The sequence below is a fragment of the Blastomonas sp. genome, assembly GCF_046294995.1.
In the GTDB taxonomy this organism is placed as follows: Bacteria; Pseudomonadota; Alphaproteobacteria; order Sphingomonadales; family Sphingomonadaceae; genus Blastomonas.
In genome coordinates this window covers 55,046-104,790 of sequence record NZ_JBKBOG010000010.1, presented here as the reverse complement: position 1 = coordinate 104,790, position 49,745 = coordinate 55,046, and the positions used below count along the sequence as shown (strand labels likewise).

Below are 49,745 nucleotides of genomic sequence, written 5' to 3'. Positions count from 1 at the left end.
TGCTTCATCAGACAACCAGAACAACGAACGCGACATCTCAAAGGGTCTCCTGCTGCAGTGGAGACCCTTTGAATCAATCTGCGCAGCGATTTTCAAGAGGCTGATTGGGTTTGGACCCTAGTTTGCCGTTGCCCCTTGCGCCTCACCCCACCGTAACCCCCACCACGATCCACTTGCCATCCTCGCGATCCAGCGTCACCGTTTCCACCGCCTGCTCCTTGTTTGCATAGACCGTGCGGAACTTGACGGCTTCGTAGCCTGCGGGCAGGGCTGGCAGGCTTTCCTGGCTGAGCAATGTGCGCGAGACGACTGCGCCGTAGCGGGCGTGGACCTCTTCTGAGACTTGCGTCCACACGGCGGTCAGCTTCAGCGCGCGCAACACGGTGCCAAGCGCTACATATCATTTTCATGGACTGGTAAACGTGAAAACCATGTGATACACTTCTTTGATGCTGGGGCATTTGCAGCACGCACTGCACAGCCGCTCTCGACGCGCGTTTCGGTCGGATTGGAAAGACATAACACCATGAATGCCGTTACCCGTTTCATTGATCGACTTCAGGACGATGGTGGCCTCAAGGGCACGGATATCGCCAATTTCACGGATGTTTCATCCGCCACGGTCCATCGCTGGAAGATCGGGTCACATGCGCCCAAGCCCGAGGTTCAGCTGTTGCTGGCGCGGCTGCATTATGTCGTCAACCGGCTCGATGATTATTACACGCCCGAGGAGGTGCGGATCTGGCTATATTCGGATCATCCGCAACTGGGGGGTCGCAGGGCGATCGACCTGATCGTCGGGGAGGGCACGGCGGATGTCATCGCAATACTCGATCGGCTCGATGCAGAGGCCTATCTTTGAGCGACGATCACCGTCTGCCGCGACCGCAGGCGCTGCTCGATGCGATCGAGGTTCAGACACCGGTCGGGCTTTCGGCGCGGCTGTGGCGAGTGGTCACGGATGGACGCGACCCTTTACGCGCCGGGCGGTCCGGTGGTCGCTGGGACGATGGCAGCTTCGACGTGCTCTACACATCGAGCGAGCGCGATGGCGCGCTTGCAGAGGCTTGGTTCCATGCAGCCAGCGGTCAGCCTATCCCGCCATCCAAGTCTGTAAAGCGCATCCACCAGCTACAGGCTCAACTCACCCGCGTGCTTGATCTGTCAGGCGAAGGTCAATTGGCCGCGCTCGGGGTGGATATGCAACTCTACGGGCGCTTGTCCTATATGCAGCGGGGCGGTGAATACCCAACCACCCAGCAGATTGGCGAGGTCGCTTTCTTCTACGAGTATCAGGCGATCATCGTGCCGAATGCGCGCTGGCCGACCAGCAATGTCGTGATCCTGACGGAACACTGCACTGCTGCCCAGATCACTGCCGACGACGGTGTGGCGATCAATCTCAGGCAGTGGCATGCGGCCAACCGCCTCACCCCACCGTAACCCCCACCACGACCCACTTGCCATCCTCGCGGTCCAGCGTCACCGTTTCCACCGCCTGCTGCTTGTTCGCGTACACCGTGCGGAACTTCACGACTTCGTAGCCTGCGGGTGGGGCTGGCAGGTTTTCCTGGCTGAGCAGGGTGCGCGAGACCGCCGCGCCGTAGCGGGCGTGGACCTCTTCTGAGACCTGGGTCCACACCGCGAGCGTGTTGAGCTTGCGGAAGGCGGTGCCGGTGGCGGCGTAGCTGGCTTCCGAGTTTTTCTGCTCGATCAGCGTCAGGAAGGCGCGGGCGGCGTCGACGACTTGCGCGTCGGGCGTGTCCGACAGCGCGGCCAGCGTCGGAGCCGGGGTGGCGGCGGCGGTCGTCGGAGCCGAGCTGTTGAACGGCAAGGTTGCGAGGGCCAGTAGGCCGAGGGCGAATGTCATGATGAAACCTCCTAGGATGATCCGGGAGCGGCGGGGGCGCCGTCCAGCGCCGACGATCGGCGCTGGGTCCTGATCGGCCTGAACGGCGCGCGGGTCTTCCCCGATTGGCGTGTCCCCCAAGGATTCAGGGGTAACGTCGCCCCCCTCCGCCGCCAGCAGCAGGCGCGCGGCCTCGCGGCTGCTCGAGACCGCCATCTTGCGCCGCGCATCGCGCAGCCGCTCGTTGATGGTGTGCACCGAAAGGTCGAGCGTGCGGGCGATCGACTTGGCATCGTGCCCGCGCACGATCAGCCGCAGCGTCTGCTTTTCCTTCTCGGTCAGGGCCTCGAGGCCGTCGGTCATCATGGTTGCCATAAGGGCGATGCTAGGCCCTGGGCGGCGGTGCGCCCACCCCAAAATATTAGGGGTCGCCGCAGGCCGGCGGGTTTCGCTTGCCTGAATGCCATGTCACTGTAATCGTTGAGGCAGAAGGAACCGGGAAGGGCCGGTCAGGGGAACATCATGAAAAGCTTTGCACGTTTGATCTCGGCGGCGCTCGCCGCGTCTGCGCTCACGGTTTCGGCCGCAGCACAGGAGGCGCCGCAACGCACGGTGATTACCGCGGCGAAGATGATCGACGTCGCCACCGGCAAGGTCACCGAGTTCCCCGCGATCTTCACCGAGAACGGCCGCATCACCTCGGTCGCCGATGCGCGCATCGTGCGCTGGGGCGATGACGTCACGCATATCGACCTGTCGGGCAAGACGCTGCTGCCCGGCCTCATCGACATGCACGTCCATCTCGACAGCTCGCCGACCTATGGCGGGTACAACAGCCTGCAGTTCACCGACCGCTTCTGGAGCTTCGTCGCCGCATCCAATGCGCGCGCGATGCTCAATGCCGGGTTCACCACTGTGCGCAATGTCGGGTCGGAGGGTTATAACGACGTCGCATTGAAGCAGGCGATCGCCGAGGGCTGGGCGACGGGTCCGCGGATCGTGCCTGCCGCACACGCGCTCGGCGCGACCGGCGGCCATTGCGACCAGACCTATCTTCCGCCCTCGTTTGCGGCGAAATCGCCCGCGGTGGGCGATGGCGCTGTCGAACTGCGCCAGCGGGTGCGCGAGCAGCGCAAATACGGCGCCGAAGTCATCAAGGTCTGCGCCACCGGCGGGGTGTTCTCGCGCAACACCGAGCCCGGCCAGCAGCAGCTTTCCGAAGAGGAACTGCGCGCGATCGCCGACGAGGCGCACCAATGGGGCCTCAAGGTCGCGGCGCACGCGCATGGCGGGGCGGGCATCAAGGCGGCGATCCGTGCGGGCATCGATACCATCGAGCATGCCAGCCTGGTCGACGACGAGGGGATCCGGCTTGCGGCCGAGCGCAAGCAGCCGGTGTGGTTCGCGATGGATATCTTCAACACCGATTACACCCAGGCCGAAGGCGCGAAGAACGGCGTGATGGAGGACAATCTGCGCAAGGACCGCGAGGTGGCGCAGATCCAGCGCGACAACTTCCGCAAGGCGCACCGCGCGGGCGTGAAGATGGTGTTCGCGACCGACGCTGGCGTCATGCCGCACGCCACGGCTGCGGGCCAGTTCAAGGTGATGGTCGAATACGGCATGACGCCCATCGAGGCGATCCGCGCGGCGACTCTCAACGCAGCCGAGGCTTTGGGACGGACGCAGGATGTGGGCACAATCGCGGTCGGGCGCTATGCCGATATCATCGCGGTCGATGGCGATCCGCTCGCCGATGTGCGCGAACTCGAGAGCGTCGATGCGGTGGTGCAGGGGGGCCTGCGAATCCGCTGATCGCTGCGCGGTAAACCTGTGCAAACCCGCTATAATAGACTTTCCGGGCAGCTCGCGATTGTGGTAACTGCCGCGCATGAATTCTGGGGAGGATTACTATGAGTCTCACACTGTTTTTCGCGATGGCGATGTCCATGGCACAGGGCGATCCCGTCGAAAGCGCGCGCGCAGGCTATAACGCCTGCCTGACGACGTACACCAACGAGGCGCTCGAGGCCAAGAAGACGCCGGCGGAGTTCACCAAGGCGGTTGGCGGTGCCTGCGCCACGGAAAAGACCAAGCTTTTGGAAGCGATGGTCAAGTCCGAGATGCAGTATGGCGGCAAGAAGGCCGATGCCGAAAGCTATGCTGCCGAGGAAACCCAGATGATCGTCGACAGCTATGTCGGCAGCTATGGCGACTATCTGTCGAGCAACACCCGCCACGGCAAGGGCTGAGGCGGACGGGCCGGGCCGGTGCGCACGCTGTATCCGGCGATAGAGCCCTATGCCACCGGCACGCTCGATACGGGCGACGGGCACGCGGTCTATTACGAGCGCGTCGGCACGCCGGGAGGCAAGCCTGCGGTGTTCCTGCACGGCGGCCCCGGTGGCGGCTGTTCGCCCGATCACCGGCGGCTGTTCGATCCGGCGCTGTATGACGTCATGCTGTTCGACCAGCGCGGCTGCGGGCGGTCTGAGCCGCACGCATCGCTCGAGGCCAACACCACCTGGCATCTGGTCGCAGATATCGAGCGGCTCCGGGTGCTGGCGGGGGCAGACGACTGTCTGGTGTTCGGCGGATCATGGGGATCGACGCTGGCGCTGGCCTATGCGCAGACCCACCCGACCCGCGTCTCCCAGCTGGTGCTGCGCGGCATCTATACCTGCACGCAGCCTGAGTTGGACTGGTTCTATCAGTTCGGCGTGTCGCAGATGTTTCCCGACAATTGGGAGCGCTTTCAGGCGCTGATCCCCGACGATGAGCGCGGCGATATGCTCAGCGCCTATCACCAGCGGCTGACGGGCAGCGACCGCGAATTGCAGCTGGCGGCAGCGCGGGCGTGGAGCCTGTACGAAGGCGAGACGGTGACGCTGCTGCCCGATGCGAAGCTCAGCGAGCAGCACGACGACGGCCAGTTCGCGCTCGCCTTTGCGCGGATCGAAACCCATTATTTCGTCAACGCCTGCTGGCTGGAGCCCGAGCAATTGCTGCGCAACGCATCGCGGCTAACGGACATACCCGGCACCATCGTCCACGGCCGCTATGACATGCCGTGCCCGGCGCATTACGCCTGGGCGTTGCACAAGGCACTGCCGCACATGGACTTCCATCTGGTGGAAGGGGCAGGGCATGCCTATTCGGAACCGGGCATCCTCGACCGGCTGATCGAGGCGACCGATCGCTACGCGGGCAAGGCCTGAGCCTTACCGCGCCGCGGCGCATCAGTGTCCGTGCTTGCGCACCAGTTCGCGCATCGCATCGTCGAGCCCCTCGAGCGTCAACGAATACATCCGGTCGTTCATCAGGTCCTTGATCATCCGCACCGATTGCGAATAGCCCCATTGCGCCTCGGGCACCGGGTTGAGCCAGGCTGCGGCGGGATAGGTGTTGACGACCCGCTGCATCCACACCGCGCCAGCCTCGTCGTTGAAATGCTCGACCGACCCGCCCGGATGGCTGATCTCATAGGGGCTCATCGAGGCATCGCCGACGAAGATGACCTTATAGTCATGCCCGAACTTGTGGAGGATGTCCCACGTGTTGGTACGCTCGGTAAAGCGGCGGCGGTTGTCCTTCCACACGCCTTCGTAAAGGCAGTTGTGGAAATAGAAGAATTCGAGGTTCTTGAACTCGGTCTTGGCTGCCGAGAACAGCTCCTCGCAAAGCTTGATAAACGGGTCCATCGAACCGCCGACGTCGAGGAACAGCAGCAGCTTGACCGCATTGTGCCGCTCGGGCCGCATGCGGATATCGAGCCAGCCCTGGCGCGCGGTGCCATCAATCGTGCCGTCGATGTCGAGTTCGTCCGCAACGCCTTCGCGCGCAAAGCGGCGCAAACGGCGCAGCGCGACCTTGATGTTGCGCGTGCCCAGCTGGCGGGTGTCGTCCAGGTTCTGGAACTCGCGCTTTTCCCACACCTTGACTGCGCGCTTGTGCTTGCTTTCGCCGCCAATGCGCACGCCTTCGGGGTTGTAGCCCGAATTGCCGAACGGGCTGGTGCCGCCGGTGCCGATCCATTTGTTGCCGCCCTGGTGGCGCTTTTCCTGTTCCTCGAGCCGCTTTTTCAGCGTCTCCATGATCTCTTCCCAGGATCCCAGCGCCTTGATCTTCTCCATCTCCTCATCGGAAAGGAACTTCTCGGCAACGGCCTTCAGCCAGTCTTCGGGGATTTCGGCGCTGTCATTGCCCTGAAAGGTCATCTCCAGGCCCTTGAACACCTTGGCGAACACCTGGTCGAACCGGTCGAGCAGGCCTTCGTCCTTCACCAGCGTTGCGCGGGAGAGGTAGTAAAACTCCTCCGGGGTGCGGTCGATGACCTCGCTGTGCAGCGCCTCGAGCAGGATCAGATGCTCCTTGAGCGATACCGATATTCCGGCGCTGCGCAATTCATCCATGAACGAGAAGAACATTGACCCTGAACCCTTGCAACTGGCGCTTTACGTTTGCGGAAGCGCCCACGATGGCGATGCCCGCCCATTCTGGCAAGTGGCAAGCGTCCCTTCGCCTGCGTTTTACACCCCGTTAATCATCATCGGCTAGGCTTTGTTATTCTAGCGTTATCCGGGGTTCACCATGCAGGAGCATCGCATCATCGTACCTGAAAGCGATGCCATTCAGCAGATGGCCGAAAGCTGCGGCGATTCTGTCATCGGATCCAGCCAGGTCGGCGGGATTGTCGAGACCGTGCGCCAGCGCATGGCGCTGCTGGGCGAAAAGAGATCCTATCTCGAACAGATCGCGCGCAACCTTGCGCAGGAGCAGGACCAGGTCGTCGCGGCCACCAACAGCGCGCGGCTCACCAGCCAGGCCGCCTATCAGAACCTGGCCGCCAGTTCCGAGACGATGCAGGTTTCGGCACTGGAGCTGCACGATCTGATCGCGCTGATCCAGGGGCTGGGCGACGACGTGAAGCGGTTCGCCAACGCGATGGCCGATGTCGTTACCGCCAGCCAGACGATCGATTCGATTGCCCGGTCCACCAACATGCTGGCGCTCAACGCCGCGATCGAGGCGGAGCGGGCGGGGGCGGCCGGCGCGACCTTTGCCGTGGTCGCAGCCGAGGTGAAAAAGCTCGCGCAGGACACCCGGCAGGTGACCGACAAGATCTCAGGCACCATGCACTCGCTGGGCATCGAAGCGGGGCATTTCATGGCGCAGGTCGAGCGCGGCGTCGAGCAAAGCCGCAGCGCCCAACGGCATTTCGAGACGATCGACGCCGCGATCCAGCAGGCAGGCGAGATGGTCCGCGATGTCGCGAGCAAGGCCGACGCCATTGCCGAATCGAGCAACGGCGTGCGCTCCAATACTGGCGAACTGTGCGACAACCTTTTCGTCTTCATGGGCGACGTCGCAGGGTGCAGCGATCAGCTGGAAGACGCTCTTGGCCAGACCACGGCGCTCGAGGCGCTGTCCAATGTCATGTTCAATCAGCTCGTCCACACCGGACTGTCGCACCGCGACAACCCCTTCGTAGCGACCGCGACGAATGTCTGCAGCGAGCTGCGCGCGATTATCGAAGACGGGCTCGACCGCGGCGTGATTACCCTGGAACAGGTGTTCGATCGCAACTACCGCCCGCGCAATGAGCCGGGACTGGAGCGTTTCGACACCGGTTTCAACGATTTTGCCGACGCGCACATCCGTCCGGTGCTGGACAGGTTCTGGGGTCCGGGCCTGACAACGTTCGGCGCCGTCATCTCGAACGAAGACGGCTATCTGCCGACTCATATCTCCGAGCGATCGCACGCGCCGACCGGCGACCTTGCGCATGATACGGCGCACTGCCGCAACCGCATGATCGTGCTCGACCGGACGACCGCCGAAGCCATCACCCACAGGAACGACGAATATTACGCCGCCGTCTACCGCTTTGAGCCGCGCCCGGGTGCGGTGAAGATCCTGCGCAACATCTTCGTGCCGTTGTGGATCAGAGGCCGGTATTGGGGCAATTTCGAGCTGGCCTATATCCGCTGACGGCGGGTGCCAACCGTCCGTATCGCCTCAGCTGTTGCGGCGTGACATGAATGCCAGGCGTTCGAACAGCATCACGTCCTGCTCGTTCTTGAGCAGCGCGCCGTGCAGCGGCGGAATCGCCTTGCTCGGGTCGCGCGACTGCAGCACTTCGAGCGGCATGTCTTCGTGCAGCAGCAGCTTCAGCCAGTCGAGCAGCTCGCTGGTCGAGGGCTTCTTCTTGAGGCCGGGGACTTCGCGAACATCGTAGAAGATTTCGAGCGCCTTCTGGACCAGGATCTTCTGGATGCCGGGGAAATGGACGTCGATGATCGCCTGCATCGTCTCGCGGTCAGGGAACTTGATGTAGTGGAAGAAGCAGCGGCGCAGAAACGCGTCGGGAAGTTCCTTCTCGTTGTTCGAGGTGATGACCACGATCGGGCGGTCCTTGGCCTTCACCAGCTCCTTGGTCTCGTAGACATAGAACTCCATGCGGTCGAGTTCCTGCAGCAGATCGTTGGGGAACTCGATATCGGCTTTGTCGATCTCGTCGATCAGCAGCACGGGCAGCTCGGGCGCGGTGAACGCTTCCCAAAGCTTGCCCTTCTTGATGTAGTTGCCGATGTCGTGAACGCGTTCGTCGCCCAGCTGGCCGTCGCGCAGCCGCGCCACCGCGTCATATTCGTAAAGGCCCTGCTGCGCCTTGGTGGTCGATTTGATGTTCCATTCGATCAGCGGTGCGCCTGCGGCCTGCGCGATCTGGTGCGCCAGCACGGTCTTGCCGGTGCCCGGCTCGCCCTTCACCAGCAGGGGCCGCCGCAGCGCGACGGCGGCGTTGACCGCCACCTTCAGATCGTCGGTTGCAACATATTCGCTGGTGCCTTCAAAGCGCATGAGATGCCTTCCTGCCGCAGTTAACTGGTTGGTTAAGCGATAGGGGGCTTGGCGAGGCTTGGCAAGCCGGGACCGTGCGCCAGCTTTACGTTTCCGTCAGTCCGCAGCCCGAGCAGCGACCGCGCGCAGGCGAGTCAAATGCCGTCCTGCGCGTTGCGAAGCTCGGCGCGTTCGGCCAGCATATCCCAGAACTGCCTGTGCTGCAGCAAGGTTTGCGAAGCGCCGAAACCAATGGCGCGGCCGATTGAAGCAACCGTGCTCATTTCCGCTGCAAGCTGCTTGGTCTGGTCTGCTGACGGGAGAATGGAAGGACGGACATCGAGCCCGGTCCTTTCCGCAATCACGTCAAGAACCTGCCGAACGGCGATCCAGTCGAGCACCAGTGCGATCGCTGCGCCCAGTGCGCAGCCCTGACGGTCCGACTGCGACAGCGCGTTGAGCGCGCCGCGCAGGTTGATGATCGCCGGTGTGCAGCGGTCCTGCCCCGGCGTACTGGTGATCGGCCCCGCCGCCACCGTCAGCCGGGTCAGCAAAGCACGTTCGCCAACAAAGGCTTCGCACGCCTGCGACAACCATTTGCCGACATAAGGATCTGCGCTGCGCGTGGCGGCATAATCGATCAGCCCAGGGTAGCGTCCATGCAGCAGGCACAGATAATGTGCGGCGTCTGCAAGGTCCATCGCACGCACGGGATGGGCCTTATCGATCAACAGGTGCACAAAGCCATGGTCGCCGCTCGTGCCCTGTGCCAGCGCGGCATCCAGCGTACGCGGAGGCGCTGCGTCTGGCTGGGCGCGGGCAAAGGCTCCGGGCTGGATAAACGACACGATGCTGATCCCCTGTTCCGCAAAATTACAGGAACATTGCTAACCTGGCCCACCCATTTGGGTTGCCTCCAAGTGCGCAGCCTACCCCATCGTCCTAAAGAGAAAGTTTACATACGGCATAGTTTATCCCGGGCGGGCGTGCAGTTCGTCGAGAAAGGCAGCCACGTCCGCCAGATCGACATCGTGGGCGACGAAGGTCTGGCCGATGCCGCGTGCCAGCAGGAACGGAAGATTGCCGCCCGCCATCTTCTTGTCGTGACGCATATGATCGACCAACGTGGCACCGTCGGCGGTCACGCCCGCCTCGCGCAGGGTCACCGGCATGCCGCAAGCCTTGAAATGCGCAGCAACGCGGATGGCATCCTGGGGCGCACACAGCCCGCGCCGCGCCGAATATTGCAAGGCGAGAACCATTCCGACGCCTACTGCTTCGCCGTGCAGCAGCCGCTCGCCAAACCCGGTGTCTGCCTCGAGCGCATGGCCGAAAGTATGCCCAAGGTTGAGCAGTGCGCGGCGATCCTTGGTCTCACGCTCGTCTTCCCCGACGATTCTGGCCTTTGCGGCGACGCTGGTGACGATTGCGTGGCCGAGCGCAGCCGGGTCGCCAGACAGCACCTCGGCGCCATGCGCCTCGCACCAGTCAAAGAAAGGTGCGTCGTCGATCAACCCGTATTTGACCACCTCGGCATAGCCGGCCCGCATTTCGCGCGGTGGCAGGGTTGCCAGCACCTGAGGATCGATCAGCACGAAGCGCGGCTGGTGAAAGGCACCGACCAGGTTCTTGCCCGCTGCCGTGTTGATCGCGGTCTTGCCGCCGACCGAGCTGTCGACCTGCGCGAGCAGGGTGGTGGGTAGCTGCACGAATTCGCAGCCGCGCTTGACGATCGAGGCGGCAAAGCCGGTGAGGTCGCCGATCATCCCGCCACCCAACGCGAAGATGGTGTCGCTGCGTTCGACGCCCTCGCCCAAAAGCCAGTCGGTCAGCCGGGCCAGTTCGCCCCAGCTTTTGCTTTGCTCGCCGGCAGGGACGATATGCAACGCCGCTGCAAGGCCTGCCGCTTCCAGTTGCGCTGCTATTCGCGGCCAGTGCCGGGCCGCGACATTGCTGTCGCTGACCCACAACGTGCGGCCGCGCTTGGTCCATGGCGCGATGTGCTGTGCCACGGCATCCAGCGCGCCGGCCTCCACCGCGATCTCGTAACTGCGCTGGCCCAGCGCGATGTTCAGCCGTGCCATCGGGCGAGTGCCTCCAATATCGTCAAAACCGTGCGGTGATGCGGGCCGTCCTTGCTGCGCACATGGATGTGTGCCTGTGCGTAGACCGGATTGCGCACTTCGGCGAGTCTGGCCAAAACCTCGGCAGGGTCGCCGTTGCGCAAAAGCGGGCGGGTGTTCCGGCGACCCACCCGCTCGACCAGGGTCGCAAGGTCCGCATCGAGCCAGATCGCGATCGCACCGTTCATTATCAGTGCGCGCGTTTCGTCGTTCATGAACGCGCCGCCACCGGTGGCGATCACGCGAGGCGTGCCGTCGATCAGGCGCGAGATGACGCGGCGTTCGCCATCGCGGAAGTACGGCTCGCCGAAGCGTTCGAAAATCTCGGCGATCGACATCTGGGCCGCAGCGACGATTTCCTCATCGGCGTCGACAAAGCTGATCCCCAGGTCTGCAGCCAGTCTCCGACCGACCGTCGATTTGCCCACGCCCATCAGCCCGACCAGCACCAGCGGCCGGTCGAGCCATTGCGCTATGTCGCTCGCCAGCTTTGCGGGATCGGATTTTCGGTTCTGCAGCATTGCCGCGCAGCCTATAAATAGGCTAGGCGGTGGCGCAAGTTTTCTGGTGGGTTCAAGGAGCATATCTCGGCCATGGCCATTTTGGGACAGAATTACCGGCAGCGCAGGCGCCCTATGGGTCCGTTGATTCTTGTGGTGCTGGCTGTGCTGGTCGTCGCCTTGCTGGTGCTTGCCTATTCGCGCGGTGGTGAAGTGCCGACAGCACGGGTGGAAAAGCAGATCCCGCTGCCGTCTGCGACCACATCGGGTGCAGGCGCAGACACAGCTCAGCCGGAGGGCTGATTTCGATGCGGCGGGGCCAGGTTCGGCGCGGAATGCTGCTGGCTTGTGCCAGCCTGCTGACTGTTGGCATAGTCTCTGCGCCAGTGATCGGGCAGAACGACGCACCGGAATCGCTGCTTCCGCCGGGCTTCAATGATCCCGCGCCGGCACCTTCGCAGGCCGAACCGCCTACACCGGCCGATCCGGGCCGCGCTGTCCCGCCGCCGCCCGCTGTCTCCCCAACGATTGTGCCAGTTGCACCTTTGCCGTCGCTGGCCGGCGAGGAAGAGAGCGAGGACGCTTTGAGCGAAGAGCTCGTGGCGCTGCAGGAGCAATTGGCGGAACAGATGGCGCAGGCCCAGGCGCTGCCGCCCGGGGCACGCCGCTCGCTCGATCTGATCGGTCCGCTCACCGAGGCCAATGGCGGCTTCCGCGCGACGTCGCTGGGCAATATCGGAGGGCCCTATGCGCAGACCCTGGTGCGCCGCACCGGTGGACGGATCGTTTCGCGCTGGGCATCGCTTGGTCTGCAAAGGTTGCTGTTGAGCGAACTCGATACGCCGCAGGGGATCAACGGCGCCAACTGGGCCGCTGAACGCGCAGCGCTGCTGCTGCGGCTCGGCTCTGCCGACGGCGCGGTGCGGATGGTGCAGGCGGTCGATCCGCCCGCCGCGACGCCGCGGCTGCTTAACGTCGCACTGAACAGCTATGTTTCTGCCGCCGATCCATTGGGCATGTGCCCGCTGCTGCCCTTCGCCGACGATGGCGTCAAAAGCAACGAATGGCAGCTGGTCCGCGCAATGTGCGCGGGATTTTCGGGTGAGGGCAGCGCGGCACGCGAACAGATCGACCGGGCGCGGCGGCAGGCCGGCATGGACCGCATTGATGTCGTGCTCGCCGAGAAGATCGTCGGCGCAAGCATGAACGGCAGACGCGCGGTTTCGGTGCAGTGGGACGATGTAAATCAGCTGACCCGCTGGCGCTTCGGGCTGGCGCTGACCGCCGGGTTGGAACCACCCGAGACGCTTTTCGCAAGTGCCGACCGCAACTATCAGGCATGGCGGGCCCGCGCACCAATGGCGCCGCTCGCCTCGCGCGTCCAGGCCGCCGACATGGCGGCAGCCATGGGCATTCTGTCCAGCAGCGACATGATCGATCTTTACAGTGCGACGTTCGACGATGCTGGCACCGACGAGGCTCTGCGCGATCGTACCGCGCTGCTGCGCACCGCCTATGTGGCGGCGGATGTCGATGACCGGATAAGGGCGATGCAAGCGCTGTGGACCCGGTCCGACAATGCGTTCGTCCGTTATTCCGCGCATATTCTCACCGCGCACGCCGCAGCGAGGGTCGCGCCGTCGGAAGATCTCGTGTCGTCGAGCGATGATCTGATCGTCTCGATGGTGTCGGCAGGGTTCGATACCAGCGCGGCGCGCTGGACCGGGGTGGTTCGTCAGGGCAGCCTGGGCTGGGCCGTGCTGGCGCTCGCAGCGCCGGGTCGATCGCAGCTGTCGTCTTCGCAGGTCAGCGAATTTTTCGGCAATGATAACAGCACCGATGCGCGCAAGAGTGCGTTTCTGGTCGCGGGACTGGCAGGGCTCAACCGGATCAGCGAAAACGATCGCAATTCGCTGGCGGAAAGTCTCGGCTTCAGGCTGGGAGGCGAAACCCGCTGGATCAGCGCCATTCGCGCGGCGGCCGCCAGTGGCAACGACGGCCTGGTCACCTTGCTCGTCGCGATGGGCATGCAGGGCAATGATTGGTCCGCGATGACACCCCGCCAGCTGTATCATGTCGTCTCGGCGTTGCGGGCAGTGGGACGGCAGGCCGAAGCGCGGATGATCGCTGCAGAAGCCGTCAGCCGCGCCTGACCGATGGCCGGCGACGACGCCCGTCTGATCGAGCGGTTTCTGGAAATGATGGCGGCAGAACGCGGTGCGGCAGCCAATACCATCGCGGCCTATCGCCGCGACCTCGAGCAGGCGTCCGATGCTCTTGCAGGCGAACTGACGCAGGCGGGCGAGGCGGGCCTTGCCCGGCTTGATCACCATTGGCGCAGCCTGGCGTCGAGCACCGTGGCCCGCAAATCCTCTGCCCTTCGCGGTTTTTTTGCGTTTCTCGAGGATGAGGGACTGACCTCAAGCGGCGGCGGCCAGGCGCACAAGGCGCTGGCGCGGCCCCGTTTGCAGCGGCCGCTGCCCAAAATTCTCTCGCACGACGACATTGCCCGGCTGTTCGCGCTGGCCGAGGAACGCGCATCCTCGCCCGAGGCGCGCTCCTCGGACATCAGGCTGCTGGCGTTGATCGAACTGCTGTACGGGTCCGGGCTGCGCGCGACCGAGCTGGTCAGCCTGCCGCGCGCCGCTGCCAGTATGGGCCGGCCCTTGCTGGCGATCACCGGCAAGGGCGACAAGCAGCGCCTCGTGCCGATCTCCGGCCGCGCACGCGATGCCCTGGCGCGCTGGTTGGCGGTCAGCACCACCGAGACGCGCTGGCTGTTCCCGTCGCGCACCGGGCACATCAGCCGCATCCGCCTGTATCAGCTGGTCAAGGAATTTGCCGCCAGTGCCGGGATAGACCCCGCGCGCGTCAGCCCTCATGTCCTGCGCCACGCCTTTGCCACGCACCTGCTCGAAGGTGGCGCGGACCTGCGCACCCTGCAGACGTTTTTGGGGCATGCCGATATCGCCACGACCCAGATTTACACCCATGTCGACAGCAAGCGGCTGGTCGAGCTGGTCAACCGGCGTCACCCGCTGGCGCAGATGAAACTTGCCGACCGGCAACGGCGTGGCTAGCAGGACAAGACCATGACCATGACAAGCTATCTCGAATTCGAAAAGCCGATCGCCGCGCTCGACGCGCGCATTGCCGAGCTTCGTGAAACCGCCGACACCGGCGAGATCGATATCGACAGCGAAATCGAGCGGCTCGCGGCCAAGGCCCGCAAATTGCTCGCGTCGACCTATGCCGGGCTGACTCCCTGGCAGAAGACGCTCGTCGCCCGCCATCCGGCGCGCCCGCATTTCAAGCATTACGTTGCAGGAATGTTCGAAGAATTCCTGCCGCTTGCAGGCGACCGTGCGTTTGGCGACGACAAGGCGATCATGGGCGGCTTTGCCCGGCTGGGCGAGCAGCGGGTCATCGTTATCGGGCACGAGAAGGGCGACACCACCGAAAGCCGCATCCGCCACAATTTCGGCATGGGCAAGCCCGAAGGCTATCGCAAGGCGATCCGGCTGATGGATCTGGCCGACCGGTTCGGGCTCCCGGTGGTGACCCTGGTCGACACATCGGGTGCCTTTCCCGGTGTTCAGGCCGAAGAGCGCGGCCAGGCCGAAGCGATCGCCCGATCAACCGAGCGCTGCTTGTCGCTGGGCGTGCCGATGGTTTCGGCGATCGTCGGCGAAGGCGGGTCGGGCGGTGCGGTGGCACTGGCGTCGGCCGAGCGCGTGCTGATGTTCGAGCATGCGGTCTATTCGGTGATTTCCCCCGAAGGGTGCGCCTCGATCCTGTGGCGCACCGCCGACCGCGCGGCGGATGCGGCCGAGGCGATGCAGGTCACGGCGGCGGATCTCAAGCGGCTCAACGTCATCGACCGGATCGTCAAGGAACCCGTCGGCGGCGCGCACCGCGATTCTGCGCAGGCAATTCGCGAACTGGCCAAGGCTGTGCGCGAGGAACTCGAAACGCTCAAGAAACTCAGTCCCCAGGAATTGCGCGCGGCGCGCGAAGCCCGGTTCCTGGCGATCGGGTCGCTCTGACAGCGTCGCAATTTCGCGCAACCCGTATGCGCCTGCATCGTTGTGGCGGCAGCGCCTTGTGATCCTGACGCCTTGATGGGCATCATTGCATCGACGCGCGTAAACAGTTGAACACACAGGAGGGTGCAGATGGCACAGCGGATCAGGGTTATGGCGATCACCGCAGCAGCGGGATTGGGGATCACGGCGCTGGCAACCGGCACGATCGCGCCGCGCGCCGAGGCTCTGGTGGCGCAGGCGCAGTCGATCACGGCATCCGAAAAACGCCAGGGTGCCGAAGTTCACCCCAAGCTGCTCGAGGAATTCGGCGGCGCCTATCAGGTGCCGCAGACATCCTATGTGGTGCAGGTGGGCAAGGGAATTGCCGTGCAGTCCGGCCTTGGCAATGCGCGCGACGATTTCACCGTCACGCTGCTCAACTCGCCGGTCAACAACGCCTTCGCGATCCCGGGCGGTTATGTCTACGTCACCCGCCAGCTGCTCGCGCTGATGAATGACGAGGCTGAGCTGGCCGGCGTGCTGGGCCACGAGGTCGGCCATGTCGCCGCGCGGCACTCGGAAAAGCGGCAGCAGGCGGCCCAGCGCAACAGCATCATCGGGCTGCTGGGCCAGATTGGCGCAGCGGTGCTGCTCGGCGATGGCGCTGCGGGCCAGCTTGGCCAGCAGGTGTTCGGCACCGGTACCCAGCTGCTGACGCTGAAATATTCGCGCAAGCAGGAGGAAGAGGCCGACGACCTGGGGATTCGCTATCTCAGCGGCGCAGGCTACGACCCCAAGGCGCTATCGTCGATGCTCGCCTCGCTTGCCGCCCAGCAGGCGATCGATAGCCGTGCGCAGGGCAGCGATGCGCGATCGGTCCCCGCATGGGCAAGCACCCACCCCGACCCTGCTCGGCGGGTCAGCCGGGCCGCCAATGCGGCTGCCAGGTTCAGCGGCACCCAGCGCAACCGCGACGCCTTTCTCTCACGGATAGATGGTCTGCTCTACGGAGACGATCCCAAGCAGGGCATGGTGCAGGGCAGGGAGTTTCTGCACCCGGACCTGGGACTGAAGTTTTCGGTGCCGCAGGGGTTTGCGATGCAGAACGGCACCAGCGCGGTCGCGATCAGCGGTCAGTCCGCGCAGGCGCAATTCAGCACCGCGGCCTACTCGGGCGATCTCTCGCGATATGTTGGCGAGGTGTTTCGCAAGGTCGGTGGCACTCAGCAGCTGAACCCTGGCGCGATCCAGCGGACCACGATCAACGGACTGCCGGCGGCCTACGCCACGGCGCAGGTGGTGGCGAATCGGCAGACGATGGAAGTAACGGTATTCGCCTACAGCTTCAGCAATGATCGCGCCTATCATTTCGCCGCGATTACGCCTGCCGGGCGAAGCAGCCTGTTCACTCCGATGTACCAGAGCGTACGCAGGCTGGCCGGCAACGAGGCGGCGGCAATCAGACCCAGGCGGGTCCGGGTGGTCACGATCGGGGCTGCTGACACCGTCCAGACGCTCGCCGGGCGGATGGCGTTCGACAATCTGCAGGTCGAGCGGTTCCTTGCCCTCAATGGCTTGGCATCCAATGCGCGCCTGACGCCGGGTCAGAGGGTCAAGATCGTCACTTATTGAGCGACGTAAGACAAAAAAAGGGCGGCATCGCTGCCGCCCTTTTTCGTCAGTCGGTTGAATACGGCTCAGGGAGTCGTGGTCAACTTGGTGCTCACGGTGGTGAACGTGTTGGAAAGGTTGGTGCCCAGCGAGGTCATCGCGGTGATGGCTGCGACGGCGATCAGGGCGGCGATCAGGCCGTATTCGATGGCGGTGGCGCCCTTCTTGTTGCCGAGAATGTTGCGAATGGTCTTCATGTCAGGTCTCCTGTTTGAGGTCTTCACTTCCCCGTCCCATCCTCAAAAAGTGATCGGACAAGATCGGGTTTAAATCGAAATGCTTACGATATTCCTAAGATGCTGCGGGGGTGTCTGATTTTCCGACACCTCAGTCTTGCTTCGGCACGATGTTGGTTTTGACATAGCCCCACATGCTGATCGTATTGTCCGCCACCGAGTTGACCGCGGTCATGCAGGCGATCGCGATCAGCGCCACGATCAGGCCGTATTCGATTGCGGTTGCCCCGCGTTTCGATTTGGCCAATCTGAAGAAAATCAGGCGCATCGTGGTTCCGAAACTTTCCGGGGACCCGCTTGCCCCACGGCAATTTCGCAAAACCGCGTTTCCGAAAGGTTAAAAGGGGCGACCGACATGGAAATTTTTCCGACACTCTTCCCCGTTGTGGCGGCGTTGCTTGATGACGGCCAGGGCAGGGTCCTCGTGCAGCAGCGCCCGCCAGGCAAGGCGATGGCGGGCTTGTGGGAGTTTCCTGGCGGCAAGATAGAGCCTGGCGAGACACCCGAAGCGGCCTTGGCGCGCGAGCTGATGGAAGAGCTGGGCATCGTGGTTGCTCCCGACGATCTTGCTCCGTTGACCTTTGCAAGCGATGCACTGGGTCAGCGGCATCTGATATTGCTTTTGTACCGGTGTGAGCGCTGGGAAGGGCAGCCGCAACCGCTCCACGCAACCGCGATTCGCTGGGCGACGGTTGTCGAACTGTCGTCGCTGCCGATGCCGCCGGCCGATCTGCCGTTGCTTGCCGCCATCGCGCAATCCCGGCGCTAGCGGGATGACGCGGAATAAAGCGCGGCTTGGCCCAAAAAGATGTTGCCAACCATCGGACCGCTGACTATGTGCCCAACTCCAACGCGCCCGTAGCTCAGCTGGATAGAGCATCAGACTACGAATCTGAGGGTCGGACGTTCGAATCGTTCCGGGCGCACCAGGATTTTCAAGGCCTTCCGCATCGCCGTGCGGGAGGCCTTTTGATTTCGGCGATGGGGGAACCGGTTTTCCCGGTCAGGGTGCTCCAGCGTTGCTGCACATGCGTATGATCCTTGGATGGTCAGACAGCTTGCGGCCGTCTTCCCGGACTTCCACCCTCAGGTCCCGGTCAGCCTTTACGGCCCTGTCGGCAAGATCCTTCGCTTCAGCCAGAGAGCCGTCCCAGCATTCCCATCCATCGACGCATTCGTTGCGGATGTAGATAATCTCGATCATGCTTGTACTGTTCTTATCTGCAGATGCGCGCGCTGCGTTGCCGCAGCATTTACCATCGACGCGATCCCAATTGAAAAAATGTGCGCGTCTTATCAAAGCCATAACGAGCAACCGGGGTCTCGGTTGCGTAAGCTGGAGCGTTTAGGTGCGGGGTGGCGACCTGGTGTTCCAGGTTGGTCGCCAGCCCCCTGTCTGTGTTGCCTTCTTCCGATGTAGCCGTCGGCAATATGGTTTCATTTGACACCAGTTTGTCTCTCGCATATCGTTGCTGCAACCAGAAATCATGTGGAGACTGTTGCGATGGCCGATATTTTCGAGAACCCGCTTGGCCTTGATGGCTTTGAGTTCATCGAGTTTTGCGCGCCCGAGCAGGGCCTGCTCGAGCCGGTGTTCACCGCGATGGGCTTCACTCGCATTGCCCGGCACCGCTCAAAGGATGTGCATCTCTGGCGGCAGGGCGACATCAATCTGATCGCCAATTACGAGCCAGCCAGCCCCGCAGCCTATTTTGCCGCCGAACACGGCCCATCGGCCTGCGGCATGGGTTTCCGCGTTAAGAACGCGCACATCGCCTATCGCGAGGCGCTCGACCGCGGTGCCGAGCCGGTCGAAACCAAGACCGGGCCGATGGAACTGCGCCTGCCTGCTATCCGTGGGATTGGCGGCGCGATGATCTATCTGGTCGATCGCTATGCCAGCCTCGACAATCCCGATGCACTGTCGATCTACGACATCGATTTCGAATACCTCCCCGGCGTCGATCGCCATCCCGTCGGCGCGGGGTTCAAGATGATCGATCACCTGACCCACAACGTCTATGGTGGCCGGATGGACCATTGGGCCAAGTTCTACGAGCGCGTGTTCAATTTCCGCGAAATCCGCTTCTTCGACATCAAGGGCGAGTACACCGGCCTCACCAGCCGCGCGATGACCGCGCCCGATGGCAAGATCCGCATCCCGCTCAACGAGGAAGGCGCAAAGGGCGGCGGCCAGATCGACGAGTTCCTGCGCGCCTATAACGGCGAGGGCATTCAGCACATCGCCTTCATCTGCGACGACCTGATCGGATGCCTGGACCGAATCAAGGCGATGGGCGCTCCGCTGATGACCCCGCCGCCTGCAACCTATTACGAAGCGCTCGAAGAGCGGCTGCCCGGCCATGGCGAGCCCGTCGCGGAACTCCAGGAACGCGGCATCCTGCTCGATGGATCGACCGAGAACAACGACCCCCGGCTGCTGCTGCAGATTTTCGGCCAGCCGACGATCGGCCCGGTGTTCTTCGAGTTCATCCAGCGCAAGAAGGACGAGGGCTTCGGCAACGGCAATTTCACCGCGTTGTTCAAATCGATGGAAGAAGACCAGATGCGCCGCGGCGTGCTCAAGGTGCAGGAACCTGCCGAATGATTGCGCCGTTCGCCCTCACGCGGATTCACCACGTCGCCTATCGCTGCCGCGATGCGAAGCAGACGGTGGAATGGTACGAGAACGTGCTGGGCATGACCTACACCAGCGCGTTCTCGGAAGACCATGTCCCCTCCACCGGCGCGTATGATCCGTACATGCACGTGTTCCTCGATTGCGGCGGCGGCAACGTGCTGGCCTTTTTCGAGCTGCCTGAGCAGCCCGAGATGGGCCGTGATGCCAACACTCCCGAATGGGTGCAGCATATCGCGTTCGAGGTTGCCGATCTCGACGCGCTGATGGCCGCCAAAGCGCATATCGAAGGGCTTGGCATCGACGTGCTCGGCCCGACCTTCCACGGCGTCTTCCGCTCGATCTATTTCTTCGATCCCAACGGCCACCGTGTCGAATTGGCGTGCAACATCGGCAAGCCCGAGCATTATGCCGAGTTGAAGCGCGTCGCCCCGCTGATGCTCGAGGAGTGGAGCCGCACCAAGAAGGCGCCGCGGCATGCCGACTGGTTGCACAAGGATCCCGATGCGGCGTAAAAGGTATCCTGAAGCACCTTGCGGGACCAGCCATGACCTTTGAAGACCAGCTCGAACGCTATTTCGGCACGCGCGATCCGTCCGCCATCGCCCCGCAGGCAGTGGATGCAGCGATCGAGCGGATGCAGGTCGATCTGGGCATGGCGGCCGATCCCGGTTCGCGATTTGCCATCTGGTGCATGCTGTTCATGTTCGGCCGGGCGCCCGACATCGACGAAACCTTTGCCGAACGGTCAGAACGCGATCTGGCGCGGCAGTTCATCGAGATGTCGGAGCGGGCAGGGCAGGACGGCTGATGGCCGAGATCATCAATCTGCGTCAGGCGCGCAAAGCGCAAAAGCGCAAGGAGGCTGAGGCGACAGCAGCAGCAAACCGCGCCAAGTTCGGCCAGACCAAGGCGGAGCGCACAACGCAGGCAACAGAAAGCGCCCGCGCAGCACGGCTGCTCGATGGCGCGCGGCGGGAGAAGGACTGATGCGCTCGACCTCCGGTTCGGTCAGCGTCAGGCTCTACCTGCTCGACGGCGATGTCGAGGGCGGGGCGACCAGCAGCCTGTTCTACGGACCGCTGTCCGAAGCGCTGCACATCGCTGCGCAGCAGAGCGCCGAGGTTCAGGAAGGCCTGTATATCGCCACCGACAACGATGTTGTCGCCTATCTCGATCTGGTCGAAGAGTAGCGCTCAGCCGATCGTCTGTCCGGCGACATCGAGGATGCAGCGGACGAAACCATGAGGGTCGTCTTCCTGGATGAAGTGACCGCCGCTCAACGTCCGGTGACTCTGGCCTGCGGTTCCCGGTACCCTGCCGACAAACAACGCGTCGCCGCCGCGCGTGATCGGGTCGCGATCGCTGAAGCAGCACAGGAACGGCTTTTCCCAGCGGTCGAGCACCTCCCACGCCTTGAGCTGGTCGGGCACGGCGACGTTGGGGCCCAGCGGCACGAAGCTCGGGAAGATGCGCGCACCCGCCTTGTATCTGCTGTCGGGGAAGGGGGCATCATAGGCCGCGATCTCGGCATTTGACAGTTCGCGCGCGGTGCCCTTGGCGATGATCCTGCCGATCGGGAACACCGGGCTCCATTTCGAGAACGCCTTCCAGATGGCAAAGGCGCGCGGCGCGTCCTGCCCCGCAGGCAGCCCGCCGTTGGACAGCGCGACACCCGCAAAGCGCTCAGGCATCTCGGCCAGGAGACGCAAGCCGATCAAAGAGCCCCAATCCTGGCAGACAAGGATGATGTTGGTGAGGTCGAGCTTTTCGACCCATCGGCGCATCCAGGCGACGTGCCGGGCATAGCTGTAATCGCTCTTGAGCGCCGGCTTGTCCGATCGCCCGAAGCCGATCAGGTCGGGGGCTACCACCCGCAGGCCTGCGGCGGCCACCGGGCCGATCATGTGGCGGTAAAGGTAACTCCAAGTCGGCTCGCCGTGCATCATCAGCACCACCGGCGCATCGCGCGGCCCTTCGTCGACGTAATGCACGCGAAGCCTGGTCCCGTCGAGCGCATCGGCGATTTCGGCATAATGGGGTGCGAACGGGAAATCCGTGATGCCTGCAAACCGGCTTTCCGGCGTTCTCAAAACCCGCATGTCATCTCCCCCACCAGCAATCTAATGGCATTCTGTATGACATAAGATTCTGGATGACACAACGGTGCGAAGGCACAATCAGCGTTATCCGAGGGTACAAGGCGTCAGGAGAACTTTTCGCTCAGCCGCAGCAGATCAAAGCGGCTGTGGACGCCCGTGCGGTCGTAGATCTGGCCCAAGAAGACGCGCGCGGTATTCTTGGTGATCGACATCTGCCGGGCAGCGTCCTCCAGCGTGAACGTCTGCTGGATGATCTTGAGCAACTGCGCCTGGCGCTGCGTCAGCCCAAACGCTGCCATGAACACCTTTTCCCGCTCGACGGAGTGCTTGACATAGGTGATCGAAACTTCAGCGAGCCTTGTAGAAACATCGCCAAACGTGGTGCTGATGCTCACAAGGGTGTCACAGATACTCGATTTATGCGCGAGATGGATCGCCTCTTGCGGCGGTAGACTGTGAACGGTGCTCAGTATGGCCGCATGGAAATCCGGATCGAGCGGCTCGAGCTGCATTTCGTCACCCAGGCGCGCAATCCCCGTCAAAGCCAGTAGATACCGGATATGCTCGTTGCCCTGGGAAACCACCAGATTCTCATCGAGCCAGAATTTGAACGAGTCGATGTGCCGCAATGGGATCGCGCAGTTGCTCACATCACCGGTCTTCAAGGTTTCGCGCCGCATGGTCGCATTGATCGCCGTGAATTTGTCGTAGAACTTTGTCAGGAATATTCTCTGATCGCTCGATTTGGCGTTGGCCTTGTCGCGGTGAATCGCCAGCACGATCTTGGCGTTCTCGACGCATGGCAGCACCAGGGCAGCGGCCTGACTGGGCGCTCCGGTGGATTCCAGCCACGACCAGAATTCACCGTTGCTTCCGGGCATGCTCGATTGGAGGATGTCCTCATCGATGATCGCGCCGTTGCTGGCATTTTGCTCAATGAACGCCATACGGGGATCGATCTGGAAGTAGTATTCGGAATACGCCGCGACCGTGGCTTGGTCGAACCCGAAAGTTCCCATCGATTTTATTGCCTGGTTGCTCCCGAGCACCAGGTCCATCGACATAGACTCAGCTCCCGCCAGGGGCGCCACCGATTCAAGACATTCTGTCCAGCTGATATTACCGAGAGCCGCCTCCGCTATGTACGCGTCAAGTTGGTCGAACTCACTCGAAATTACAATCATGCGCAATGCGTCAATCGACAGCTGACGAATGCTGCAACGTGTAATCTTCACGGCCTTCGATCGACACGATCAACTTGACGTCCCATTCGCCGCCATGTCCGAAGCGGATGTTGCTGAGCACCTGCCCGGCTTCGCCAAGATTTCGAAACGAGCTGGTATTGGCGGTGCGGTTGGACGTGCCCGACTGCGATTCTATGCGAAACTTGCCCGCGCAGTCGCATGGTGCGGCAGACAGCACCTTGGCCTCCACCAGCGTTCCGTGCTGCTCCACGGTCAGGATAACGGGATGCTGGGATGGATCGGGCATGGCATTGGCACTCTGTTCGATGATGGGGGCAGCACAAGCTGTGCTTATGCAGAAAGCGGCTGTCATCCACCCCGCCGTCCAGCGCGCGTTAGCGAGGTTGAGGGGCATTGATCACTCCCAAGATCGCATCGATCGCATCGGTTGCGTCGGCTGGAATTTGGCTGCTGTCATCCTTCTCCGGAAGAGCCGCTGCAGTGGCTTGTCCCGAGGTTACGACCGCAGCGATCGCGAGGTCTTCGTTGTTCACTTCACCATTGCGACCCGCAGCCAAACGGCGCGCGGTGCCATCGGGCGCATCACCGGATGCGGGAGCCGAAAATTGCTGGGCCAGGAGGCGCTGCTCGGCGGACAGCTGCGGCTGAAGTTTTCCCGCGAAATCCCTGGCGCGGGCTTCGATCGGATTGGCGCATATGCCGGGGCTGTCTGCATCCTGGACATCGTCGCAGGCATCGGCGCCTTCAAGCCGCTGGAGCGCCAGCTGCCCGCGATCCTGTCCCGGTGATGTCAATTGCGGCGCAGGGGAGGGCGTTCCGGCTCGAAGGGTAATCTGGGTGGCATCGGTGAGGTCGCGGGTCTCTACCGGTTCGAATGCTGAGACGATGGGAACCTGGAGCGATCGATCCGAGGGCATAGCCTGTTCGCTCGATACCGCCTGGCTGCGATCACCGCTCGGTCTGGTTGCGGGGCCTGTATCGTCAACCTGCTGCGCCGATGCGCCGGGCATCATCTGGGTCGATGCCACCGCGATCAAGACGAGGGTTACCAAAAGGGCAAAGCGCCTGAGTTGCCGCAATGTCGGAATGAACGAATAGACGGTATGGGGGGAAAGCCCGCGTGCCATCAACTGCCTCCGTTCGATTGCACGATCAACATGGCCTGGCTGCCACTTTGCACGATCTGCAGATCGGAAAGGCCGTTGCCTTGCTGCACCCACTGCAGCTGATTGTCAGATCCGTTCTGGGTCGCGGTCATGGTGTTGTTGTCACCCAGTTGTACCAACTCAGCGCGGTTGTCGGATCCAGATTGCTGCAACTTCATGTGATTATCGGATCCATTCTGCGCGAGCACAGCACCATTTGCGCTACCGGCTGTTGCGGTCTGGTCAAGCAATATGACGTTGTTCTCTCCGAATTGTTCAACAAGTGCAACATTGGTGCCGCCGGGCGCTGCGTCCTGCGCTACGACGATAGAGTTGAGCAGGCCGCCCTGATCGACCTCGAGATATGCTGCGCCGTCACCCATTTGCTGCGCTGTGGCCGAATTGCGTTCGCCGTTCTGCGCGATGCTGGCGAATTGCTGACCTGCGTTCTGTGTAATGCTGGCCTGGTTCTGGTCACCAACCTGAGTGATGTAGGCACTGGTCCTGAGCGGGGCGGGGCGAGAAACATCGATCGGCTGGGTGAGGGCTCGGGCGTTGCACGATCCGGTGGTCTGGCCATCGCAGGGGCCGCTCGGGGTCTGCTGTGCCGTTGCGCCATGCGCCCCCATGACAAAAGCCGCTGCTGTTAGGCTGAACTTTGCAATGTAAGTGCGCATGATTGAAGTCCTTTGAAAGACCTCTTGGCGACCCTGCACCCTGGGCAAGCCGGGTGCAGGATCGCTTCGAGGCTAGCAGGTCTTAGAGACCCTGAGTGACGGTGGCGATGTGGTTGGTACCCGCCTGGTTGATGAACGACTGGTTGTCGTTCGAGTTCTGCGTCACGTTGGCAATATGGCCCGAACCGGCCTGTGCGATGTCAGACAGGTTGTCTTCGCCCAGCTGGCTCACATTGGCAGTCTGGCCGATACCGCCCTGATCGATACCGGAGACGTTGTTCGCTCCATTCTGGATCACGTTGGCATTCAGCAGAACCGCGCCACCGTTGCCAGTCTGCATGATCGTGCTTTCGTTGTTGCCGTTGCCGCCCTGCGAAACGTTGGCAGCCAGGCTGGTGCCCTGCTGGTTGGTCAGTGCACGGTTGGCGTCGGAGATCTGCATGATCGACGCGGAGTTGTCGCTGCCGTTGTCGCCGCCCTGGATGATCTCTGCACCGAAGGCAAACAGACCGCCACCGACGTTGTTCGACCCGATCTGCTCGATCATTGCGCTCTGGCTTTCGCCACGCTGCGTGGTCCTTGCAGTGTTGTCGTTGCCGCCCTGCGTGATGCTGGCAACCTGGTTTTCGCCGAAGCCGCCGTCGAAGAGTCCAGCGAGGCCGCTGGCACGGTCACGGCCCTGATCGATGTCAGCAGCGTTGCCGCTGCCGGGCTGAGCGATCGTTGCGGTCTGGTTTTCACCGCGCTGGGCGATGTCCGCAGTGTTGTCGCCGCCGCCCTGATTGACGAAGGCATTGTGGTTGCGACCGATGCCGCCGCCCTGATCGACCGTTGCCATGTTTTCAGAGCCAGTCTGAATCACGTCGGCATTTTCGTTGAATCCACGCTGCACGATGTCAGCGGTGTTCTGGAAGCCGGACTGACGGATGTCGGCAGTGTGGTCGGAGCTGGCATTGGCGCCCTGATCAATCGAGGCGATGTTGTCGTTGCCAATCTTCTGTTCGATGAAGGCTTCGTGCAGGCCGCCGGCCTGACGCACGGTTGCTTCGTTCCCATCGCTCAGCTGGACGACGCCCGCTGCGGTCGAGCTGCCCACGCCGTTGCCGGCACCGCCCTGGATGATGTCGGAATCGTTGTCTGATCCCGCCTGCAGGACGTTGGCAACGTTGGCACCGAGGCCGGTCTGGACCAGCTTTGATTCGTTGTATCCGCCGGTCTGCGTGACAACGGCCTGGTTGAGCCCGCTGCTCTGCGTAACGGTCGATTCATTGTAGTCGCCGCTCTGGTCGACGTTCGCGGCGTTCAGGTTGCCTGACTGGGTTACGGTCGATTCATTGTCCTGGCCGCTCTGGTTGACGTCGGCGTTGTCGAGATCGCCGCTCTGGGTGACCAGCGAGTCATTGCCCAGGTTCGACTGCGCGACCGTGGCGGTCGAGAAATCGTTGGTCTGAACGACGCGCGAGAAGTTGTCCGCACCCGACTGGGTGACTTCAGCGGTGTTGTTGTCATCGCTGCTGCCGGTGCCGTTGTCCTGCTCGATCTGCGATTCGTTGAAGTGGCCCGACTGAGTCAGCGTCGCCGAGTTATTGTCACCGCCCTGGGTGACCGTCGACTTGCCGTTGCTGCCGCTCTGGCCAACGATGACGTCGCCATCGGTGCCAGTCTGGGTGACGGTCGAGGTGTTGTTCTGGGCTACGGCCGGAACCGCGGTGAGGAGTGCCAGCGACGAGGCGCTGAGGAGAAGAAGCTTTTTCATGACATTACTTTCGAAAAGAAAGTTCCGGCTGGCGCCCCTGTCAAGACGCCAGCTAGAAACGTTATGCCTTAGTTAACGCCAGGAATTCCCTGCGTAACCGTTGCCGTATTGTTGCTTCCCGACTGGGTCACAAACGAGTCATTGCCGCTAGAGAACTGCGAAACAGTGGCCGTGTTGCCGGTGCCGGTCTGGTCGATATCAGACAGGTTGTTGTCGCCTTCCTGCAGGAGGTTGGCTTCAAGCATGACGCCATCCTGTTCGATCAGCGAGCTGTTGAAGTTGCCCTGCTGATCGGCATAAGCGAAATTGCCGGCCGGGGTTGCATTCAGGCTGTTGGTCTGGGTGATGGTGCTGTCGTTGTTGTTGCCACCCTGGATCGAAGTCGCATCCATGTTGCGGCTGCCTGGGAGGCTGCCCGATGCGAACTGCGTGATCGAGCTGGTGTTGGCATCGCCAATCTGCTCGATCTGGGCACTTCCAAGCTGACCCGACTGCGTGATCAGCGCTACGTTGCTGTCGCCGATCTGATCGACGCCAGCCAGGCTCACGTCATTCGCATCACCGCTCGCGTTGTTAAAGCCCGACTGATTGACATCCGAGAGGTTGTCGTTGCCCGACTGGTTGACGTTGAGGTTGCCGCTCGATCCGCTCTGCGCTGCAAGCGAGACGTTACGGTCGCCCGACTGGTCGATCAGAGCTTCCTGACCATTGGTCTGGAAGTTATTGCCGTTGTTGCGGCCCTGGGTCAGTATCGACCGGTTGTCGTCGCCGCTCTGGAACACGCTGGCGTCCGAATTTACCGAGGTCTGCGTCACCGACGATTCGTTGCCCGAAGCGGACTGATCGACGAAGACGGTGCCGCCGGCATCATCCTGCTGCAGAACGGTCGACAGGTTATCGCTGCCTGCCTGCAGCACGGTTGCCGTGGCATTCGCACTGGTCTGCGTCACGCTCGACGTCAGATCGGTGCCGTCCTGGGTAACCGAAGCGGTGTTGTCGCCGGTCTGCGAAACATCGGATTCGTTGTCATTTCCGGTCTGCGTAACGGTCGCCAGCGAGTTGTCTCCGGTCTGCAAAACGAACGAGTCGTTCGACGGGAAACCGTTGGTCGCAATGTCGGCAGTCTGCGTAACGAACGCCGAAGAACCACCGCTCTGCGTGATGACCGACAGGTTGTCACCCTGGCCAACGCCGGGGCCACCCGATGCCGGATCGCCCGATTGAATGACGGTAGCCGATGCATTGTCGGCAGTCTGGGTCACGGTCGAACGGTTGTAGACACCTTCCTGCGATACGTCAGCAAACGCTTCAGCATTCTGTGTGACAGTCGACAGGTTGAGTTCGCCGGTCTGTGACACGATGGCATCAGCGCCATCGGCAGTCTGGGTCACGAACGAATCGTTGTTCGGCGGAGCCAGGCCATAGCCATTTTCGGTGCCGCTCTGCGTCACGGACGCGGAAGCTGCGCCCGACTGGTTCACATTCGAACGGTTTTCGCCACCCGTCTGCAAAACCTCTGCCGATGCACCCGGAGCGACAGCCGACTGGTTGATCGTCGAGACGTTGTTCTGGCCCTGCTGGCCAACCGTTGCTTCGTTATCCTGTCCGGTCTGGACGATCGTTGAGCTGTTGAACGTACCGTTCTGGTTGACGGTCGCGTCCTGCCGTGCAGGCTGGACGGCACTGTTCTGCTGGATGACCGAAGAGTTATCGTCGCCCAGCTGATTGACGTCTGCGCGGGTCAAACCAGCGCCGGCGCTGCCGCGCGATTCCTGCTGAATGGTCGAGCTGTTACGGTCGCCAAACTGGTCAACAGCTGCCCGGTTAAAGGAACCGGGATCCTGATCGACGGTGGAGAAGTTGTCTTCGCCGGTCTGATTGACGCCGGTGGAGACACCAGCAGGCGAACCGGAAAATGCAGCGCCAACGCCGTTGCTGTTGCCATTCTGATTGATCAACGAGCTGTTGCCGTCGCCGGTCTGGCTGACTTCGGCTTCGCTGGAAATGCCGGCCTGGTTGATGACGGAGGTGCTGTCACCTACCTGAGTGACCTCTGCTTCAAGGCGCTCACCGCTCTGGTTGACTGCAGAGGCAGCACCGTTGCCCGACTGCGTGACCTTGGCAAAGACCTGCCTGGATGCCGTCGTGTTGACGCCAGCCTGCTCAATGTCCGACGTGGCATTGCTGCCCGACTGAACGACGGTCGCGTTCGTGAATGCGCCACTCTGGTCGATAGTGGAGGTGTTGCTCTGCGCCAGCGCAGGCGCGGCGAGCAGTGCGATCGACGATACGCCGATCATAAGAAGCTTCTTCATATCGAAATTCCTTTAAATGCCAAAAATGTCCGGCGCTTCCAGGATAGGAAGCGCCGGGGCTTTTGAACGATCAGTTGATGACGCTGCCCTGGGTCACGACAGCCGTGTTGTTGTTGCCCGTCTGCATGATGTCGGACACATTGCCGTTCGACGACTGGGTGACAGTGGCCGAGTTCAGCGAACCGTTCTGCGTGATGTCGGACAGGTTGCCATCGCCCGACTGAGTGGCACTGGCGAAGTTGCCGAAGCCATCAACCGTTCCGGTCTGGATGATGTTGCTGGTGTTGCCCGCACCCGACTGGTTTGCCAACGCGGTGCTATTGAAGCCGTCCTGGCTTACGAACGAGGTGTTGTCGAAGCCCGACTGAGTCACGTCGGCTACATTTTCTGAGCGCTGACCACCTGCACCGGTCTGCACAATGGTGGAGGTCGAACCATCCGAGCCTACCAGCTGATCAACGAACGCCAGATCGTTGCGGCCGGTCTGCGTCACGACAGACTTCGTGCCGGTGCCAGCCTGCAGGATATCGGCCGAGTTGTTCAGGCCGGTCTGCGTGCTGACCGAGCTGTTGATGTTACCCGACTGCAGTACGATCAGCCTTTGACCAGCAGTACCCTGGAACGCATCCGAACCGTTGCCATTGCCGGTCTGGTCGATATCGGCATTGGCGGACTTGTTTTCCTGGACCAAATTGGAGGTGTTATCGTCGCCCACCTGGTTGACATTGGCAATCAGGCCGCCATCGGCGTTCCCGATGGTACCGAAGCCCTGGTCACGCTGGGTGATGTTCGACAGGTTGCCTTCGCCGTTCTGATTGACGATGGCGAGGAAGTTGTTTGATCCATCGTTGTTGAAGGTCTGCGTGATATTCGACGTGCTGGCACCGTTCTGGGTGACGATCGCATCTTGCGTGACCGAAGCCTCGCCGGCAGCGGTCTGAGTAATGTTCGACGTCGCACCATTGCGCTGGTTCACCGAAGCGAACAGATCGCCAGAGTCATCGCCCGAAGCAGTCTGACTGATGTCGGAGGTCGAGCCGCTGAGCTGGGTCACATTGGCAGTCAGTCCGATGGCATTGGCGCCCGAAGCGGTCTGCTGAATGTCCGACCAAGAGCTGTTCTGGTTGACGGTTGCAAAGATATTGCGAGCGCCTGGGTTCTGAGCCACCTGAACGATATTCGAATCAGCATCACCGGTCTGAGTAACATTGGTGCGGATGCTGCCGGTGAATCCGGGGCCCATCGCGTCCTGGTCGATGTTCGAGAAGTTGTCGGCACCAGTCTGCGTGACGTTACCCACCAGATTGAAACCGGGAGCGACAGCATTCTGGTTGACGATGGATTCGTTGTCGGTTCCGTTCTGCGAGACCGTCGATTCAGGATCTTCCGGCAGATTGATCGAGTTGTTGGTCGAAGCGTCAACCTGGGTGATCGTCGACTTATTGCCCGATCCAGTCTGGGTCACGAATGCGCCTGCACCAAGCGAATCCTGGTCGATCGTCGACACGTTGCCCGATCCGGTCTGGCCGACACTGGCGACGTTGCCGTTGCCGTCCTGGTCGATGTCGGAGGTGTTGCTGCCGACCTGAGCGACAGTGGCGCCGTTGCCGTTGCCAAGCTGGTTAATGTCGGAAATGCTCTGCGCCATGGCAGGAGCGGCGAACATCAGCGCAAGCGCCGAGACGGAGGTGTAGATGGAGGTCTTCATGGTTGATAATCCTCTTTCGAAGGGTCATAACCATGCTGCTCCGAAAGCAGACTGCGATCGGGGTCAGCATGATTGTTTCACACGCACTCATTGTTGTCACGCTCACGCATCGGAGTTGCACCTCCGATGCGTGAGTTTTGTCAGGCTTTGTTAAATCGCCGAATACCGCCTGACCGGCTCCAGCTCTCTTTCGCGATCCTCGGGTTTCCAAGCCATTCTGAACACTCAGCCTGGCCTACGACCCTGTTTTTGCTGATCGCCGTGCGCAAGGCACGAACGATCAGGGAAAAAATCTCAGTCCGCTTGCGGACTCCCCTTATTTTGATCCCCGTTTTTGCGAGTTTCCTTGACTTTCATTGGGGTCAGGTTGCGAGCCTTTTCTTCGGCACGCTGAACCTGACCCGGAGTGAACAGGCCATCGCGCTCCTGCTGGTACTGCAGCAGTTTTGCCATGCCAGCATTGCGGTCGGCGAAGTCCCAAAGCTTGAGTTCCACGCCTTCCATCACCAGCGCATAGACCGCCTTTTCGATGGCCTGCTGCAACGCGAGTTGATCGGGCTCGTTGGTGGTGAAGCCGGCTTCGGCCTCCAGCAACTCGCGGAATGCGACGAACTTGAAAGCGCTGGCACCCATCGACTGGGACGCGATCGTCTTCGACGCTGTAACAGTGGTCAGGACTTCGCCTGTGCGCACGGACACAGCCCGCAGATAAACCGTCACCGTGTCCTGGCGATATTCGGTGCGAGCACCGATCCCCAGAAAGGCTGCACCGGCGCCGCCCGTCAACGTGTTGGTGTCATAACCGATCACGCCGCCCTCAAGCAGCACGCCGGCGAACAGCAAGGCGGGGAGGGCATCCGGGTTGACCGCGCGTTCGCCCAGATAGCGCTCGCGCATCTCGCGAATGATCTGCCGTTCGTTGAGCAGGTTCTTGAGGTTCTCACGCTCGACGATTGTAAACCACGAACGGTCGCCCACATCCTGCAGTGCCTTGACCAGCACCGACGCGCCGCCCTGGCTGACCGCCCGCGACAGGGTCTGGCCAGTTGCACTCGGCTTGAACTGCCCGGTCTGGTCGGTGAAATTGTAAACCGCAACCGCGACCTGGCGAGACGGCGCCGGAATACCCCGCAGCAGATTCTGCGTCTGCGTAGCGTTGGGCAGATAGGCGTAACTGGTGGTCTCGGGAATGGCGGCCTTGCCGCTACCACCGACGGTGGTGCAGCCCGCAATCAGGATGGTCGTCATCAACGCCACAACACGTATGGTTTTGCCCCCCATCATGATCAGTTCACATCGATAAAAGTTGGAACGACAATGACGGTTTGTTCACCGGTATCATCGTTGATGATGGTGATGGTAACTTCGGTCAGTGACCGGATGAAATTCACCGTCTGGCCCCCAAAGCTGATCGTCCCGCTCTCCTGGGGATTATCGCCAAAGATGGCGGTGACGATTTGCGAGGAAAGCGCCGACAAAAGCCGCGACTGCAACTGGCGAGCGAAAATGTCCGCCTGCGACGAGTTTCTGCTAGACGTGGGGTTGGTGAAATCATTCTGAGCGTTGGCAATGCCAAGCAAGTGATTGGAATTGAACGGGTTTCCGCCGAAGCTAGGGTTGACAGGCTGGTAGACGAGGTCTTGGGCCGAAGCGGTAGCGCCTATCGGAACCATGGTCCAACAACCTGCCAACAAGGTTGCAACGGCAACCCTGGCAGCACCTTTACACGAGTGCACAATGTATCTCCTGCTGTCTGCCCCGCGAGCTTTGCGCCCATCAACTGGCTAAAAATTTTGCGACTCGATTTTTGTTAAGGCAACCTTAAGGTGGATTGATGAAGCGTAAAATAATGCAAAACGACTATATAATTCATTCATAGCGGCCTTGGCTCCAAACAGAAGAACGCCGATTTTTCAACCAGATGTCCAGCAACCCCAGCAATTCCGCCACTTTCAACGTGTCAGGTGCATGGAATGCATGGTTGCTGAGCAACGCCTCGACCCCCTGGATTCCTGACACGGATTTTACATTTTGTCCGGTTATGACACAGAAATCAGAAGAGCGGTTAAGGTAGAGTTGTCAGCCTCCATGTCAAAACATGGTTACTGGCACGCTGCGGATCAAGCAATTTGTTGGGAAATATCGATTTTTCAAAGTGTGAGGTTGCACCTACAGGGCTACCACCTGGCGGAAGAGGTGGGATTCGAACCCACGGAGAGCTTGCACCCTCGCCGGTTTTCAAGACCGGTTCCTTAAACCACTCGGACACTCTTCCTTCGGCAGCGGGCGTTGGCGCGATCGTGGGGATCGGCGCGGTCCGTGCGGCGCGTTTCCTAGCGAAGGCGGCATAGTCTGAAAAGCGAAACTTCCAAATCTGGCCGTGTGCGCATGGCGGAGCTGCGGCTGCGGTGGCAACATGCAGCATCGCCCCACCGGCCAAGCGTGGCAGGGCCGGGGTGGGCGGGGGATGTTCGCTCTTTCCCCCACGATGCTTTGTGTGGCACAACGCGCGATTGGGAGTATCGCATGGTTTTCAATATCGTACAAAGACTTGGGTCGCGTCTGATGGTCGCGGCGGGGACAGCGGCGCTGCTGGCGTGCGGATCGCCCAGCACCGCGCAGCGCGAAATCGTTCAGCCTCTGCCCGGCGTCAATACCGCGCAGGCGCAGGGTTTTGCCAGCTATCTCGACACCGTTGCCGCCCGAGCCCGCCGCGAAGGCGTGTCGCAGCGCACGATCGACAGCGTTCTGCCCTCGCTGGGCTTCGATGAAAGCGTGGCTGCGCTTGACCGGCGTTTCGCGCCGACGCCCGCCGGCCAGTCCTTCCCGTCGTTCGGACCTGAAATGGCCAAGCGGATCAATGCCGCCAAGATCCGGCAGGGACAGAAGGTCTATGCCGACGAGGCTGCGCGCCTGGTCGCGATCGAACAGCAGACCGGCGTTCCGGCCTCGATCATGGTTTCGATCTTCGGGCATGAGACGAGCTATGGCACGATCATGGGCAATACCGATCTGCCACGCGCGCTGGCGACGCTGGCGTACGAGGGGCGCCGGCGCGATCTGTTCGAGGGCGAACTGATCGCGGTGCTCAAGATGATCGACAAGGGCGTTCCTCGATCGGTGCTGCGCGGCAGCTATGCCGGCGCGTTCGGCTATCCGCAGTTCCTGCCTTCGGTGTATCTCAAGCTTGCCAAGGATGGCGACGGCGACGGCAAGGCGGAAATCTGGTCGAGCCGGGCCGATGCTTTTGCGTCGATCGCCAATTACATGGTCGCTGCAGGATGGCGGCGCGGCGAGCCCTGGGGCTTTGCGGTCGCTGTCCCGTCCACCCTCGATGTCAACGCCATCGCCAACCGCGAAAGGGTGACCAAGTGCGCCCGTGCGGTCGAGCGGCACAGCGAATGGAAAACCATGCGCGAATGGAAGGCGTTGGGCGTCTATCCGGCAGGCGGCGTCTGGCCTGCCGATGACAAGGTGCAGGCATCGCTGCTGATCACGCCGGGTCTGGATGCGACCGGTTATCTGTTGACCCGCAACTACCGGGCGATACTGGATTACAACTGTTCCAATTATTACGCGATGTCGGTCGGCTTGCTGGCCGATGGCGTCCGCAACTGACGGACGCAGTCACGAAGGGGGATCGGCAATGAAGACGGTGATGATCGCAAGCCTGGGGGCTGCGCTGCTCCTGACCGGTTGCGGCGGGGGTAGCAGCGTCAGCCGCAGCCTCGACACCGCGCCGCCCGCAGTCGCAGGCTCGGTCGCCGATTATCCGGTAAAGCTGGGCGAGCCGTATGTGATGGACGGGATCACCTATACGCCGAGCGATGCCTACAACTATGACGAGACCGGCCATGCCAGCTGGTACGGCAAGGAACTGGAGGGACGCAACACGTCCAACGGCGAGCCTTTTAATCCCGATGCGATCACTGGCGCACACCGCACGCTGCCATTGCCAAGCTATGTCGAAGTCACGGCTCTGGACAGCGGCAAGACCATCCTGGTCCGGCTCAACGACCGCGGACCGTCTTCGGCGTCGCGGCTGATCGACCTGTCGCACGGCGCAGCCAAGCAGCTGGGCGTGGAGGGCCAGGGTTCGTTTGCGGTGCGGGTCCGCAGGGTCAATCCACCAGAACGCGAACGTGCGGTGTTGCGCGCGGGCAAGCCGGTAGCAATGCGAATGGAGACGCCTGAATCGCTGCTCGTGCCACTGCGGCGCAGGCTGGACGACAAGGTCAAACCGGCAGGCGTTGCTAGCGCAGCAACTGCTGCCCCTGTTTCCAGCAATACAGCCCTGCCGAAGGCGGGCAAGATTGAAAAGCCCGGCCCCATTGCACCCGGCGCTCCCAGCAAGGATGGCTTTGTCGTCGAAGGGCAGGGCGACCGCCCCAATATGGTCGAGAACAGCACGGGCGATAATCGCGCCACGCCCGAAGCGCCGAAGGCTTCGTCCACCCCCGCGGCCGCGCCAACCACTCCTCCCGCACCAAAGCCCGCTGCGGCTCCGAAGTCCTCAGCGGCATCCTATTTCGTTCAGGTCGGCGCATTTTCGACCAGGGCTCGGGCCGATGCGCTGGCGAGCAAGATCGGCGCAAACGTGCAGCCGACCGGCGATGGCAAGGTTTTTCGTGTCCGTTATGGCCCCTATGCCGATAGCCAGGCCGCACAACAGGGTCTTACGCTGGCGAAGCGGAATGGCTATCAGGGGGCTCGAATCCAGCAGGCCCCCGGTCGCTGACAACAAGGGCCACAGAACGGCCCGCCCCCCTTTGATCAAAACCATGGGAAACAGATGAAAACCCCGCTTATCGGTCTTGCCGTTTTATCGTTGCTGGCGACCCCGCTGGCAGCCGCCGCGCCCAGCTATGTGTCAGAGGCGCCGATTGCCTTCATGACCGACATGTCATCGGGCGCGGTCCTGTTCTCGCGCGATGCAGACCGGCAGATTCCCCCGGCGTCGATGGCCAAGATGATGACCGTCTATGTGGCGTTCGATCTGCTCAAAAAGGGTGAACTCAAGCTCGACCAGACGATGACGGTGTCTCCCGACACGTGGCGCAAATGGAACAACCAGGGGTCCAGCATGTTTCTGGCGGTCGGCAGCCAGGTGAGCGTTGGCGATCTTCTCGATGGCATCGTCACGCTATCGGGGAACGACGCCTGCGTCGTGCTAGCCGAGGGCATCGCCGGGTCCGAAGAAGCGTTCGTCGACATGATGAACAAGAAGGCCAGGGAAATCGGCCTTTCCAACAGCCGCTTCGGCAACAGCAACGGTTGGCCGGACGAAGGCGTCACCCAGGTGACCGCGCGCGATCTGGCGCAGCTTGCGTCGGCGACGATCCGCAACCACCCCTCGCTGTACAAGCGTTTCTATTCCAAGGGCAGCTTCACCTGGAACGGCATCACCCAGCCCAACCGCGATCCGCTGCTGGGCAAGGTCGATGGCGCCGATGGTCTCAAGACGGGGCACACCGAAGAGGCTGGATACGGCTTTACCGGCTCTGCCGAACAGAACGGCCGCAGGCTGGTGATGGTGGTCGCGGGATTGACCAGCTATAACGGCCGCATCGATGAATCGGTGCGGTTCATGAACTGGGGCTTCCGCTCGTGGAAGTCGGTGCCGTTGTTCGCCAAGGGCCGCAAGGTCGATACCGCGCCGGTCCAGTTGGGCAGCGCACGCGAACTGTCGCTCGTCGCGCCGCGCGATCTGGCGCTGACGCTGCCGCGCACCGCTGATACCGACAAGGTGACCCTCAAGGTGGTCTATCAGGGACCGCTCAAGGCGCCGATCGCCAAGGGCCAGCAGGTCGCGACGCTGGTTGTCTCCGCGCCCGACATGGAGCGGCAGGTGATGCCGCTGGTCGCAGGCGAAGCGGTGGAAGAAGCCGGTTTCTTCGGCCGACTGTGGGCGGGCATCCTCTCGTTCTTCGGAGCCTGAGGCCGCCGATATGCGCGGGCGCTTCATCTCGATCGAAGGTGGCGAGGCGGTCGGTAAATCGACACAGATCAGGCTGCTCGCCGACGCGCTGAAAGCATCGGGGCGTTCGGTCACCGTGACGCGCGAGCCTGGCGGCACCGACAGCGCCGAGGCGATCCGCGCGTTGCTGCTCGAAGGCGGGGCCGACCGGTGGAATGTGCGCAGCGAAGCGCTGTTGTTCGCGGCCGCCCGCGCAGACCATGTCGCGCGGCTGATCCGTCCTGCGGTCGAAGCTGGAGGGTGGGTCCTTTCCGACCGCTTCCTCGACAGCAGCAGGGCCTATCAAGGCGTCGCCGGAGGTCTGGGCGATGACGCGATCCTCGATCTGCACCGCTTTGGTTCGCAAGGGTTTCTGCCCGATCGCACGTTGCTGCTTGAGCTTCCCGCAGACGAGGCAGCACGGCGCGCGACAGTGCGCGACGGGGGGACAAGCGATCGTATAGGCGGTCGCGATGCGGCGTATCACGCGGCGGTCGCACAGGCATTCCGCACCTTCGCTGCAGACCATCCCGATCGGTTTTGCCTGATCGACGCAAGCGGAGACAGCGCTGCCGTCCACGCCCGCATCTGGCACTCCATCGGGCCTATGCTGGCATGACGTCATGAATGCATCCGACGCGCAGTGGATGGGCCACGCGGCACCCGAAACCACGCTTTTGCGGGCGTTTCAGTCACGCAGACTGCACCATGGCTGGTTGCTGGCGGGGCCCGAAGGCATCGGCAAGCGCAGCTTTGCGCTCGCTGCCGCCGCGCATCTGCTGACCCGCGAACCCAGCTTTGCCGCCGACCACTTTGCAGGGGACATGGACGGCGCGGAAGGCCGGCTGCTGGTGCAACGCAAGCACCCCGACTGCCATTACATCACGCTTGGTCCGCAGAACGACAAGGAAGCGCGCAAGGCCGAAGACGGCAAGCCTTACGACCTGGCGCGCAACATCAAGGTCGATCAGATCCGGTCCTTGCAAAAACGCCTGACGGTGCGGCCAAGCCTGGCCGAACGCCGGGTGATCATCTTCGATTCGGCCGACCTGCTCGAGCGCGGCGCGGCCAATGCCCTGCTCAAGAGCCTCGAGGAGCCGCCTGCGGATACGGTTTTCCTGCTGATCGCGCACAATCCCGGGCGGCTGCTGCCGACGATACGCTCGCGCTGCCTGGTGCTCGACTTTCCGGCGTTGAGCGATATCGACATGGCCGAAGCGCTGCGCGCCGCACGGCCCGAGCTTCCCGACGCCGAAATCGCCGCATTGGTGCGGCTGGGGCAGGGGGCACCCGGCCAGGCGCTCAACTTCGCCGGGCTCGATATGGCGAAGATCGACGCGCTGCTCGCCGAGATCGCCGATCACGGCGATTCAAGCCACCGCGCGCGGATCGCGCTCGGCGCGATGGTGGCCAACAAGGCAAACCGCGAGCGATTTCAGGCGCTACTCCATTATGCGCCGCGGTTCGCAGCGCATCGGATCCGTAGCTTGCGCGATGACCGCCTCCCGGGCGCAATCCAGGCATGGCAGGAAATCGGCGGGCTGGCCTCACGCGCGATGCTGCTCAATCTGGATGCGGCTGCGGTCGCGTTTCAAATTGGCGGGTTGCTGGCTCGGCTGGCCCCGCCTAGATAGGCGTCAACCGGCCATTGCGGCCACCACCCGAACGAACGGCAGACCACACCGCCATGGGCGAACCCTATTACATCACCACCGCGATCAGCTATCCCAATGGCCGCCCGCATATCGGCCATGCCTATGAGGCGATCGCCGCCGACGTCATCGCACGCTTCCAGCGGTTGAACGGTCGCGATGTCCGCTTCCAGACCGGGACCGACGTCCATGGCCTCAAGATGCTGCAAAAAGCGCGCGAGCTGGATACCACGCCGCGTGCGCTGGCCGACGAAATGTCGCAACATTTCAAGGATATGTGCGACAGGCTTGATGTCAGCTACGACCGTTTCATCCAGACATCGGAAGACGATCACCACCGCGCCAGCCAGGCCTTGTGGAGCGCGATGGAAGCCAATGGCGACCTGTATCTTGATCGTTACGAAGGCTGGTACTCGGTCCGCGACGAGGCTTATTACGCCGAGGACGAACTGATCGACGACGGGCAGGGGGGCAAGCAGTCGCCGCAGGGCACGCCGGTCGAATGGACAGTCGAGGAAAGCTGGTTCTTCAAGCTCGACGCCTATCAGGACAAGTTGCTCGCGCTGTATGAGGAACATCCCGAATTCCTGCAGCCCGACAGCCGGCGCAACGAGATCGTCAGCTTCGTCAAGTCGGGCCTGCGCCCGCTTTCGATCTCGCGCACCAGCTTCGATTGGGGCGTCAAGGTTCCCGGCAGCGACGGGCATGTGATGTACGTCTGGGTCGACGCGCTGACCAACTATCTTACCGGCCTGGGCTATCCCGACGAGACCGATCTGATGGCCAAGCACTGGCCCGCCGATTTGCACCTGATCGGCAAGGATATCGTCCGCTTCCATGCGGTATACTGGCCAGCGTTCCTGATGAGCGCGGGAATTGCGGTCCCCAAGCAGGTGTTCGGGCACGGCTTTCTGCTCAACAAGGGCGAGAAAATGTCGAAATCGGTCGGCAATGTCGTCGATCCGTTCGCGCTCGCCGACGCCTTCGGGGTCGACCAGCTGCGCTACTTCCTGCTGCGCGAAGTGAGCTTCGGACAGGATGGCAGCTATTCGCCGCAAGCCATTGCAATGCGGTCGAATGCCGATCTGTCCAACAGCTTCGGCAATCTGGCGCAGCGCATCCTGAGCTTCATCGCGAAGAACCTCGATGGCTATCTGCCTGCGATCCATGGCCACCACTCCGCCGATACCGCGCTGTTCGAGGTGCTGACTGACGCGTTGCAGACCGAAATGCCCAAGGCGTTCGAGGACCTGTCGCTGTCGCAAGGGATAGAAGCGTGGATGCGCGCGGTGTTCGCCTGCAATGCCTATGTCGACGAACAGGCGCCCTGGGCGCTCAAGAAGACCGATCCCGAGCGGATGCACACCGTACTCGCGACGTTGTACATCGCCATCGCGCAACTCTCGATCGCGATTTCGCCGGTGATCCCCGGCAGCGCCAAGGCGCTGGTCGACCATATGGGCGTGCCGGACGAGGTGCGTTCGCTGGCGAAGATGGGGTCCCACTGGTACTCGTCTCTGGCCGAGAGCGGCTATCAGGTCGGCGTGCCCAAGCCACTGTTCCCGCGCATCGATCTGCCTGCCGAAGACGCCGAGTGATGCTGGTCGATTCGCACTGCCATCTGAACTACAAGGGCATGGCCGAGCAGCAGGATGTGCTGCTCGAACGCGCGCGCGCATCGGGCGTTACCGCGATGCTCAACATCTCAACCCGCGCCAGCGAATGGGACGCGGTCACCGCGACCGCGCATCGCGAGGAGGATGTCTGGGCGAGCATCGGCATCCACCCGCATGAAGCCGATGCGCATGCCGATATCGACACCGCGCGGCTCGTCACGCGCGCGGAAGCCGACGACCGGGTGATCGGCATCGGTGAAACCGGGCTCGATTACTTCTACGACCATTCCGACCGCGAACAGCAGCGCCGCAGCTTCATCGCGCACATCGCCGCGTCGCGCGCCACCGGGTTGCCGCTGATCATCCACACCCGCGATGCCGAGGACGATACCGCCGCGATCCTGGCCGACGAAATGGGGAAGGGGGCCTTCCCCGCGCTGATCCACTGTTTTACCGCCAGCGCAGCTTTCGCTGCCAAGGTTCTGGATATGGGGCTTTATATCTCGATCTCGGGCATAGTGACCTTCAAGAACGCCAAGGACCTGCAGGCAGTGGCGCGCGATATTCCGGCGGACCGGTTGCTAGTGGAAACCGATGCACCGTTTCTTGCGCCGGTTCCGCACCGCGGCAAGCAGGGTGAGCCCGCGTTCGTGGCCGATACCGCGCGCTGTGTCGCGGGCTTGCGCGAAGAACCGTACGAGCAGCTGTGCGAGACGACCTCGCAGAACTTCTATCGCCTGTTCGACCGGGCGCGCCCGTGAAGGCGGTCCTGCTGGGATCGGGCACCTCTGGAGGCGTGCCGCGGATCGGCAACGACTGGGGAGCGTGCGACCCCGGCAACCCGCGCAACCGGCGCTCGCGAGTCTCGATGATCGTCGAACATGCCGGCCAGCGCATCCTGATCGATACCTCGCCCGATCTGCGCAATCAGCTGCTCGCGGAGGACATCGGCGCGATCGATGCGGTGATCTGGACCCACGACCATGCCGATCACAGCCATGGCATCGACGATCTGCGCGCGCTGTTCCACAACAGCCGCAAGCCATTGCCGGGTTTCGGACGAAGCTATACGATGCAAAGTCTTGTCAGCCGGTTTGACTATGTCTTCGCAGGCGGCGACGGATATCCTTCGATCGTTCGAGCGCATGACCTGGCAGACGATCAATCGATCAGCGGCATCCGCGTCCGCTGCGTCGACCAGCCCCATGGACCTGTTGGCTCCACCGGCCTGCGGTTCGACGATGACGGCATGTCGGTCGTATATGCAACGGATTTCAGTGCGATAACCGACGACATGGTGGCGCTCTATGAAGGATGCGACCTGCTGGTCACCGACTGCCTGCGGTATGACAAGCACCCGACGCACGCGAACCTTGCCATGGCAATAGAGCTCGCACGGCGTTGCCATGCGCGGCATACCGTGTTGACCCATATGGACAAGAGCCTGGACTATGCGGTGCTTTGCGCCGAGTTACCCGACGACATCGAGCCGGGTTATGACGGGCTGATCATCGATCTTGCGGAATTGGCGTAATGGGTGACACCGCCAGCCTGATCTACAGCCTGCTGCTGCTCGTCCTGGTGGGCAGCGCCTTGGTGTCACGCAGTCTGCCGATCGGCCAGACGCTGAAGATGGCGCTCGGCTGGGTCGGGATTTTCGCGCTGATTTTCCTGCTGGTGAGCTTCCGCCCGGAACTGAAACTGGTCTGGGAGCGCATCACCGGCGACCTCGGCGTTGGCGGCCAGCCTGCGATCACCGGGGCGCCGACGACATTGCGCAAGGGCGACGACGGACATTTCTGGGTCAATGGACAAGTCAACGGCACGTCGGTGCGCTTCATGGTGGATAGCGGCGCGAGCTATACGGCGTTGTCGGCCGACGCTGCCCGCCGTGCGGGTGTCGAGCCCGATGCGTTGTCGATGAAGGTCGTCCTCAACACCGCCAATGGTATCGTGGAGGCCGACCGCGCAACCGCCGCAACGTTGCAGATCGGGTCGCTGGCGATGACGGATCACGCGGTTGTCGTTTCGTCAGCGTTCGGCGATACCAATGTGCTGGGGATGAACTTTCTGTCGGCGCTGCAAAGCTGGCGGGTCGAGGGCGACAGCATGATCCTGGTGCCGCAGCCCCCCTCAGGCTGAAACAGGAATAATTTAACATAATATATATTATCGGACTTACAGATATGGCATTCCAGATCGACCCACCCGCCTCGCGTCCCGAAGCAGCCGCGCCGCTCGATCGTCTTGTGGCGATCATGGCGCGATTGCGCGATCCGCACAGCGGCTGTCCATGGGATGTCGCGCAGACATTTGCGACGATCGCACCATACACCATCGAGGAAGCCTATGAGGTTGCCGACGCCATAGAGCGTGACGACATGGCGGCGCTCAAGGATGAACTTGGCGACCTGTTACTTCAGGTCGTGTTTCACAGCCGCATGGCCGAGGAAGCCGGCGATTTCGCTATCGGCGACGTCATAACGTCGATCAGCGACAAGATGGTCCGTCGCCATCCGCACATCTTTGCAGACCAGTCGGTCGAGCAATGGGATTGGGAGACGATCAAGGCCGAAGAACGCAGCGATGCCGGATCATCCAGCGCGATGGATGGCGTGGCATCGGCGCTCCCGGCACTGATGCGCGCGCAGAAATTGCAGAAGCGCGCCGCACGCACCGGGTTCGACTGGCCCGATGTCATCGGCGCGGTCGAGAAGATCGGCGAGGAAATCGAGGAACTGCTCGAGGCTGAAACCGAAGCAGAACGTATCGACGAAGCCGGAGACCTGCTGTTCGCCGCGGTCAACGTCGTCCGTCACATGGGCGTCAGCGCCGAGGATGCTCTGCGTACCGCCAACGCCAAGTTCGAGCGTCGGTTTCGGGCGATGGAAGCCGATGCTGGCGATGCGTTCGCCGGGCTGTCGCTCGACGAAAAAGAAGACCTCTGGCAGCGCGTGAAAAGGACCGCGCCGTTATAAGGCGCTGAAACGGCCCCAGTCCTTGTCCGACATCCGCACCGAAAGCGCCAACTGATCGCCCTCCTCGTGGGTTTCGAGCACCTCGCCATGCGCGTGCAGCCAGGCGATCTTCTGGCCATCGTGCCGCGCCAGAGTGACGGCATGAACCCGGTGCCCGATTACCAGGGCGTTCGATGCCATGCGCAGCAACGCCGACACCCCCTCCCCGGTCAACGCGGAGATCGGGCAGATGGTGCGATCATCCGGCGCAGTTTCAAGAAGGTGCGCACGCGCATCCTCGTCGAGAATATCCCATTTGTTCCACGCCTCGATCATCGGCACGGCAAGCCCCTGCCCGGCCAGCACCGGATCGAAATCGAGGCCGAGGTCGGTCAGGATCGCCTCGACCGATTCTCCCTGCATCTGTGCCTCGGGGTGCGCCATGTCGCGAACGTGGATGACCAGATCGGCCGAGAGCACCTCTTCGAGCGTCGCCCGGAACGCCGCGACCAGTTCGGTCGGCAGATCCGAGACGAAACCAACGGTATCGGAAAGGATGACCTTCTCGACACCATCGAGCCGGATCGCGCGCATCGTCGGGTCGAGCGTCGCAAACAGAAGGTCTTCGGCCATCACATCGGCATGGGTCAGCCGGTTGAACAGCGTCGATTTGCCCGCGTTGGTATAGCCCACCAGCGCGATCACCGGCCAAGGCGCCTTCTGCCGGCGTTCGCGGTGCAATCCGCGGGTGCGCTTCACCTGCTCGAGCTCGCGGCGCAACTTCGCCATACGATCCCGGATCATCCGGCGGTCGGCCTCAATCTGGGTTTCGCCCGGACCGCCCAGAAAACCGAAGCCGCCGCGCTGGCGTTCAAGGTGGGTCCAGCTGCGCACCAGCCTGCCTGCCTGATAATCAAGATGTGCGAGTTCGACCTGCAATCGGCCTTCGGCAGTTGCAGCGCGCTCGCCGAAAATCTCGAGGATAAGCCCGGTCCGGTCGATGACCTTGACCTTGAGCCGCTCTTCCAGATTGCGCTGCTGGATCGCAGACAGGCTGCCATCGACGATCAGCAGCTCGGCATCCTCGTCTTCCAGGCTGGCAGCGATGATATCGACCTGGCCGCCGCCGAACAGTGTTGCCGGCCGCGCAGTGCGGATGCGGAACGCGTGCGACGCCTTTACCGAAATACCGATCGCCAGCGCAAGGCCGCGCGCCTCCTCGAGCCGAGCGTCGGAATCGATCGCGCCGCGTCGGCCAAGGTCGGGATAGGCAATAACCGCGCGGGTACCGCGTACGAAATCAAGAGCGTGAGGGTCGTTCAAACTTCAATATATTCCTTTTGCACGGCCCCCAGATCGGAAATTCAATCGTTCTCGGATTCGGCATCGCCCCAATCGCCGGTCAGATCGACCGGAGCGTTTGGCTGTACGGTGGAAACCGCGTGCTTGTAGGCCAACTGGGCCATGCCCTCGCGTTCCAGCAGCATGCAAAACAGGTCATAGGCCGCGACCTTGCCCTGGAGCATCACGCCGTTGATCAGGAACATCGTCACCGGGACGCCGGTTTCCTGCACCGTCCGCAGGAACACTTCCTGCAGGTTGCGGTTCTTCGCGTTCTTGGCCCCCATCAATCCCGAAAAAATGCCGAGATCGATCGGTTGCGCCGGCATAACGGTCGAAATCGCGTGCTTGTAGACGAGCTGCGACTGTCCATCGCGCCGCAGCATCACCGAAAAATTGTCGAACCAGGTCACGATGCCCTGAAGCTTGACGCCCTTGACCAGAAACATGGTGACGGGAATTTTCGATTTTCTAAGCGAATTCAGGAAAACATCCTGAATGTTTTGAGCCTTTTCGGTCATTTTTGACCCCCGGTCTTGGTGATGACGTTGCATCACGGTTCATGAAAAGCCTGCCCGCAATAACCCGAACCGGCTGCGGCGCACGGCCACTCACCATACATAGTGCTGAACCGCCACCGCGCCAATGGGCAGATTGCGGCTTTTGACGTTTCTGCAGGTTGCGTCCGATCAGCGGTCGTGCAGTCCCAGCAGCTTGAGTTTGCGGTGCAATGCCGAGCGCTCCATCCCGATGAACTCGGCGGTCTTGGAGATATTCCCGGAAAACCGCCGGATCTGGATTTTGAGATACTCGCGCTCGAAGCTTTCGCGGGCTTCGCGCAATGGCACCCCCATCAGGCTCGATATTCCCGCCGCGCGGCCGCCATCCCCCTGCACCAGTTCGGGCGGCAGCATGTCGACGTCGATCCGCGCCAGCCTGCCGCGCGGCGCCAGGATGATCGTGCGTTCGACAACATTGCGGAGCTGGCGGACATTGCCCGGCCAGTTGTAGCTCTGCAGCGCGGCGATCGCCTCGCTGCTGGTCTCGGGCGGCTTGATGCCGTGCTCGCTCGCAAACCGGGCCACGTAATGCTCGACCAGCGGTGGTATGTCGTCACGGCGCTCGGTCAGCGCCGGAATTTCGACGGGCACCACATTCAGCCGATAGAACAGGTCTTCGCGGAACCGCCCTTCGGCGATCTCGTGCTCGAGATTGCGCGAGGTTGCCGAGACGAACCGGACATCGACCTTGATCGGACGCGTCGATCCCACGCGCGAAAAGCTCTGATCGGTCAGCACGCGCAGGATCTTGGCCTGGGTGGATTCGGGCATGTCAGCGACTTCATCGAGGAACAAAGTGCCGCCATGCGCGCGCTCGAGCAGGCCCGCGGTCGCCGACTTGCCCTGGTCCTCCTCGCCGAACAGTTCCTGTTCGAACCGGTCGGGCGTCATCCGCGCCGAGTTGACGGTGACGAAGGGTCCGGACGCTCTGCCGCTCCAGCTGTGCAGCAACCGTGCCGCCACTTCCTTGCCCACGCCTGCAGGTCCTGTGATCAGCAGGCGGCTGCCGCTGTTGGCGACGCGCTTGAGCGTGGCGCGGACCGCGTTGATCGCGCTCGAGCTTCCGGTCAGCTCGTCCGATATGCCGAGTTTCTCGCGCAACTGCGCGTTCTCGCGTCGCAGCCGCGCGGTTTCGGTTCCGCGCGCGACCATATGGATCAGCCGCTCGGCCTCGAACGGCTTTTCGATGAAATCCATCGCCCCTCGAGAAATTGCGGACACTGCAGTGTCGATGTTGCCGTGGCCGGAGAAGATAATCACCGGCAGGTCGGCATCGCGCGACTTGATTTCATCGAGCAGTTCCAGCCCGTCGAGCTTGCTGCCCTTGAGCCAGACATCGAGCAGGACCAGCGACGGCCTGCGCTCGTCGATCGCCGCGAGCGCGGCATCGCTGCCACCTGCGGTGCGACAGCTATAGCCCTCATCCTCCAGCACGCCCGAGACGAGGTCCCGGATGTCGCGTTCATCGTCTACGATCAGGATTTCCAAAGGCATGACTTAATTGCTTTCCTCGTCGTGTGCCGTGCGGGTCAGTTCGCTTTGCCGGTTTACGGGTTTCGTGCCGATGACGTTGCTGCGGTCAGCCCCGCTGCGGCGTGCTTCTGCGATAGTGCTATCGGCGTCCTGCAGCGCGCTGCCGCGCAGCAACGCGACGTCGAGCCGAATGATGACCCGGGTGCCGCCAGTGTCGTTGGATTCGAACGCCAGATCGCCGAAATGCTCTTCGACGATCTTCTTGACGATCGCGAGCCCCAGCCCGGTGCCCTTCTCGCGCGTCGTCATGTACGGCTCGACGATGCGGTCACGGTCCGCTGGCAGTCCGATGCCGTTGTCGTCGAGCGTCAGCACCAGAAACTGGTCCTGGCGCCTGACGGTGGCGATGACCACGCCCTTGTGCGCCTCATCGCATTGCCGCGCCTCGATCGCTTCGACCGCGTTCTTGAGAATGTTGGTGACTGCCTGGCCGATCTGGCGCCGGTCGCAATGAACATCGCTGCCCTCGTGCGAACCTTCGGCGGAAAAGCGGATGGCGGGGTGCGCCACTTCCTGCAGGAAGATCGCCTGGCGGACCAGGTCGAAGAAATTCTCCTCGCGAAACACCGGCTTGGGCATCCGTGCGAACGACGAGAATTCGTCGACCATGTTGCGAAGATCGCCGACCTGCCGCACGATGGTATCGGTGAGCTGGCCGAACGTCGGATCGTCCTCGCTGACCTTGCTCGCATAGCGGCGCTTGAGGCGCTCGGCGGCAAGCTGGATCGGGGTCAGCGGGTTCTTGATTTCGTGCGCGATGCGGCGGGCGACATCGGACCACGCCGCCTGGCGCTGATCGACCAGCTGCTGGGTGATGTCCTCGAAGGTAATCACCATGCCATAAGGCTCGCGCACCGCGCGCACCGCCAAGGTCAGCAGATCGTTGCCGCGCGAATACTGGATCACGGCCTTCTCGGTTCCGTCCGCCACCAGCCGCGCGAAGGGCGGCGCGATGCTCGACAAAGTGCAGCCAAGGCATTGTGCGGTATCGACCTGCAGCAGCCGCTGGGCGGTGCTGTTCATCAACCGCACCATCCCCATCGGATCGACCGAGATCACCCCGGCGCTGACCGATTCCAGCACCGCCTCGGTAAACGCACGGCGATCGTCGAGCTGGCTGTTGGCGCGGATCAGCGCGGACGTCTGCTCGGACAGGCGGCTCGCCATCCGGTTGAACGCCCGGCCCAGCACGCCGACCTCGTCGGTGCGGTTGGCGGTATCGACCCGGGTGGCGAAGTTGCCGGTGCTGATGTCGCGCGCCGCGCTCGCCATATCGGTCAGCGGCCGCACCATACGGTCGGCGAACTTCAACGCCGCCCACAAGGCCACCGCCACCAGCAGCAGCGACACGACGAACAGCGCGATGTTGAACTGGATCTGCAGGTTCTGTGACCGCGAGAACAGCGCCTTGTAGTCGGAAAGCACCGTCTGTGCGCGTTCCCACTGGCTCAAGGCCAGCTGGTTGGACGCGCGTGCGACATAGAGGTAGACCCGCGCCTCCTTGTCGAGTTGGGTGACGACTTCGATCCGGTCGGACTCGGCGGAGACAACTGCGCTTTCCCCGGCCTCCAGCTGGCGGACGATGGCCGGGGTCACACGGTCGGACGAGGTGCGATTGTCCGGATCAACGATCGCCGCGGTGCGAATAACGCCATCTTCGCCGATCTCGACGATCGCGGATTCGTTCATTTTTCGCCCGACGACCTGGAAGATATAAGCCTCGGCAAATTCGGGGCTGTCGATGCGTGTCTGCTGAAGATACTCGCGCAGATCGCTTGCCATCGCGACGGTTTCGGCAGCGACATCGCGCCGGCCTTCCTCATAATACCCACGCGCAAGATCGTTGGCGTTCTCCAGCATCCCGCGCGCCCGGTCCGAAAACCAGAACTCGACGCCATATTGGAACAGCAGCGAGGTGATCACGACGACCAGCAGCATCGGGATCGACGAAATCAGCGAAAACAGCGCGACGAAGCGCACGTGGAGTCGGCCTGTGCCTTCCTCGCCGCTGGCATTGGCGCGCCGGATAGCGACGCGCCTGCCAATCAGCGCCAGCAGCGCCATTGCGGGAATGAGATTGCCGACAAGCAGACTCGCGGTGACCGGCGCCGGCACCATCACCTGCCGCCCCTGATAGGAGCCGACGAGCCACCACGAAAACCCCATCAGGGTCACGAGCAGTACGACGCAGCCGATTTCCAGCGCAGGAAACAGGCTGCCTTTGCGCATCATGACGGCATATCGGCGCGCAAGCCGGCTTGTTCGGGGCTGAGGGAGGACGGTCGACGAGGCCATAGTGGTCAGTTTACAACAGGTGCGTTGCCAGAATACAAGGCCTTTCCGTCATCCTGACGGTTTGTCAGCTTACACCCGACCCACTTCAACGCAAGACGGACGTCAGAGCGGTCAGGCTCACACGTTCGCCAATCCGTGTTCGACCAGCTTTTTCCGCAGCGTGTTGCGGTTGATCCCCAGCATTGCGGCCGCCTTCACCTGATTGCCCTCGCACTGGCGCATGATCGATTGCAGCAGCGGGATCTCGAATGCTGCCAGCGCGCGATCGTAGACTGCGCCATGCTCGGGCCTCTCGGTGAGCAAAAACCGGCTGACCGCCTGATCGAAATCGCTTTCTTCCCGCCGGGTATCGCCGCCAAGCGCGGGCTCATCGAAGATGCCGCCGAGTGCTTCGGCGGTGATCATGTCGTCCCGGCTCATGATAACCGCGCGAAACACCAGATTGCGCAGCTCGCGCACGTTGCCGCGCCAGTTGCGGCGTTGCATCGCGGCGATCGCGCTGTCGTTGAAGGTGCGCCGGGGCAAGCCCTCGTGCACTGCCAGCGCCAGAAAGTGCTCCACCAGTGCCGGGATGTCGCTCAACCGCTCGCGCAATGGCGGCAGCTCGATCGGGACGACGTTGATCCGGTAATACAGATCCTCGCGGAACAGGCCCGCTTCGATCAGCGGTCCGAACGGCTTGTTGGTCGCCGCGACGAACCGCACGTCGAGCTCGATTTCGCGGTGACCGCCGACGCGGGTGATCCGCCCCGTCTGCAGCGTGCGCAGCAGCCGGGTCTGCGCCTGCATCGGCATGTCACCGATTTCATCGAGAAACAGCGTGCCGCCATGCGCCTGTTCGAACTTGCCGATCGTCTGCGCCACCGCGCCCGTGAACGCGCCCTTTTCATGCCCGAACAGTTCGGATTCGATCAGTTCGGCGGGGATTGCGGCCATGTTGACCGCGACGAACGGCCCCTGTTTGCGATGGCCCAATTGGTGGATCGCCTCGGCGACCAGCTCCTTGCCGGTGCCGGATTCGCCCAGGATCAGCACCGACAGATCG

At 62.4% G+C, this 49,745-nt stretch carries 53 protein-coding genes and 2 tRNA genes (1 of these 55 cut by a window edge); 30 read left to right on the top strand and 25 right to left on the bottom strand.

Annotated elements, in window-relative coordinates:
* Positions 1-142 precede the first annotated feature (142 nt).
* A complete protein-coding gene (locus tag ACK4R0_RS12150; RefSeq protein WP_409674215.1) occupies positions 143-382 on the bottom strand; it encodes a DUF4019 domain-containing protein in 240 nt (79 codons plus the stop codon).
* A gap of 144 nt (positions 383-526) precedes the next feature.
* Between ACK4R0_RS12150 and ACK4R0_RS12145 the strand changes: the two genes are divergently transcribed.
* Both ACK4R0_RS12145 and ACK4R0_RS12140 read left to right on the top strand, forming a co-directional pair.
* Positions 527-862 (top strand): antitoxin Xre/MbcA/ParS toxin-binding domain-containing protein, encoded by a 336-nt coding sequence (locus ACK4R0_RS12145; protein WP_409674213.1) that lies wholly within the window; start codon positions 527-529, stop codon positions 860-862.
* A complete protein-coding gene (locus tag ACK4R0_RS12140; RefSeq protein ID WP_409674211.1) occupies positions 859-1,443 on the top strand; it encodes an RES family NAD+ phosphorylase in 585 nt (194 codons plus the stop codon). Before ACK4R0_RS12145 ends, ACK4R0_RS12140 begins: the two co-directional genes overlap by 4 nt.
* Here the strand turns inward: ACK4R0_RS12140 and ACK4R0_RS12135 are convergent.
* Positions 1,430-2,224, bottom strand: coding sequence for a DUF4019 domain-containing protein (locus ACK4R0_RS12135; protein ID WP_409674209.1), 795 nt, complete (start codon positions 2,222-2,224; stop codon positions 1,430-1,432). The genes ACK4R0_RS12140 and ACK4R0_RS12135 overlap by 14 nt on opposite strands.
* Before the next feature lie 147 nt (positions 2,225-2,371).
* On the opposite strand from ACK4R0_RS12135, the gene ACK4R0_RS12130 reads away from it, so the two are divergent.
* From ACK4R0_RS12130 to pip, 3 genes are all read left to right on the top strand, one after another.
* Positions 2,372-3,664 (top strand): amidohydrolase family protein, encoded by a 1,293-nt coding sequence (locus ACK4R0_RS12130; protein ID WP_409674207.1) that lies wholly within the window; start codon positions 2,372-2,374, stop codon positions 3,662-3,664.
* A gap of 98 nt (positions 3,665-3,762) precedes the next feature.
* Positions 3,763-4,101 carry a hypothetical protein gene (locus ACK4R0_RS12125; RefSeq protein WP_409674205.1) on the top strand — a complete coding sequence of 113 codons (339 nt, stop codon included), beginning with the start codon at positions 3,763-3,765 and terminating at the stop codon, positions 4,099-4,101.
* 18 nt (positions 4,102-4,119) lie between these two features.
* Positions 4,120-5,067 carry a prolyl aminopeptidase gene (gene pip / locus ACK4R0_RS12120; RefSeq protein ID WP_409674203.1) on the top strand — a complete coding sequence of 316 codons (948 nt, stop codon included), beginning with the start codon at positions 4,120-4,122 and terminating at the stop codon, positions 5,065-5,067.
* Between the two features lie 21 nt (positions 5,068-5,088).
* Here the strand turns inward: pip and ACK4R0_RS12115 are convergent, their stop codons facing one another.
* Complete coding sequence (locus ACK4R0_RS12115) at positions 5,089-6,276, bottom strand: vWA domain-containing protein (protein ID WP_409674201.1); 1,188 nt, start codon at positions 6,274-6,276, stop codon at positions 5,089-5,091.
* A 163-nt stretch (positions 6,277-6,439) separates the two neighbouring features.
* On the opposite strand from ACK4R0_RS12115, the gene ACK4R0_RS12110 reads away from it, so the two are divergent.
* Complete coding sequence (locus ACK4R0_RS12110) at positions 6,440-7,840, top strand: methyl-accepting chemotaxis protein (RefSeq protein ID WP_409674199.1); 1,401 nt, start codon at positions 6,440-6,442, stop codon at positions 7,838-7,840.
* A 27-nt stretch (positions 7,841-7,867) separates the two neighbouring features.
* Here the strand turns inward: ACK4R0_RS12110 and ACK4R0_RS12105 are convergent, their stop codons facing one another.
* The 4 genes from ACK4R0_RS12105 to ACK4R0_RS12090 all read right to left on the bottom strand — a co-directional run bounded on the left by ACK4R0_RS12105 (position 7,868) and on the right by ACK4R0_RS12090 (position 11,333).
* A complete protein-coding gene (locus ACK4R0_RS12105; RefSeq protein ID WP_409674197.1) occupies positions 7,868-8,710 on the bottom strand; it encodes an AAA family ATPase in 843 nt (280 codons plus the stop codon).
* A gap of 134 nt (positions 8,711-8,844) precedes the next feature.
* Positions 8,845-9,537 carry a DUF6975 family protein gene (locus ACK4R0_RS12100; protein ID WP_409674195.1) on the bottom strand — a complete coding sequence of 231 codons (693 nt, stop codon included), beginning with the start codon at positions 9,535-9,537 and terminating at the stop codon, positions 8,845-8,847.
* Between the two features lie 123 nt (positions 9,538-9,660).
* Positions 9,661-10,773, bottom strand: coding sequence for a 3-dehydroquinate synthase (aroB, locus tag ACK4R0_RS12095; protein ID WP_409674193.1), 1,113 nt, complete (start codon positions 10,771-10,773; stop codon positions 9,661-9,663).
* Positions 10,761-11,333, bottom strand: coding sequence for a shikimate kinase (locus ACK4R0_RS12090; protein ID WP_409674191.1), 573 nt, complete (start codon positions 11,331-11,333; stop codon positions 10,761-10,763). The genes aroB and ACK4R0_RS12090 overlap by 13 nt, the downstream gene beginning before the upstream one ends.
* A gap of 72 nt (positions 11,334-11,405) precedes the next feature.
* Here ACK4R0_RS12090 and ACK4R0_RS12085 point away from each other — a divergent pair, with 72 nt between their 5' ends.
* The 5 genes from ACK4R0_RS12085 to ACK4R0_RS12065 all read left to right on the top strand — a co-directional run bounded on the left by ACK4R0_RS12085 (position 11,406) and on the right by ACK4R0_RS12065 (position 16,969).
* On the top strand, positions 11,406-11,615 hold the full coding sequence (locus ACK4R0_RS12085; RefSeq protein ID WP_409674189.1) for a hypothetical protein: 210 nt from the start codon (positions 11,406-11,408) through the stop codon (positions 11,613-11,615).
* 242 nt (positions 11,616-11,857) lie between these two features.
* Entirely contained in the window at positions 11,858-13,465 is a 1,608-nt protein-coding gene (locus ACK4R0_RS12080; protein WP_409674188.1) for a hypothetical protein, read from the top strand.
* 3 nt (positions 13,466-13,468) lie between these two features.
* Positions 13,469-14,392 (top strand): tyrosine recombinase, encoded by a 924-nt coding sequence (locus tag ACK4R0_RS12075; protein ID WP_409674187.1) that lies wholly within the window; start codon positions 13,469-13,471, stop codon positions 14,390-14,392.
* Positions 14,393-14,410: 18 nt separating this feature from the next.
* On the top strand, positions 14,411-15,358 hold the full coding sequence (locus tag ACK4R0_RS12070; RefSeq protein ID WP_409674219.1) for an acetyl-CoA carboxylase carboxyltransferase subunit alpha: 948 nt from the start codon (positions 14,411-14,413) through the stop codon (positions 15,356-15,358).
* 129 nt (positions 15,359-15,487) lie between these two features.
* The gene (locus ACK4R0_RS12065) at positions 15,488-16,969 is read left to right on the top strand and encodes a M48 family metalloprotease (RefSeq protein ID WP_409674186.1); all 1,482 of its coding nucleotides are present in this window, start codon (positions 15,488-15,490) and stop codon (positions 16,967-16,969) included.
* 65 nt (positions 16,970-17,034) lie between these two features.
* Here ACK4R0_RS12065 and ACK4R0_RS12060 read toward each other — a convergent pair whose 3' ends face one another.
* Complete coding sequence (locus ACK4R0_RS12060; protein ID WP_409674185.1) at positions 17,035-17,205, bottom strand: Flp family type IVb pilin; 171 nt, start codon at positions 17,203-17,205, stop codon at positions 17,035-17,037.
* Between the two features lie 130 nt (positions 17,206-17,335).
* Positions 17,336-17,512 (bottom strand): Flp family type IVb pilin, encoded by a 177-nt coding sequence (locus ACK4R0_RS12055; RefSeq protein ID WP_409674184.1) that lies wholly within the window; start codon positions 17,510-17,512, stop codon positions 17,336-17,338.
* A gap of 87 nt (positions 17,513-17,599) precedes the next feature.
* Between ACK4R0_RS12055 and ACK4R0_RS12050 the strand changes: the two genes are divergently transcribed.
* Both ACK4R0_RS12050 and ACK4R0_RS12045 read left to right on the top strand, forming a co-directional pair.
* Complete coding sequence (locus ACK4R0_RS12050; RefSeq protein WP_409674183.1) at positions 17,600-18,013, top strand: (deoxy)nucleoside triphosphate pyrophosphohydrolase; 414 nt, start codon at positions 17,600-17,602, stop codon at positions 18,011-18,013.
* Between the two features lie 83 nt (positions 18,014-18,096).
* A tRNA-Arg gene (locus ACK4R0_RS12045) sits at positions 18,097-18,173 on the top strand.
* A 74-nt stretch (positions 18,174-18,247) separates the two neighbouring features.
* On the opposite strand, the gene ACK4R0_RS12040 is transcribed toward ACK4R0_RS12045, so the two are convergent.
* Complete coding sequence (locus ACK4R0_RS12040; RefSeq protein ID WP_409674182.1) at positions 18,248-18,448, bottom strand: hypothetical protein; 201 nt, start codon at positions 18,446-18,448, stop codon at positions 18,248-18,250.
* A 300-nt stretch (positions 18,449-18,748) separates the two neighbouring features.
* On the opposite strand from ACK4R0_RS12040, the gene hppD reads away from it, so the two are divergent.
* The 5 genes from hppD to ACK4R0_RS12015 are packed head-to-tail and all read left to right on the top strand — an operon-like array spanning position 18,749 to position 21,075.
* On the top strand, positions 18,749-19,852 hold the full coding sequence (gene hppD / locus ACK4R0_RS12035) for a 4-hydroxyphenylpyruvate dioxygenase (RefSeq protein WP_409674181.1): 1,104 nt from the start codon (positions 18,749-18,751) through the stop codon (positions 19,850-19,852).
* Positions 19,849-20,397 (top strand): VOC family protein, encoded by a 549-nt coding sequence (locus tag ACK4R0_RS12030; protein ID WP_409674180.1) that lies wholly within the window; start codon positions 19,849-19,851, stop codon positions 20,395-20,397. The genes hppD and ACK4R0_RS12030 overlap by 4 nt, the downstream gene beginning before the upstream one ends.
* Before the next feature lie 32 nt (positions 20,398-20,429).
* Positions 20,430-20,693: a hypothetical protein gene (locus ACK4R0_RS12025; RefSeq protein WP_409674179.1), complete on the top strand. Its 264-nt coding sequence runs from the start codon at positions 20,430-20,432 to the stop codon at positions 20,691-20,693.
* On the top strand, positions 20,693-20,872 hold the full coding sequence (locus ACK4R0_RS12020) for a DUF4169 family protein (protein ID WP_409674178.1): 180 nt from the start codon (positions 20,693-20,695) through the stop codon (positions 20,870-20,872). The genes ACK4R0_RS12025 and ACK4R0_RS12020 overlap by 1 nt, the downstream gene beginning before the upstream one ends.
* The gene (locus ACK4R0_RS12015; RefSeq protein WP_409674177.1) at positions 20,872-21,075 is read left to right on the top strand and encodes a hypothetical protein; all 204 of its coding nucleotides are present in this window, start codon (positions 20,872-20,874) and stop codon (positions 21,073-21,075) included. The genes ACK4R0_RS12020 and ACK4R0_RS12015 overlap by 1 nt, the downstream gene beginning before the upstream one ends.
* 3 nt (positions 21,076-21,078) lie before the next feature.
* On the opposite strand, the gene ACK4R0_RS12010 is transcribed toward ACK4R0_RS12015, so the two are convergent.
* The 3 genes from ACK4R0_RS12010 to ACK4R0_RS12000 form a co-directional block, all read right to left on the bottom strand.
* Positions 21,079-21,984 (bottom strand): haloalkane dehalogenase, encoded by a 906-nt coding sequence (locus ACK4R0_RS12010; protein WP_409674176.1) that lies wholly within the window; start codon positions 21,982-21,984, stop codon positions 21,079-21,081.
* 104 nt (positions 21,985-22,088) lie between these two features.
* Positions 22,089-23,048, bottom strand: a complete 960-nt coding sequence (locus ACK4R0_RS12005; protein WP_409674175.1) for a helix-turn-helix transcriptional regulator — start codon at positions 23,046-23,048, stop codon at positions 22,089-22,091.
* A gap of 130 nt (positions 23,049-23,178) precedes the next feature.
* Positions 23,179-23,475: a hypothetical protein gene (locus ACK4R0_RS12000; protein WP_409674174.1), complete on the bottom strand. Its 297-nt coding sequence runs from the start codon at positions 23,473-23,475 to the stop codon at positions 23,179-23,181.
* Here ACK4R0_RS12000 and ACK4R0_RS11995 point away from each other — a divergent pair.
* Positions 23,474-23,977: a hypothetical protein gene (locus ACK4R0_RS11995; protein ID WP_409674173.1), complete on the top strand. Its 504-nt coding sequence runs from the start codon at positions 23,474-23,476 to the stop codon at positions 23,975-23,977. The two genes, ACK4R0_RS12000 and ACK4R0_RS11995, sit on opposite strands and share 2 nt — an antisense overlap.
* A gap of 97 nt (positions 23,978-24,074) precedes the next feature.
* On the top strand, positions 24,075-24,287 hold the full coding sequence (locus ACK4R0_RS11990) for a hypothetical protein (protein WP_409674172.1): 213 nt from the start codon (positions 24,075-24,077) through the stop codon (positions 24,285-24,287).
* Between the two features lie 28 nt (positions 24,288-24,315).
* Here the strand turns inward: ACK4R0_RS11990 and ACK4R0_RS11985 are convergent, their stop codons facing one another.
* From ACK4R0_RS11985 to ACK4R0_RS11955, 7 genes are all read right to left on the bottom strand, one after another.
* On the bottom strand, positions 24,316-25,011 hold the full coding sequence (locus ACK4R0_RS11985; RefSeq protein WP_409674171.1) for a hypothetical protein: 696 nt from the start codon (positions 25,009-25,011) through the stop codon (positions 24,316-24,318).
* Positions 25,012-25,093: 82 nt separating this feature from the next.
* Positions 25,094-26,767 carry a beta strand repeat-containing protein gene (locus tag ACK4R0_RS11980; protein WP_409674170.1) on the bottom strand — a complete coding sequence of 558 codons (1,674 nt, stop codon included), beginning with the start codon at positions 26,765-26,767 and terminating at the stop codon, positions 25,094-25,096.
* 68 nt (positions 26,768-26,835) lie between these two features.
* On the bottom strand, positions 26,836-29,082 hold the full coding sequence (locus tag ACK4R0_RS11975; RefSeq protein ID WP_409674169.1) for a beta strand repeat-containing protein: 2,247 nt from the start codon (positions 29,080-29,082) through the stop codon (positions 26,836-26,838).
* Positions 29,083-29,152: 70 nt separating this feature from the next.
* Positions 29,153-30,790 (bottom strand): beta strand repeat-containing protein, encoded by a 1,638-nt coding sequence (locus ACK4R0_RS11970; protein WP_409674168.1) that lies wholly within the window; start codon positions 30,788-30,790, stop codon positions 29,153-29,155.
* A 294-nt stretch (positions 30,791-31,084) separates the two neighbouring features.
* Positions 31,085-32,074, bottom strand: a complete 990-nt coding sequence (locus tag ACK4R0_RS11965) for a CsgG/HfaB family protein (RefSeq protein WP_409674167.1) — start codon at positions 32,072-32,074, stop codon at positions 31,085-31,087.
* 2 nt (positions 32,075-32,076) lie between these two features.
* Positions 32,077-32,463, bottom strand: a complete 387-nt coding sequence (locus ACK4R0_RS11960; RefSeq protein WP_409674166.1) for a curli assembly protein CsgF — start codon at positions 32,461-32,463, stop codon at positions 32,077-32,079.
* Positions 32,464-32,975: 512 nt separating this feature from the next.
* Positions 32,976-33,065, bottom strand: a tRNA-Ser gene (locus ACK4R0_RS11955).
* Positions 33,066-33,316: 251 nt separating this feature from the next.
* Between ACK4R0_RS11955 and ACK4R0_RS11950 the strand changes: the two genes are divergently transcribed.
* From ACK4R0_RS11950 to mazG, 10 genes are read left to right on the top strand one after another with little or no spacing between them, the layout of a single operon-like run.
* Entirely contained in the window at positions 33,317-34,408 is a 1,092-nt protein-coding gene (locus ACK4R0_RS11950; RefSeq protein WP_409674165.1) for a lytic transglycosylase domain-containing protein, read from the top strand.
* A 28-nt stretch (positions 34,409-34,436) separates the two neighbouring features.
* A complete protein-coding gene (locus tag ACK4R0_RS11945; RefSeq protein ID WP_409674164.1) occupies positions 34,437-35,528 on the top strand; it encodes a septal ring lytic transglycosylase RlpA family protein in 1,092 nt (363 codons plus the stop codon).
* A 54-nt stretch (positions 35,529-35,582) separates the two neighbouring features.
* The gene (locus ACK4R0_RS11940) at positions 35,583-36,728 is read left to right on the top strand and encodes a D-alanyl-D-alanine carboxypeptidase family protein (protein WP_409674163.1); all 1,146 of its coding nucleotides are present in this window, start codon (positions 35,583-35,585) and stop codon (positions 36,726-36,728) included.
* 10 nt (positions 36,729-36,738) lie between these two features.
* On the top strand, positions 36,739-37,365 hold the full coding sequence (tmk, locus tag ACK4R0_RS11935) for a dTMP kinase (protein ID WP_409674162.1): 627 nt from the start codon (positions 36,739-36,741) through the stop codon (positions 37,363-37,365).
* Positions 37,366-37,369: 4 nt separating this feature from the next.
* Positions 37,370-38,380 carry a DNA polymerase III subunit delta' gene (locus tag ACK4R0_RS11930; RefSeq protein WP_409674161.1) on the top strand — a complete coding sequence of 337 codons (1,011 nt, stop codon included), beginning with the start codon at positions 37,370-37,372 and terminating at the stop codon, positions 38,378-38,380.
* 53 nt (positions 38,381-38,433) lie between these two features.
* Positions 38,434-39,996, top strand: coding sequence for a methionine--tRNA ligase (gene metG, locus ACK4R0_RS11925; RefSeq protein ID WP_409674160.1), 1,563 nt, complete (start codon positions 38,434-38,436; stop codon positions 39,994-39,996).
* Positions 39,996-40,775 (top strand): TatD family hydrolase, encoded by a 780-nt coding sequence (locus ACK4R0_RS11920; RefSeq protein ID WP_409674159.1) that lies wholly within the window; start codon positions 39,996-39,998, stop codon positions 40,773-40,775. Before metG ends, ACK4R0_RS11920 begins: the two co-directional genes overlap by 1 nt.
* On the top strand, positions 40,772-41,548 hold the full coding sequence (locus ACK4R0_RS11915; RefSeq protein ID WP_409674158.1) for an MBL fold metallo-hydrolase: 777 nt from the start codon (positions 40,772-40,774) through the stop codon (positions 41,546-41,548). Before ACK4R0_RS11920 ends, ACK4R0_RS11915 begins: the two co-directional genes overlap by 4 nt.
* Positions 41,548-42,156, top strand: coding sequence for a TIGR02281 family clan AA aspartic protease (locus ACK4R0_RS11910; protein ID WP_409674157.1), 609 nt, complete (start codon positions 41,548-41,550; stop codon positions 42,154-42,156). Before ACK4R0_RS11915 ends, ACK4R0_RS11910 begins: the two co-directional genes overlap by 1 nt.
* Before the next feature lie 44 nt (positions 42,157-42,200).
* On the top strand, positions 42,201-42,992 hold the full coding sequence (gene mazG / locus ACK4R0_RS11905) for a nucleoside triphosphate pyrophosphohydrolase (RefSeq protein WP_409674156.1): 792 nt from the start codon (positions 42,201-42,203) through the stop codon (positions 42,990-42,992).
* Here the strand turns inward: mazG and hflX are convergent.
* The 5 genes from hflX to ACK4R0_RS11880 all read right to left on the bottom strand — a co-directional run.
* Complete coding sequence (gene hflX, locus ACK4R0_RS11900) at positions 42,987-44,294, bottom strand: GTPase HflX (protein WP_409674155.1); 1,308 nt, start codon at positions 44,292-44,294, stop codon at positions 42,987-42,989. The genes mazG and hflX overlap by 6 nt on opposite strands.
* A gap of 41 nt (positions 44,295-44,335) precedes the next feature.
* Positions 44,336-44,866: an RNA chaperone Hfq gene (hfq, locus tag ACK4R0_RS11895; RefSeq protein WP_409674154.1), complete on the bottom strand. Its 531-nt coding sequence runs from the start codon at positions 44,864-44,866 to the stop codon at positions 44,336-44,338.
* A 135-nt stretch (positions 44,867-45,001) separates the two neighbouring features.
* Positions 45,002-46,366: a sigma-54-dependent transcriptional regulator gene (locus tag ACK4R0_RS11890; protein WP_409674153.1), complete on the bottom strand. Its 1,365-nt coding sequence runs from the start codon at positions 46,364-46,366 to the stop codon at positions 45,002-45,004.
* Positions 46,367-46,369: 3 nt separating this feature from the next.
* Entirely contained in the window at positions 46,370-48,637 is a 2,268-nt protein-coding gene (locus ACK4R0_RS11885; RefSeq protein WP_409674152.1) for an ATP-binding protein, read from the bottom strand.
* 180 nt (positions 48,638-48,817) lie between these two features.
* Positions 48,818-49,745, bottom strand: partial view of a sigma-54-dependent transcriptional regulator gene (locus tag ACK4R0_RS11880; protein ID WP_409674151.1) — the 3' portion only. 476 nt of this gene lie beyond the right edge of the window; 928 of the gene's 1,404 nt are visible here — the last part of the coding sequence; the start codon falls outside the window, past its right edge; it ends in the stop codon at positions 48,818-48,820.

Coding starts and splice junctions, on each gene's coding strand:
- ACK4R0_RS12145 (WP_409674213.1), top strand. CDS start 527: ATGAATGCCGTTACCCGTTTCATTGATCGACTTCAGGACGATGGTGGC.
- ACK4R0_RS12135 (WP_409674209.1), bottom strand. CDS start 2,224: ATGGCAACCATGATGACCGACGGCCTCGAGGCCCTGACCGAGAAGGAA.
- ACK4R0_RS12130 (WP_409674207.1), top strand. CDS start 2,372: ATGAAAAGCTTTGCACGTTTGATCTCGGCGGCGCTCGCCGCGTCTGCG.
- ACK4R0_RS12125 (WP_409674205.1), top strand. CDS start 3,763: ATGAGTCTCACACTGTTTTTCGCGATGGCGATGTCCATGGCACAGGGC.
- ACK4R0_RS12115 (WP_409674201.1), bottom strand. CDS start 6,276: ATGTTCTTCTCGTTCATGGATGAATTGCGCAGCGCCGGAATATCGGTA.
- ACK4R0_RS12110 (WP_409674199.1), top strand. CDS start 6,440: ATGCAGGAGCATCGCATCATCGTACCTGAAAGCGATGCCATTCAGCAG.
- ACK4R0_RS12105 (WP_409674197.1), bottom strand. CDS start 8,710: ATGCGCTTTGAAGGCACCAGCGAATATGTTGCAACCGACGATCTGAAG.
- aroB (WP_409674193.1), bottom strand. CDS start 10,773: ATGGCACGGCTGAACATCGCGCTGGGCCAGCGCAGTTACGAGATCGCG.
- ACK4R0_RS12090 (WP_409674191.1), bottom strand. CDS start 11,333: ATGCTGCAGAACCGAAAATCCGATCCCGCAAAGCTGGCGAGCGACATA.
- ACK4R0_RS12085 (WP_409674189.1), top strand. CDS start 11,406: ATGGCCATTTTGGGACAGAATTACCGGCAGCGCAGGCGCCCTATGGGT.
- ACK4R0_RS12075 (WP_409674187.1), top strand. CDS start 13,469: ATGGCCGGCGACGACGCCCGTCTGATCGAGCGGTTTCTGGAAATGATG.
- ACK4R0_RS12070 (WP_409674219.1), top strand. CDS start 14,411: ATGACAAGCTATCTCGAATTCGAAAAGCCGATCGCCGCGCTCGACGCG.
- ACK4R0_RS12065 (WP_409674186.1), top strand. CDS start 15,488: ATGGCACAGCGGATCAGGGTTATGGCGATCACCGCAGCAGCGGGATTG.
- ACK4R0_RS12060 (WP_409674185.1), bottom strand. CDS start 17,205: ATGAAGACCATTCGCAACATTCTCGGCAACAAGAAGGGCGCCACCGCC.
- ACK4R0_RS12055 (WP_409674184.1), bottom strand. CDS start 17,512: ATGCGCCTGATTTTCTTCAGATTGGCCAAATCGAAACGCGGGGCAACC.
- ACK4R0_RS12050 (WP_409674183.1), top strand. CDS start 17,600: ATGGAAATTTTTCCGACACTCTTCCCCGTTGTGGCGGCGTTGCTTGAT.
- ACK4R0_RS12040 (WP_409674182.1), bottom strand. CDS start 18,448: ATGATCGAGATTATCTACATCCGCAACGAATGCGTCGATGGATGGGAA.
- hppD (WP_409674181.1), top strand. CDS start 18,749: ATGGCCGATATTTTCGAGAACCCGCTTGGCCTTGATGGCTTTGAGTTC.
- ACK4R0_RS12030 (WP_409674180.1), top strand. CDS start 19,849: ATGATTGCGCCGTTCGCCCTCACGCGGATTCACCACGTCGCCTATCGC.
- ACK4R0_RS12025 (WP_409674179.1), top strand. CDS start 20,430: ATGACCTTTGAAGACCAGCTCGAACGCTATTTCGGCACGCGCGATCCG.
- ACK4R0_RS12020 (WP_409674178.1), top strand. CDS start 20,693: ATGGCCGAGATCATCAATCTGCGTCAGGCGCGCAAAGCGCAAAAGCGC.
- ACK4R0_RS12015 (WP_409674177.1), top strand. CDS start 20,872: ATGCGCTCGACCTCCGGTTCGGTCAGCGTCAGGCTCTACCTGCTCGAC.
- ACK4R0_RS12010 (WP_409674176.1), bottom strand. CDS start 21,984: ATGCGGGTTTTGAGAACGCCGGAAAGCCGGTTTGCAGGCATCACGGAT.
- ACK4R0_RS12005 (WP_409674175.1), bottom strand. CDS start 23,048: ATGTCGATGGACCTGGTGCTCGGGAGCAACCAGGCAATAAAATCGATG.
- ACK4R0_RS11995 (WP_409674173.1), top strand. CDS start 23,474: ATGGCATTGGCACTCTGTTCGATGATGGGGGCAGCACAAGCTGTGCTT.
- ACK4R0_RS12000 (WP_409674174.1), bottom strand. CDS start 23,475: ATGCCCGATCCATCCCAGCATCCCGTTATCCTGACCGTGGAGCAGCAC.
- ACK4R0_RS11990 (WP_409674172.1), top strand. CDS start 24,075: ATGGGAACCTGGAGCGATCGATCCGAGGGCATAGCCTGTTCGCTCGAT.
- ACK4R0_RS11985 (WP_409674171.1), bottom strand. CDS start 25,011: ATGCGCACTTACATTGCAAAGTTCAGCCTAACAGCAGCGGCTTTTGTC.
- ACK4R0_RS11980 (WP_409674170.1), bottom strand. CDS start 26,767: ATGAAAAAGCTTCTTCTCCTCAGCGCCTCGTCGCTGGCACTCCTCACC.
- ACK4R0_RS11975 (WP_409674169.1), bottom strand. CDS start 29,082: ATGAAGAAGCTTCTTATGATCGGCGTATCGTCGATCGCACTGCTCGCC.
- ACK4R0_RS11970 (WP_409674168.1), bottom strand. CDS start 30,790: ATGAAGACCTCCATCTACACCTCCGTCTCGGCGCTTGCGCTGATGTTC.
- ACK4R0_RS11965 (WP_409674167.1), bottom strand. CDS start 32,074: ATGATGGGGGGCAAAACCATACGTGTTGTGGCGTTGATGACGACCATC.
- ACK4R0_RS11960 (WP_409674166.1), bottom strand. CDS start 32,463: ATGGTTCCGATAGGCGCTACCGCTTCGGCCCAAGACCTCGTCTACCAG.
- ACK4R0_RS11950 (WP_409674165.1), top strand. CDS start 33,317: ATGGTTTTCAATATCGTACAAAGACTTGGGTCGCGTCTGATGGTCGCG.
- ACK4R0_RS11945 (WP_409674164.1), top strand. CDS start 34,437: ATGAAGACGGTGATGATCGCAAGCCTGGGGGCTGCGCTGCTCCTGACC.
- ACK4R0_RS11940 (WP_409674163.1), top strand. CDS start 35,583: ATGAAAACCCCGCTTATCGGTCTTGCCGTTTTATCGTTGCTGGCGACC.
- tmk (WP_409674162.1), top strand. CDS start 36,739: ATGCGCGGGCGCTTCATCTCGATCGAAGGTGGCGAGGCGGTCGGTAAA.
- ACK4R0_RS11930 (WP_409674161.1), top strand. CDS start 37,370: ATGAATGCATCCGACGCGCAGTGGATGGGCCACGCGGCACCCGAAACC.
- metG (WP_409674160.1), top strand. CDS start 38,434: ATGGGCGAACCCTATTACATCACCACCGCGATCAGCTATCCCAATGGC.
- ACK4R0_RS11920 (WP_409674159.1), top strand. CDS start 39,996: ATGCTGGTCGATTCGCACTGCCATCTGAACTACAAGGGCATGGCCGAG.
- ACK4R0_RS11910 (WP_409674157.1), top strand. CDS start 41,548: ATGGGTGACACCGCCAGCCTGATCTACAGCCTGCTGCTGCTCGTCCTG.
- mazG (WP_409674156.1), top strand. CDS start 42,201: ATGGCATTCCAGATCGACCCACCCGCCTCGCGTCCCGAAGCAGCCGCG.
- hfq (WP_409674154.1), bottom strand. CDS start 44,866: ATGCAACGTCATCACCAAGACCGGGGGTCAAAAATGACCGAAAAGGCT.
- ACK4R0_RS11890 (WP_409674153.1), bottom strand. CDS start 46,366: ATGCCTTTGGAAATCCTGATCGTAGACGATGAACGCGACATCCGGGAC.
- ACK4R0_RS11885 (WP_409674152.1), bottom strand. CDS start 48,637: ATGATGCGCAAAGGCAGCCTGTTTCCTGCGCTGGAAATCGGCTGCGTC.